Annotated in this window: 54 protein-coding genes (2 of these 54 only partly in view); 31 read left to right on the top strand and 23 right to left on the bottom strand. The window is 59.4% G+C overall.

Translation table 11 applies throughout. From position 1 onward, the window contains the following. The 3 genes from glpK to G5182_RS02995 all read left to right on the top strand — a co-directional run. Positions 1-1,029: the 3' portion of a glycerol kinase GlpK gene (glpK, locus tag G5182_RS03005; RefSeq protein WP_227342412.1), read on the top strand. Its footprint begins 474 nt before the window's first position; only the last 1,029 of its 1,503 coding nucleotides appear in the window; its start codon lies beyond the left edge, outside the window; the stop codon is at positions 1,027-1,029. Between the two features lie 217 nt (positions 1,030-1,246). Beyond that, positions 1,247-3,223, top strand: a complete 1,977-nt coding sequence (locus G5182_RS03000) for a methyl-accepting chemotaxis protein (protein ID WP_421254178.1) — start codon at positions 1,247-1,249, stop codon at positions 3,221-3,223. A gap of 193 nt (positions 3,224-3,416) precedes the next feature. After that, positions 3,417-3,650 (top strand): hypothetical protein, encoded by a 234-nt coding sequence (locus G5182_RS02995; RefSeq protein WP_019446771.1) that lies wholly within the window; start codon positions 3,417-3,419, stop codon positions 3,648-3,650. Positions 3,651-3,821: 171 nt separating this feature from the next. On the opposite strand, the gene G5182_RS02990 is transcribed toward G5182_RS02995, so the two are convergent. Then, positions 3,822-4,724, bottom strand: a complete 903-nt coding sequence (locus G5182_RS02990) for a LysR substrate-binding domain-containing protein (RefSeq protein WP_227342409.1) — start codon at positions 4,722-4,724, stop codon at positions 3,822-3,824. 194 nt (positions 4,725-4,918) lie between these two features. Here G5182_RS02990 and G5182_RS02985 point away from each other — a divergent pair, with 194 nt between their 5' ends. The 7 genes from G5182_RS02985 to G5182_RS02955 all read left to right on the top strand — a co-directional run bounded on the left by G5182_RS02985 (position 4,919) and on the right by G5182_RS02955 (position 10,466). After that, entirely contained in the window at positions 4,919-5,317 is a 399-nt protein-coding gene (locus tag G5182_RS02985; RefSeq protein ID WP_227342407.1) for a DUF6404 family protein, read from the top strand. Continuing rightward, on the top strand, positions 5,304-5,666 hold the full coding sequence (locus tag G5182_RS02980; protein ID WP_227342406.1) for a VOC family protein: 363 nt from the start codon (positions 5,304-5,306) through the stop codon (positions 5,664-5,666). The genes G5182_RS02985 and G5182_RS02980 overlap by 14 nt, the downstream gene beginning before the upstream one ends. 265 nt (positions 5,667-5,931) lie before the next feature. Beyond that, positions 5,932-6,522 carry a HEPN domain-containing protein gene (locus G5182_RS02975; RefSeq protein ID WP_421254177.1) on the top strand — a complete coding sequence of 197 codons (591 nt, stop codon included), beginning with the start codon at positions 5,932-5,934 and terminating at the stop codon, positions 6,520-6,522. A 210-nt stretch (positions 6,523-6,732) separates the two neighbouring features. After that, a complete protein-coding gene (locus G5182_RS02970) occupies positions 6,733-7,029 on the top strand; it encodes a putative quinol monooxygenase (protein ID WP_421231232.1) in 297 nt (98 codons plus the stop codon). A 65-nt stretch (positions 7,030-7,094) separates the two neighbouring features. After that, entirely contained in the window at positions 7,095-7,898 is an 804-nt protein-coding gene (gene dkgB, locus G5182_RS02965; protein WP_227342403.1) for a 2,5-didehydrogluconate reductase DkgB, read from the top strand. A 550-nt stretch (positions 7,899-8,448) separates the two neighbouring features. Further along, positions 8,449-9,627 (top strand): MFS transporter, encoded by a 1,179-nt coding sequence (locus G5182_RS02960; RefSeq protein WP_201995468.1) that lies wholly within the window; start codon positions 8,449-8,451, stop codon positions 9,625-9,627. A 167-nt stretch (positions 9,628-9,794) separates the two neighbouring features. Beyond that, complete coding sequence (locus G5182_RS02955) at positions 9,795-10,466, top strand: NAD(P)H-dependent oxidoreductase (protein WP_216953293.1); 672 nt, start codon at positions 9,795-9,797, stop codon at positions 10,464-10,466. A 114-nt stretch (positions 10,467-10,580) separates the two neighbouring features. On the opposite strand, the gene G5182_RS02950 is transcribed toward G5182_RS02955, so the two are convergent. The 8 genes from G5182_RS02950 to G5182_RS02915 all read right to left on the bottom strand — a co-directional run bounded on the left by G5182_RS02950 (position 10,581) and on the right by G5182_RS02915 (position 17,066). Further along, a complete protein-coding gene (locus G5182_RS02950) occupies positions 10,581-11,189 on the bottom strand; it encodes a DoxX family protein (RefSeq protein WP_064338242.1) in 609 nt (202 codons plus the stop codon). Next, a complete protein-coding gene (locus G5182_RS02945; protein ID WP_227342401.1) occupies positions 11,186-11,980 on the bottom strand; it encodes a putative DNA-binding domain-containing protein in 795 nt (264 codons plus the stop codon). Before G5182_RS02945 ends, G5182_RS02950 begins: the two co-directional genes overlap by 4 nt. Beyond that, positions 11,973-12,830 (bottom strand): DUF692 domain-containing protein, encoded by an 858-nt coding sequence (locus tag G5182_RS02940; RefSeq protein WP_421254176.1) that lies wholly within the window; start codon positions 12,828-12,830, stop codon positions 11,973-11,975. Before G5182_RS02940 ends, G5182_RS02945 begins: the two co-directional genes overlap by 8 nt. Next, positions 12,818-13,147, bottom strand: a complete 330-nt coding sequence (locus G5182_RS02935) for a hypothetical protein (protein WP_103251008.1) — start codon at positions 13,145-13,147, stop codon at positions 12,818-12,820. The genes G5182_RS02940 and G5182_RS02935 overlap by 13 nt, the downstream gene beginning before the upstream one ends. Beyond that, positions 13,140-14,099, bottom strand: coding sequence for an MBL fold metallo-hydrolase (locus G5182_RS02930; protein ID WP_227342400.1), 960 nt, complete (start codon positions 14,097-14,099; stop codon positions 13,140-13,142). The genes G5182_RS02935 and G5182_RS02930 overlap by 8 nt, the downstream gene beginning before the upstream one ends. 129 nt (positions 14,100-14,228) lie before the next feature. Next, positions 14,229-14,339 (bottom strand): cytochrome bd-I oxidase subunit CydX, encoded by a 111-nt coding sequence (cydX, locus tag G5182_RS02925; RefSeq protein ID WP_005337572.1) that lies wholly within the window; start codon positions 14,337-14,339, stop codon positions 14,229-14,231. A 16-nt stretch (positions 14,340-14,355) separates the two neighbouring features. Next, complete coding sequence (gene cydB, locus G5182_RS02920; protein WP_139462118.1) at positions 14,356-15,495, bottom strand: cytochrome d ubiquinol oxidase subunit II; 1,140 nt, start codon at positions 15,493-15,495, stop codon at positions 14,356-14,358. Further along, entirely contained in the window at positions 15,495-17,066 is a 1,572-nt protein-coding gene (locus tag G5182_RS02915; protein WP_227342398.1) for a cytochrome ubiquinol oxidase subunit I, read from the bottom strand. The genes cydB and G5182_RS02915 overlap by 1 nt, the downstream gene beginning before the upstream one ends. Positions 17,067-17,188: 122 nt before the next feature. Between G5182_RS02915 and G5182_RS02910 the strand changes: the two genes are divergently transcribed. Further along, positions 17,189-18,604: a PLP-dependent aminotransferase family protein gene (locus G5182_RS02910; protein ID WP_421254175.1), complete on the top strand. Its 1,416-nt coding sequence runs from the start codon at positions 17,189-17,191 to the stop codon at positions 18,602-18,604. A 91-nt stretch (positions 18,605-18,695) separates the two neighbouring features. Here the strand turns inward: G5182_RS02910 and G5182_RS02905 are convergent, their stop codons facing one another. Both G5182_RS02905 and G5182_RS02900 read right to left on the bottom strand, forming a co-directional pair. After that, positions 18,696-19,154: a GNAT family N-acetyltransferase gene (locus G5182_RS02905; RefSeq protein WP_421254174.1), complete on the bottom strand. Its 459-nt coding sequence runs from the start codon at positions 19,152-19,154 to the stop codon at positions 18,696-18,698. Positions 19,155-19,308: 154 nt separating this feature from the next. After that, on the bottom strand, positions 19,309-19,947 hold the full coding sequence (locus G5182_RS02900) for a tellurite resistance TerB family protein (RefSeq protein WP_042656069.1): 639 nt from the start codon (positions 19,945-19,947) through the stop codon (positions 19,309-19,311). Positions 19,948-20,088: 141 nt separating this feature from the next. Between G5182_RS02900 and G5182_RS02895 the strand changes: the two genes are divergently transcribed. The 3 genes from G5182_RS02895 to rsmS all read left to right on the top strand — a co-directional run bounded on the left by G5182_RS02895 (position 20,089) and on the right by rsmS (position 21,133). Further along, entirely contained in the window at positions 20,089-20,391 is a 303-nt protein-coding gene (locus G5182_RS02895; protein ID WP_088869296.1) for a hypothetical protein, read from the top strand. Positions 20,392-20,411: 20 nt separating this feature from the next. Next, positions 20,412-20,882, top strand: a complete 471-nt coding sequence (locus tag G5182_RS02890; RefSeq protein ID WP_421254173.1) for an acyl-CoA thioesterase — start codon at positions 20,412-20,414, stop codon at positions 20,880-20,882. A gap of 95 nt (positions 20,883-20,977) precedes the next feature. Then, positions 20,978-21,133, top strand: a complete 156-nt coding sequence (gene rsmS / locus G5182_RS02885) for a pleiotropic regulatory protein RsmS (RefSeq protein ID WP_021230652.1) — start codon at positions 20,978-20,980, stop codon at positions 21,131-21,133. 47 nt (positions 21,134-21,180) lie between these two features. Here rsmS and G5182_RS02880 read toward each other — a convergent pair whose 3' ends face one another. After that, entirely contained in the window at positions 21,181-22,023 is an 843-nt protein-coding gene (locus tag G5182_RS02880) for a LysR family transcriptional regulator (protein ID WP_421254172.1), read from the bottom strand. A 176-nt stretch (positions 22,024-22,199) separates the two neighbouring features. On the opposite strand from G5182_RS02880, the gene G5182_RS02875 reads away from it, so the two are divergent. Then, complete coding sequence (locus G5182_RS02875) at positions 22,200-23,462, top strand: cyanate transporter (protein WP_227342390.1); 1,263 nt, start codon at positions 22,200-22,202, stop codon at positions 23,460-23,462. Positions 23,463-23,530: 68 nt separating this feature from the next. Here G5182_RS02875 and rluF read toward each other — a convergent pair whose 3' ends face one another. Further along, positions 23,531-24,547, bottom strand: a complete 1,017-nt coding sequence (rluF, locus tag G5182_RS02870) for a 23S rRNA pseudouridine(2604) synthase RluF (protein ID WP_115544538.1) — start codon at positions 24,545-24,547, stop codon at positions 23,531-23,533. Positions 24,548-24,995: 448 nt separating this feature from the next. Here rluF and G5182_RS02865 point away from each other — a divergent pair, with 448 nt between their 5' ends. Next, complete coding sequence (locus G5182_RS02865; protein ID WP_421254171.1) at positions 24,996-26,576, top strand: alpha/beta hydrolase; 1,581 nt, start codon at positions 24,996-24,998, stop codon at positions 26,574-26,576. Positions 26,577-26,791: 215 nt separating this feature from the next. Here the strand turns inward: G5182_RS02865 and G5182_RS02860 are convergent, their stop codons facing one another. The 3 genes from G5182_RS02860 to G5182_RS02850 form a co-directional block, all read right to left on the bottom strand. Then, positions 26,792-27,160 (bottom strand): VOC family protein, encoded by a 369-nt coding sequence (locus G5182_RS02860; RefSeq protein ID WP_337072764.1) that lies wholly within the window; start codon positions 27,158-27,160, stop codon positions 26,792-26,794. A gap of 170 nt (positions 27,161-27,330) precedes the next feature. Then, positions 27,331-27,798 (bottom strand): hypothetical protein, encoded by a 468-nt coding sequence (locus tag G5182_RS02855; protein ID WP_421254170.1) that lies wholly within the window; start codon positions 27,796-27,798, stop codon positions 27,331-27,333. A 153-nt stretch (positions 27,799-27,951) separates the two neighbouring features. Further along, positions 27,952-28,446 carry a very short patch repair endonuclease gene (locus G5182_RS02850; protein WP_421254169.1) on the bottom strand — a complete coding sequence of 165 codons (495 nt, stop codon included), beginning with the start codon at positions 28,444-28,446 and terminating at the stop codon, positions 27,952-27,954. A gap of 111 nt (positions 28,447-28,557) precedes the next feature. Here G5182_RS02850 and dcm point away from each other — a divergent pair, with 111 nt between their 5' ends. The 11 genes from dcm to gloA all read left to right on the top strand — a co-directional run bounded on the left by dcm (position 28,558) and on the right by gloA (position 42,117). Next, positions 28,558-29,781, top strand: a complete 1,224-nt coding sequence (gene dcm, locus G5182_RS02845) for a DNA (cytosine-5-)-methyltransferase (RefSeq protein ID WP_236351463.1) — start codon at positions 28,558-28,560, stop codon at positions 29,779-29,781. Further along, the gene (locus G5182_RS02840) at positions 29,778-31,823 is read left to right on the top strand and encodes an McrB family protein (RefSeq protein WP_421254168.1); all 2,046 of its coding nucleotides are present in this window, start codon (positions 29,778-29,780) and stop codon (positions 31,821-31,823) included. The genes dcm and G5182_RS02840 overlap by 4 nt, the downstream gene beginning before the upstream one ends. A 10-nt stretch (positions 31,824-31,833) precedes the next feature. Then, complete coding sequence (locus G5182_RS02835; RefSeq protein ID WP_421254167.1) at positions 31,834-34,248, top strand: DUF2357 domain-containing protein; 2,415 nt, start codon at positions 31,834-31,836, stop codon at positions 34,246-34,248. A 202-nt stretch (positions 34,249-34,450) separates the two neighbouring features. Then, positions 34,451-35,032 (top strand): electron transport complex subunit RsxA, encoded by a 582-nt coding sequence (gene rsxA, locus G5182_RS02830; RefSeq protein WP_005337600.1) that lies wholly within the window; start codon positions 34,451-34,453, stop codon positions 35,030-35,032. Positions 35,033-35,034: 2 nt separating this feature from the next. Beyond that, a complete protein-coding gene (rsxB, locus tag G5182_RS02825) occupies positions 35,035-35,613 on the top strand; it encodes an electron transport complex subunit RsxB (protein WP_005350799.1) in 579 nt (192 codons plus the stop codon). Between the two features lie 14 nt (positions 35,614-35,627). Further along, positions 35,628-38,360 carry an electron transport complex subunit RsxC gene (gene rsxC / locus G5182_RS02820; RefSeq protein ID WP_421254166.1) on the top strand — a complete coding sequence of 911 codons (2,733 nt, stop codon included), beginning with the start codon at positions 35,628-35,630 and terminating at the stop codon, positions 38,358-38,360. Positions 38,361-38,371: 11 nt separating this feature from the next. After that, the gene (gene rsxD / locus G5182_RS02815; protein WP_005337606.1) at positions 38,372-39,424 is read left to right on the top strand and encodes an electron transport complex subunit RsxD; all 1,053 of its coding nucleotides are present in this window, start codon (positions 38,372-38,374) and stop codon (positions 39,422-39,424) included. A 43-nt stretch (positions 39,425-39,467) separates the two neighbouring features. Next, the gene (gene rsxG / locus G5182_RS02810; RefSeq protein ID WP_005359614.1) at positions 39,468-40,100 is read left to right on the top strand and encodes an electron transport complex subunit RsxG; all 633 of its coding nucleotides are present in this window, start codon (positions 39,468-39,470) and stop codon (positions 40,098-40,100) included. Between the two features lie 15 nt (positions 40,101-40,115). Further along, positions 40,116-40,877, top strand: a complete 762-nt coding sequence (locus tag G5182_RS02805) for an electron transport complex subunit E (RefSeq protein ID WP_019445996.1) — start codon at positions 40,116-40,118, stop codon at positions 40,875-40,877. A gap of 13 nt (positions 40,878-40,890) precedes the next feature. Next, entirely contained in the window at positions 40,891-41,532 is a 642-nt protein-coding gene (gene nth / locus G5182_RS02800; RefSeq protein ID WP_042080150.1) for an endonuclease III, read from the top strand. Between the two features lie 171 nt (positions 41,533-41,703). Then, on the top strand, positions 41,704-42,117 hold the full coding sequence (gloA, locus tag G5182_RS02795) for a lactoylglutathione lyase (RefSeq protein ID WP_005337610.1): 414 nt from the start codon (positions 41,704-41,706) through the stop codon (positions 42,115-42,117). A gap of 84 nt (positions 42,118-42,201) precedes the next feature. Here gloA and G5182_RS02790 read toward each other — a convergent pair whose 3' ends face one another. Together G5182_RS02790 and G5182_RS02785 are read right to left on the bottom strand one after the other, a co-directional pair. Then, a complete protein-coding gene (locus G5182_RS02790) occupies positions 42,202-43,077 on the bottom strand; it encodes a flagellar protein MotY (RefSeq protein WP_005337611.1) in 876 nt (291 codons plus the stop codon). Between the two features lie 68 nt (positions 43,078-43,145). Continuing rightward, positions 43,146-45,119 carry a methyl-accepting chemotaxis protein gene (locus G5182_RS02785; RefSeq protein WP_421254165.1) on the bottom strand — a complete coding sequence of 658 codons (1,974 nt, stop codon included), beginning with the start codon at positions 45,117-45,119 and terminating at the stop codon, positions 43,146-43,148. 292 nt (positions 45,120-45,411) lie between these two features. On the opposite strand from G5182_RS02785, the gene G5182_RS02780 reads away from it, so the two are divergent. Beyond that, entirely contained in the window at positions 45,412-46,329 is a 918-nt protein-coding gene (locus tag G5182_RS02780; protein ID WP_227343024.1) for an autotransporter domain-containing protein, read from the top strand. A 106-nt stretch (positions 46,330-46,435) separates the two neighbouring features. Here G5182_RS02780 and katG read toward each other — a convergent pair whose 3' ends face one another. Further along, a complete protein-coding gene (gene katG, locus G5182_RS02775; RefSeq protein WP_421254164.1) occupies positions 46,436-48,622 on the bottom strand; it encodes a catalase/peroxidase HPI in 2,187 nt (728 codons plus the stop codon). Positions 48,623-48,879: 257 nt separating this feature from the next. On the opposite strand from katG, the gene G5182_RS02770 reads away from it, so the two are divergent. Then, positions 48,880-49,752 (top strand): NERD domain-containing protein, encoded by an 873-nt coding sequence (locus G5182_RS02770; protein WP_421223671.1) that lies wholly within the window; start codon positions 48,880-48,882, stop codon positions 49,750-49,752. Between the two features lie 63 nt (positions 49,753-49,815). Here the strand turns inward: G5182_RS02770 and G5182_RS02765 are convergent, their stop codons facing one another. The 3 genes from G5182_RS02765 to carA all read right to left on the bottom strand — a co-directional run bounded on the left by G5182_RS02765 (position 49,816) and on the right by carA (position 55,650). After that, the gene (locus G5182_RS02765; RefSeq protein ID WP_421223669.1) at positions 49,816-50,967 is read right to left on the bottom strand and encodes a DUF1615 domain-containing protein; all 1,152 of its coding nucleotides are present in this window, start codon (positions 50,965-50,967) and stop codon (positions 49,816-49,818) included. A gap of 301 nt (positions 50,968-51,268) precedes the next feature. Further along, positions 51,269-54,493, bottom strand: coding sequence for a carbamoyl-phosphate synthase large subunit (gene carB, locus G5182_RS02760; protein WP_421254163.1), 3,225 nt, complete (start codon positions 54,491-54,493; stop codon positions 51,269-51,271). A gap of 20 nt (positions 54,494-54,513) precedes the next feature. Beyond that, positions 54,514-55,650: a glutamine-hydrolyzing carbamoyl-phosphate synthase small subunit gene (gene carA, locus G5182_RS02755; RefSeq protein ID WP_421254162.1), complete on the bottom strand. Its 1,137-nt coding sequence runs from the start codon at positions 55,648-55,650 to the stop codon at positions 54,514-54,516. Between the two features lie 103 nt (positions 55,651-55,753). Between carA and G5182_RS02750 the strand changes: the two genes are divergently transcribed. Continuing rightward, on the top strand, positions 55,754-56,059 hold the full coding sequence (locus G5182_RS02750) for a hypothetical protein (protein ID WP_421254161.1): 306 nt from the start codon (positions 55,754-55,756) through the stop codon (positions 56,057-56,059). A 261-nt stretch (positions 56,060-56,320) separates the two neighbouring features. Here G5182_RS02750 and dapB read toward each other — a convergent pair whose 3' ends face one another. Then, entirely contained in the window at positions 56,321-57,133 is an 813-nt protein-coding gene (gene dapB / locus G5182_RS02745; protein WP_216948885.1) for a 4-hydroxy-tetrahydrodipicolinate reductase, read from the bottom strand. A 333-nt stretch (positions 57,134-57,466) separates the two neighbouring features. On the opposite strand from dapB, the gene G5182_RS02740 reads away from it, so the two are divergent. Next, positions 57,467-57,671: the beginning of a Na+/H+ antiporter NhaC family protein gene (locus G5182_RS02740; RefSeq protein ID WP_106844006.1), read on the top strand. Its footprint extends 1,130 nt past the window's final position; the window shows 205 of its 1,335 coding nt (coding positions 1-205); the start codon lies at positions 57,467-57,469; the stop codon falls past the right edge of the window.

Here is a 57,671-nt window from a genome sequence, read left to right as displayed (position 1 = left end):
AACGGCGAGCTGCTGTTCGGCACCATCGATACCTGGCTGGTCTGGAAAATGACCAATGGCGAAGTGCACGTCACTGACCCGACCAACGCCTCCCGTACCATGCTCTACAACATCCGCGAGCTGAAGTGGGACGAGAAGATGCTGGACGAGCTGGGCATCCCCATGTCCATGCTGCCGGAAGTGAAACCCTCTTCCGAAGTGTACGGCTACACCACCCGGGGCGGCGGTTCTCGCATCCCCATCGCCGGTATCGCCGGTGACCAGCAGTCTGCCCTGTTCGGCCAGCTCTGCTTTGAAAAAGGGATGGCCAAGAACACCTACGGCACCGGCTGCTTCATGCTGATGAACACCGGCACCGAGCCGGTTCGCTCCAGCAACGGCCTGCTGACTACCGTCGCCATCGGCGCGAAAGGGGAAGTGAACTACGCGCTGGAAGGTGCGGTATTCATGGGCGGCGCCACCATCCAGTGGCTGCGTGACGAGCTGAAGATCATCCACGATGCCCGCGATACCGACTACTTCGCCTCCAAGGTGGGTGACACCAACGGCGTCTATCTGGTACCGGCCTTCGTCGGCCTAGGCGCGCCCTACTGGGATCCCTATGCTCGCGGCACCATGGTCGGCCTGACCCGTGGCGCCAACCGCAACCACATCATCCGTGCCGCGCTGGAATCCATCGCCTATCAGAGCCGCGATGTGCTGGATGCCATGCAGCAAGACTCCGGCATCAAGCTGGCTGCGCTGAAAGTAGACGGCGGCGCCGTGGCCAACGACTTCCTGATGCAGTTCCAGGCTGACATGATGCACACCCCTGTGGTGCGTCCGACCCGCATCGAGACCACCGCCATGGGCGCCGCCTTCCTAGCGGGTCTGGCAGTCGGCTTCTGGAAGAGCTCCGACGAGCTGGAAGACAAGTTCAGCGTGGACCGCGAGTTCATCCCGCAGATGGACAGAGACGATCGCGCCAAGCGCTACAACGGCTGGAAAAAAGCGGTTGAGCGTTCACGCCGTTGGGCTGAAGAGGATTGATCGGGCTCCCGACATTCCGTTGAGATAAACACCAAGGAGGCCGACCATCACGTCGGCCTCTTTTTGTCTACCCCTTGCCGGCCCTCCCCTCCCGTTGCTCCCCCTGTTTTTATCTGGTGAATCTTGTTCTCACCAACCGTCACAACACAATTGAGTTCTCTATCTATAATTATCATCTGGGTCGCATATGCGGCCTTTCTTTATGGAGGAGAGAAATATGGAGAGGGCGATACACCGTTTTACACTGCACTCACTCTGGTCAGGGCTCGGGATCCGCACCCGGATCCTCTCCGGCGTAGCGATACTGATGGTTATCGCCATCAGTTGCATCACCCTGATCCTCGAGCAGATATCCCACACGCAGGCACAGCAGCGGGTCGAACGCTATGAGCTGCCAAGCAGTGTGGACCGCATTGCCAACCAGCTGACCGCCCAGCTGACCCTGCACCTGACCGAGGCGCAAGCGCTCGCCAGCAACAGCTTCGTCATCGACTGGCTGACCGCTGGCATGCCAGAAGCTGAGTGGCCCGAGATGGAGCGCTACTTTCAGGCTCTGCAACGACGTCTCGGCGGTAACGTCTTTATTGCCCCTCGCCAGACCAACACCTTGCTCAACTTCAGTGACGGCCCCACCGCCCAGAAAGCGCTGAGCGAGTCAGACCCGAAAGATGAGTGGTTTTACGGTTTTCTCCAGCGCAATCAACCTTACGAACTGAACCTCGACATCTCCGATTTCAACCAGCGAGCCTCCCTCTATATCAACACCGCCGTCACCCACGAGGGCAATACCCTGGCGGTGGCCGGTACCTCCATCGACATGAGCACCCTGAGCAAGCTCATCAGCAGCTATCGGATCGGCAAGAGCGGTCAGGTCTATCTGGCGGACATGGAAGGCAATATCGAGATCCACCCCGCACTGGAGCAAAAAGATGCCGCTCACCATCAACAATCCTTTCTCGATACCGTCAAACGGCTTATCCCCAAGGCTGGGGAACAGGTGGCAGTTGAGGCACTGACGCTGGAGGGAGAAACCTACCTTCTTGCTGTACGCTACATCCCCACCCTCAACCGGCTGCTGATTGGCGAGATCAACAGCGCCGAGTTGGAAGAGGGATTACATGAGTCACGCCAGCTCATCATCATGGTGTCGCTCGCCATCGGCACTCTGGCGATGCTGGCCTCCGCCTGGTTGGCTCACTCCATCAGTCGCCCGATTCGTCAGGCTGCCGATGGCATGCACCACATCACCGCCGATCGGGATCTGGCGACCCGCCTCGACTTCTCCGACGAGTCGGAGCTGGGCCAGATGGCCCAGAGCTTCAACCGGCTGATCCAGAGTCTTAACCAGAGCTTCTCCCGCTTCCAACAATCGGGGAGTGCCCTCTCCGCCCAATCCTCGCAAACCCTTCATCAGGCGCAGGCACTGGCGGGAGAAGCGTGCCAGCAGGCAAGGAGCATCCAAGAACTGACCAATGTAGTCGCTGCTATCGGCAGCAATGCCGAGCAGATCGCCAGCCGTTCCGAGGGGGTCAGCGACGTGACCCGGCGCATCGCTGACCACATGCTCAGTGTCGAACAGGATGTGATCCAGAGTGCCGATCGTCTCGATACTTTGCGCAGCAGCATCGGCACCTCGTCCGCGCTGCTTGAAGAGGTGGTCAAGGACAGCAACAACATCACCCAGATCATGAACCTCATCCGCGATGTCTCGAACCAGACCAACCTGCTGGCCCTCAATGCCGCTATCGAGGCTGCCCGGGCAGGGGATATGGGGCGGGGCTTTGCGGTGGTGGCCGACGAGGTGCGCCAACTGGCGGTGCGCACCCAGACCGCCACCAAGGATGTGCAGGATCTTATCTTGCGTCTGCAGGAGGGTACCCGGCAGGCCAGCAGCTCGATGGCAGGCTCCCACACCCTGAGCGAAGAGGGCTATAGCCGGATGCATCAAGCCAGAGAGGTGCTGGTCGATGCCACCAGCCAAATTAACCAGACAGCAAGGGAACTCAACGAAATCAGCGCGCTGGCACAAGCTCAGGATCAACAGATGGGGCAAGCCAGAGCTGCGCTTGACGAGCTCGCCATGGTGGCCGAGCATCAGCGTGAACACGCAGAGGAGAGCAATGCCGCCAGCCGCGAACTGTTCGAACTGGCCAAAGCCATCGACGAGCAGATCCGCCAATACCGGATTGGCTAGACCCGGCGCTTCCCCCTCTCCCTCTCAATAACCAAGACGCCACCGCAGGGTGGCGTTTTCATTTTGCAAATCATTTTGCCTGCGCTCTCGAAACGGGAATGACGACAAGACTTACAAGTCATTGATAATTAACATGAAAAAGTGTGGAATGGCCATTGCTTAGTGATATCAGACTCAACAGAGGGATATCGCCATGAAACCGACCACCAATCAAGCGCCCGTAGCCCACGTCGCCACTCAAAAAGAGACCCTGACCCCCCGCGAAGGCACCTTCCTGATGATGGTGGCCCAACTGGTGGTGCTCACCTGCATCGTACTGGCCGCCACCGTCGGCGGCCTCTCCTGGCAGTGGACCCTACTGCTGGCCATTCCACCGGTGATCGGCGGCGCCCTGCTCAGCCGGGTATGGGGCAAATTGCCCCGCTAACTGCGCTTCAGCTCACACACCTTCCCGAACCGGCGGCCGACCCTCAAGTCGGCCGTCTGTTTATCTGCCGCCTGGCTCATGCTGATTGGCCGCAACGAAGGCGTGGCTTGTTTTTCGTTAAGCAAACCGCAACGACGAACCGTTCAAACAAACCGCACAAACCAACCTGAACTACAGGGTATGGCTGCCCAGCTGCTCTTTGAGAAAATCGAGCCAGACCCGCAGCCGGATATCCCGCTGGGCATCGGAGTAGAAGACCGCATTGATGGGGCGCGAGGCGCCACTGTTGCTGCGGGCCAGCACCTCCACCAGCGCGCCGCTCTCCCGATCCGGCCCGGTCATGAAATCTGACAGACAGACGATCCCCTGCCCCGTCAACGCCAGCTGACGCAAGGTTTCGCCGCTGCTGGCTCGCAGGCTGGGGGTAATGGCAAAGCGATCCCCCTGCTCGGCACTGAGCAGCGGCCAGTGGTTGAGGTGATCGGGATGCAAAAAGCCGAGCAGCTCGTGACCGCTCAGCAGATCCGCCGGTTGGCGCGGGGTGCCGCGCTCGCTCAAATAGCCAGGGGAAGCCAGCAGCCGCAACCGCGAACGGCCCAGTGGCAGTGCGCGCAGTGAGGAGTCGGTCAGCTCGCCGATGCGGATGGCCATGTCCACCCGCCGCTCCATCAGATTGATAAAGCCCTCCGAACTGTGCAGCTGCAACTCGATGGCAGGGTAGCGGCGGCGAAACTCGCCGATGATCGGCACCAGCCGGTGCAGAATAAAGGGGGTAGCGGCATCTACCCGCAAGATCCCCTCTGGTTGCTCCCGGCGCATCAGCAGATGCCCCTCCGCCTCGCTCATCTCGGTCAGGATCTTCACCGCCCGCTGATAGAACCAACTCCCCTCCTCGGTCAGACTGACCCGGCGGGTGGTGCGATTGAGCAAAACGGTTGAGAGCTTCTCCTCCAGCCGCTTGATGCCACGGCTCACCACCGAGTTGTCCATGCCGAGGTTCTCCGCCGCCTGGCGAAAACTGCCCGCCTCCACCACCGCCACAAACAGGGTCAGTTCATCAGAATGGGTCTTCATTGCTGTTATCCGGACAAGAGTAATGGGCCTTTATAGGCGCAGCCGCTGTGGATTGGCAAGCGTGCGGTGAGGCCAGTTCTTTTTTCTACAGAAAAAGAACGTGACCGCGAGCCCACATCATGCCCGCGATTTGTCAGTACAATGCAGCCTGAAAAGCACCGTATGGCACCACTTATTTCACAAGGATGAATACCATGACATTTGAAGAGCGGCTGACCGCCGCCCATCAGGAACTGGCTAACAAAGGGGTATGGCAGTCCAACTACAATCCCCCCTTGTTCTGGTTGTTGCGCCGACTGGGTTGGTCTGTCAAACCGCCACATTACGAGGGCTGGCTTACCAACTTTCTGGTATTTGGCATCGGCCTTGGCCTGATCTGGAGCATACTGTTGTGGTTTTTCAGCTGGCAACCCATGGGGATGGATCTGCTATTTGCTCTACGTCAAACCGCCATTTTTGCGGGATTAATCGGCCTCATTATGGCGAGTATCCTCTGGCTACGGCACAAGCAGCTTACACTGACCCCGTGGGAACAACTTGCTGAGCCCAGCGATGCTGATGATGAGGGAGACGAACTGAATGAAAGCCCATGAAAAACTGAACTATGTGGAGTTTGCTGCGCGAGATCTTGCCGCTACCAAGGCATTCTTTCAGGCCGTATTTGGCTGGCAATTTGTCGATTACGGCCCCGACTACTGCGCCTTTGCCGATGAGGGGCTGGATGGCGGCTTCTATCGGGCGGATCAGTGCAACCTGACAGATCAGGGCGGCGCCCTGCTGGTCTTCTACAGCGCAGATATTGAAGCGACCCAAGCCAAGGTGAGCCAACACGGAGGCATCATCAACCGCCCTCTTTTCGATTTTCCCGGTGGCCGTCGTTTCCACTTCGTTGAGCCCAGCGGCAATGAGTTTGCCGTCTGGGCTGAACCGGCTTGTGCGTGATGGGTTAGTGGGAGAAGCATCCACACGATGCGCCCCAACAATATCCATAATCAGCCGTGATCTCTTACAAATATCTAAAAATACTAATTAATAACTTGTTTTGTGATCTTGCCGATGCAATTCTTTGGAAAAAATGAAGTATCATCGACATTCAATGCTAATGTTTGTTATTAGCATGATGCTGCTCTTGTATATATGTTTTTCATATCCATACATTGAATACCAACCATACAATATTTAAATACCGTTTTATCTGGAAGGGATTATGTCAAAAGCAATTCAAGGATTTGAATACGCAATAAAGGATGCTGAAGAGTTATTAGCCCATTTTGATAGTGTAAATGCAAACCCACCTCCACCAAACAGCGAAGTACTAAAACGAGCAGGACTTGTAATGGCACTCACTGCATGGGAAACCTATGCAGAAGATCGTGTTGTCGAAGAAATGCATAAAAAGCTTGCGATTGTTCAAGGTAGCTATCTTGGTGATTTTATATTAAAAAAACTTCATACAGATTTGAAAACATTCCACAACCCTAGCTCCGATAAAACAAAACGAATTTTTCAAGACTATTTAGGGTTTGATGTCACTGAAGGGTGGCGGTGGTCAAATTACGAGCCAGATAAAGCCAGATCAACATTGAATCAATGGATTAAGAAGCGTGGGGATGCAGCCCATCGATCAAAACCTATAAACTCAGGAATTCCATCAGCTCATTTGATTAAACGTGACGAACTTGAAAAAGTAATCAGATTTATAAAAGACTTGGTGAAGGCCACCGACAACTATGTCAATGAAAAGATAGATCAGCACCATGCTTCTGTTTTTGAGAGACAGCATCAGATATCAAGCTAAACAACTGAAAAAAAAGTGCTGTATCTTGGCTATTCCATAATAACTACGCAAGTCTATACAGCTCTAACTATCACTTGACACCGACTTTGTCGGTGTCATTTATCGGATCCCATTGCTGCTCTCCCCTCAATACTGTTTTGCAACCAGCGCCCTGTTTCCAGCAAGTCACGGCAGGCATACTGACCCTTCGTTTTTGCCAAGGAGGTTCAGATGTCATCACCCGTGATTGTGATTGCCCAGCTTGAAGCCAAACCCGAATTCGCCGCCCAGTTTCGCGCCGCCCTTGAGCCGCTGATTGCGGCCACCTTGCAAGAGGCGGGCTGCCAGCGCTATCAGCTGCATCAGGATCTGGACAATCCAAACAGCTGGATGCTCTACGAGGTGTGGGAGAGCGAAGCGGCCCTCACCACCCATCAGGGCCAACCCCACTTTACCGAATTTGTCGCCAAGGCCGAGCCCTGGTTTGCCAGCAGCACCATTCGCCGCTATCAGCCACTGGGCGCCTGATTGGCCCTAGAGCCTGTTTCTGTTCAGCCCATCAAGGGCCAACCACCACCCCATTGAGGAACGAGATGATCAATATGCCACCCATGGGTCTGGGCACTTTCCGCCTGAAGGGCGAGCCGCTGCTTGCCACCCTGACCAACGGTCTGGAGCTGGGCTATCGCCATATTGATACCGCCCAGATCTATGACAATGAAGCCGAGGTCGGCGCCGTGCTGACCCGCAGTACTGTTGCCCGTCACGAGATCTACCTGACCACCAAGGTGTGGACCAGCGAGTTTGGCCCGGGCAAGGTGCTCCCGAGCCTGGAGGTAAGCCTGGAAAAACTGGGCACTGACTATCTGGATCTGGCGCTGATCCACTGGCCCTCCCCCAAGGATGAGGTGCCGATGGCAGTCTATCTGGAGCAGTTGACCGAGGCCAAGGCCCGGGGCCTGACCCGGGAGATCGGGGTCTCCAACTTCACCGTGGCCCAGCTCAAACAGGCTATCGAGATTTTGGGGCCTGGGGCCATCGCCCACCAGCAGATCGAGGTTCATCCCCTGCTGCAAAACCGCAAGGTGGTCGAGTTCTGCAAAGCTAACGGTATCGCCGTCACCGCCTATATGCCGCTCGCCTATGGCAAGGTGCTGAGCGAGCCGCTGCTGATGGAGATTGGCCAGCGCCACTGCGTCTCGGCGGCCCAAGTGTCGCTGGCCTGGCTGCTGGCGCAGGAGATGACAGTGATCCCGAGCTCCACCAAGCGGGAGAATCAGGCAGCCAATCTGGCCGCTCTCGATATCGCCTTGAGCAGCGAGGAGATGGCCGCCATCGCCACGCTGGATCGGGGTGAGCGCTGCGCCAACCCGGACTTTGCACCAGATTGGGATTAAACGGGAAGGGAGACATGGGCTCTCTTGCTTCGACGGCGGATACCGGCAACTCTCACGAGCCTATTGCAACTGCGAACTATCCCCTCTCCCGACGGGAGAAGGTCAGAGTGAGGGGGCAAGCGACCTCCCCCTCATCCCTAACCCTTCTCCCACAAGGGGAGAAGGGTGCAAATAACGCTCAACGACATTTTTCAGCAAAATCGGGAGGTATCATGCCTCCCGCTTTTTTTGCCCTTTCATCTCACTCGTTGCTCATTCCCCCACGCACAGCAGGTTCAGCCAACCCTGTCTCCTTCCATTACCCCCGCCCCCGTTTCCTCTTTATACCCTACTCGCTCAACACGCTTTGTCTCTGCTTTCCAGTCACTTCGATCTCATCTCTCTTCCCCCCTCTTTGCGGCCACTCTTGTCTCTCCCATTCCCCTCCTACTCATCGCCATTGCTGCTGATTTGGCAAAAGTAATTTGATGTCACCGTCATTTTTGCCAACAAAACCCATCGGCATACTGGCGCCATTCTCCCGTCGGGAGTCCCTAACCAAGGAGTTGTTATGCCACTGGCGTTATTTGCCCTTACCCTGAGTGCCTTTGCGATAGGCACCACCGAATTTGTGATCGTGGGGCTTATCCCCACCATTGCCGAGCAGCTCAATGTCTCGCTTCCCTCGGCGGGCCTTCTGGTCAGCCTCTATGCCCTTGGCGTAGCCATCGGCGCCCCCGTGCTCACAGCGCTGACCGGCAAGGTGCCGCGCAAGTGGCTGCTGGTAGGGCTGATGGCGCTCTTTACCGCCGGCAACCTGCTGGCCTGGCAGGCCCCCGGTTACGAGAGCCTGATTGTGGCCCGCATCCTGACCGGATTGGCGCACGGGGTCTTCTTTTCGGTAGGCAGCACCATCGCCACGGGTCTTGTGGCCAAAGAGAAGGCAGCGAGCGCCATCGCCATCATGTTCAGCGGCCTTACCGTGGCGCTGGTGACAGGCGTACCGCTCGGCACCTGGATTGGTCAGGTCTTTGGCTGGCGTGAAACCTTTCTGGTGGTAAGCCTGCTGGGCCTCATCGCCATGGTGGGTAGCCTGCTGCTGATCCCGGGCAACCTGCCCAAGGGAGCAGCCTCGACCATCCGCGAGCAACTCTCGGTACTGACCAAGAAGCCGCTGCTGCTGGTCTACGCCAAGACCGCCCTCGGTTATGGCGGCGCCTTCACCGCTTTCACCTTCCTCGCCCCCATCCTGCAGCAGGTGAGCGGCTTTAGCGCCGGTGCGGTGAGCCTGATCCTGCTGGTGTACGGGGTATCGGTCGCCATCGGCAATATCTGGGGTGGCAAGCTGGCCGACAAGATGGGTCCCCTGCCGGCGCTCAAGCTGCTGTTTGCCGGTCTGGCGCTGGTGCTGCTGGCCCTCACCTTCACCGCCCCCCATCCGGTGCTGGCCGTGCTGACCGTGCTGGTGTGGGGCGCCTTTGCCTTCGGCAACGTGCCGGGTCTGCAGGTGCTGGTGGTCAAACAGGCCGAGCTGCACACCCCCAAGGCGGTGGATGTGGCCTCCGGCCTCAATATCGCCGCCTTCAACGTTGGCATCGCGCTGGGCTCCGTCGTCGGTGGCCTGGTGGTGGAGCACCTCGGCCTGATGCACACCCCCTGGATCGGCGCCCTTATCGTACTGCTGGCCTACGGACTGACCCATGTCAGCGAGCGCCGCGAAGCCGTCCGGCTCGCCGCCTGTCAGGCATAAGCTGCGCCAGCAGGCGTCACGCAAGGGCGTGGCGCCTGCTGCAATCGGTGCGGCAGGCTTCTATGCTGTGACACAGCGTCAACCCGGCAACTATTTCAGCAACTGTTTCAGTCACTTTTTCAGTAACCAAGCCTGTCACCCTCGCATCATTTGCCACGGAGTCTGTTATGAAGGTGCTTATCGTCTATGCCCATCCCGAACCCAAAAGTTTCAACGGTGCCCTCTTCTGCCACGCCATCAGGGTGCTGGAGCAGGCGGGCCACACAGTGATGACCAGCGATCTCTATGCCATGGGCTTTGATCCCGTCTCGGATCGGCGCAACTTCACTGCCGCCAGCGATCCCGATTTTCTCAAGCTGCAGCTTGAAGAGCTGGCTGCCACCGAGCAGGGCAGCTTTGCCCCGCAGCTGGAGCAGGAAATGCAAAAGCTGGAGGCGGCCGATCTGCTGATCTTCCAGTTCCCGCTCTGGTGGTTTGGCCTGCCCGCCATTCTCAAGGGGTGGGTGGATCGGGTCTTTGCCATGGGGCGAGTCTATGGTCAGGGTCATATCTACGAGAGCGGCAAGTTTCGCGGCAAGCGGGCGCTGCTGAGCCTCACCACCGGCGGCCCCGCCGAGACCTATCTGCCCGACGGCTTCAACGGCGATATCGACGGGGTGCTGCGCCCCATCCAGCGCGGGATCCTGCAATTTGTCGGCTTCGACGTGCTGCGCCCCCATATCTGTTATGCCCCGGTGCGGGTCTCGCAAGAAGAGCGGGAAACCTGGCTCGCCCAGTGGGCCGAGCGCCTTGGCCAGATTGAGCAGGAGTCCCCCATCGCGGTCGGCCGCTACCTGTAACGGCTGACGCAGCTGACACTCTCCCCCCAAAAGCACAAAAACAGCGAGCAGCACCCGGCCGCTCGCTGTTTTTCACGCTCTGTCGTTATGGTTTTTGTTATCCGTTAGCGGGTCTTATGCCGCCTGTTGCACGCCTGCTTTGCCGGTCACGGCACGTTTGAGCCAGTAGTCGAGGCTGACGTAGCGGCCACCGCCGTAAACCAGCAGCACCAGCAGCATCACGAAGTAGGTGGCGGCAAACTCCATCCCGTTGTTGAGCATCACGGGATCCCCGAGCTCCGTGATGTAGTTGTAGCGACCGGGGAAATTCGCCGCCAGCCACTCGATAAAGCCGTTGAGGCGCAAGGTGGCCTCCATGCTGCCGGTGGCGATGGCATCCCAGCCGTGCTTCCAGTGCACCATGGCGCTCGCCACGCTCATCAGGAAGATGGTGGGAATGGCCATGATGCGGGTAAAGAGGCCAAGGGCGATGCAGATGCAGCCCAGCACCTCGGTGCCCGCAGCCAGAAAGGCGAGCAGGGTCGGGAACGGCAGGTTGAGCCCCCCTTCCGAGACTGGCGCACCAAACCAGGCGACCGTGCCGGCAAAGCCCATCACCTTGGAGTGGGCCCCCACATAGATGACCGGAATGAGATAGAGACGAATGGCCAGCAGGGCCAGAAAATCGAGCCGCTTGCACTGGGCCACCGCCCGCTCGTACCACTGGATCAGGGTATTGTTCATGGGAATTCTCCTTGGTGTTTGCTAAATGGGTGCAAGGGGGCGCCGGGCTGGCGCTCACCGACGGGCAGGATCAACAGACCCAGCCGGTGAAAATGGCGTGCCCACCCTGTCAGATCAAAATCACGGCGAACCTGTTGCACCTGTTGCTTGAACGCGGCTTGAGTGATCCCCGGCTGCTGTTGCAGCAACTGGATCAGCGCCACATCCCATTCGCGCAACCGCTGGGTCACCACCTGATGCTCCGGGCTGCGAAACAGGCCATAGAAGTGGTTGCCCTGCCGGGTCGGCACCACGCCGCTGCGACGAATGGCGAAGGGGATCTCCAGCAGTTGCAGGGTGGGATTGAGCACAAGCGGACTCTCCGCCGTCACCTCAACCCCCGATATAACTTGCGGCACTACCCCTTCATCAATCTCGACACAGAGGCAGGCCCACTCGTACTCCAGCAGCGCCAGCCGCTGCTTGGGCCAGTTGAGAGAGCCCTCGCCGTGGCGATGCTGCACATAGCGGACAAACTCGGTGGCGATATGGTGAAACTCGGGGGCCTCGGCGCCGTGCGCGATGACAAAGCCCTCCACCAGCTGCCACCTATCCACCGGTGCCCAGTGAGCGTGGGTGAGCGGAAAAGCGCTCTTCAGCACCGACTCCACATTGGCGCGCACGCTGCGGGCATAGTGGCTGGCGATGCCATCCTGCGGCAGCCGCACCCGGCTCGCCAGCCAGGCGGTCTGCTGCTGCATTCGCTGCGGCGCCGTTTTAGGCGCAGTGATCAGGGATAACCGTCTATCCATAACGCACCTCCCGCACCTGACGGTCTATCGCCTCGCAACAGGCGCCGTGCACCCGCGCCAGCTCGGCCTCCAGCTCTGCCAGCGGTGGCAGATGGTGATCCCGCTCCAGCAGCAGGGGGCGCAGGCCGTGGGTCTGCACCGTATAACGGGCCAGCGCTACCACCGCCTCACAGACCGGACGACCATGGGTATCCAGCAAGGTGCCATCCGCCTCTTCCAGATGACCGGCGATATGGAAATAGCGGATCGCATTGCTCGGCAGCCCGGCAATCATCCGCTTGGGGCAGTAACCGTGGTTGCGGCTGTTCACAAAGACGTTGTTGATATCGAGCAACAGCTCGCAGCCGCTGCGCGCCACCAGCTCGGCGAGAAAATCCTCCTCCGGCATCTCGTGGTCATAGCCGTGGTAGTAGGAGATATTTTCCAGCACCAGCGGGCGGGCCAGCGCCTCCTGCACCTGCGCGATCCGCTCTGCCAGATAGGGGATGTTCTCCCACTGGCGCGGCACCGGTAGCTGTTCGTAAAGATACCCCTGCTGGTCGCGGGAAAAGCTCAGGTGCTCGCTGTAGATCCCGATGCCGAACTCGTCCAGAAAGGTGCGGATCTGGCTGAGCAGGGTGCGATTGAGGGGCTGGCAATCGCCGAGGGAGAGGCTGAGGCCGTGGGCCACCAGCGGGTAACGCTCGGCCAGCTGGTGCAGTTGCGCCCGCTTGGCGCCGCCGATGGCCATCCAGTTCTCCGGCGCCAGTTCGAGAAAGTCGATGCCGGGGCGGACGGGACCGGAGCAGAGCGCATCCAGATGCTCCTGACGCAGCCCGATCCCCCGACTGCGGGAGCTTATTGGCCGCATACCCCCTCCGTCATCTTGCTGCCCTTGCTGGATCTGTCGCCATCAATCCCCTCGCCCGCCACGCCACACTTGCCATCGCGGGCGCGCACCAGCCGCCCCTGCGGATCACTGTCGAGGGCTTGCTTCTCGAAGCGCTTCTCGGTGCCGCACTTGCCCGCCGCACACTTGCCGCCGTGCTGTTCGCTGGGGGCGGCCTTGACCGGCGCATCGCTCGGGGTGGCCGCCAGCGCCAGCCCCGGTGTCAGGGCAATCAGGCTGGTCATGGCGATGGAGAGGGTCAGTTTGCCGGTGGTTTTGTTGCTGCTTGAGTTACTCATGAGCGGACTCCTTGACTGCTGAAACGGGGTAACTGGAGAGATCGCGGGCGGCCACGATCTGACCGTGGAACTGCTGCTTGACGATGGCCATCGCCTCTTTCTTGTGATTGAGGCCAACCCCCATCCAGTGGTTGAGCACCAGCAGCTTGGGGTTCACCTCGGCCGCAATCTTGGCCACCACCGACGGCTTGGCGTGAAGCGAGGCGGAGACCGGGTCGGCCCCTTCGTGGATGGCGAGCGGCATCACCAGAATGTCGGCCCCCTTGGCAAACGGCACAAAGGCCGGGTTGCTGCCGTTCTGATCCGCAGAGATAACGATGGTCCCCTCGGCGCTCTGGATCCGGTAGGCCAGACAGGGCACGTCACCGTGGGGGATGCCGAGCGCGGTGATGGTCAGCCCATCCTGCTGATAGACGGTGTGAGGCTGCGGGCTCTGGTAGGGCACATCGTGCAAGGTGATGGGGAAGAGGCCATCGGTGCCATCCTTGAAACCGCTCAGGTAGGCATAGGCGCCCTTGTCTTTGTTGAAGAGGGCATCAAAGTAGCCGCTCATGCTGGGGAAGGCCGAACCTGCCTCGGGCCCCGCCAGATCCAGCGGATCGCTGCGCTCGAAGAAGTAGGCCCCCTTGAGCAGGGCGGGCAGGTCGGTCACATGGTCGGTGTGAAAGTGGGTAATGCCGATAAAATCGACCTCTTCGAGCTTGGCCCCCGCCTGACCGAAGCGCAGGTAGACGCCGCCACCGGCATCGATCAGGATGCGGGATTTCCCCTTCCACCAGATCACCTCGCTGGAGGAGGCGCGCTGATCGTCGGAGATGGGGCCGCCGCTACCGAGCACCTGCAGGGTGAAGGTTTTATCCAGTGGCGTCAGTTGTACCGGTTCGGCACAGGCCGGGGCGACGGTGAGCGCGCACCCGATGGCCAGCGCCACCGCTTTCAATCTCTGTTTCATCACAATTACCTGTCGGTTGGTTGTCGGTTGAAAGTGTGTCGTTTGTGTCGTTTAAAGAGGGGGAGAGAGGGGCCGATGGCGACGAGTGAACGCCCACCACCGGCCGTGGCGGGGCGCGAGCCCCCGCCGTCAGTTACCGTCCCGTTCGTCCGCCTGCCAGCGCGCTTCCAGCCAGAGCAGGTTGCACAGGCCCAACAGCAGGGCGAATCCGAGGCCCAAAATCCAGGTGAAGTACCACATAGCAGATCCCTTGAGGTCAGTAGAGTTGATGGCTGTCGCGCTTGATGCGGGCACGGTCGAGCTTGCCGCGCACCACCCGATAGACCCAGCCGGTGTAGCCGAGGTTGACCGGCATCAGCACCAGCACGAGGCCGAACATGATGGCCAGGGTCTTGTAGCTGGAGGTGCTGTCCCACAGGGTCAGGCTGCTGACCGCATCGAGGGATGAGGGCAGCACGAAGGGGAACAGGGCGATGGCCACCGAGCAGAGCATGGCGGCGCAGGCGATGGCGCTGGCCAGTAGCGCAATCCGGCCCCGCTCCAGCCAGGAGGCAATCCCGCTCACCAGCGGCGCCAGCGCCCCGATGATCGGCACCAGCCACAGCAGCGGATAGTCAAAGTAGTTGCGCAGCCAGCCTCCGGCGTGGGGGATCACCCCCTTCATCAGCGGGCTGATGGCAGCATTCGGGTCAAAAGGTTGTGTACCGACACCGGTCAGCTGAAACCCTTGCAGATCCACCAGATGCCAGCCGGCCAGCAGGTAGCAGAGGCTCACTAGCGGGGCCAGCAGGATGGCGATCCCCCGAGCCCGCAGCGCAGGGGTGCCGGTGACCTTGGCTTGCAGAAAACCGGCGCCGTGCAGCAGCAGCAGACTGATGGCAGTGGCCAGCACCGAGAGCAACCAGCCCCAGTGGAAGTCGAAGGCGCCATAGTGCAGACGCAGCGCCGTGTCGAAGCGAAACGGCAGCCCTTCCATCACCAGACCGATAGCCGCACCGAGGATGAGCGCCGGTATCAGGCCACCGGCCACCAGTGCCCGATCCCACCAGCGGCGCCACACCGGATCGGCCAGCTTGCTGCGATAGTCAAAGCCGACCGGACGCAAAAATAGCCCGAGCAGCAGCACCACCATGGGGATGTAAAGCCCCGAGAAGGCGGCGGCATAAACCAGCGGCCAGGCGGCGAACAGGGCTCCGGCACCGGCAATCAGCCACACCTGATTGCCCTCCCACACCGGTCCCACGCTGTTGATCACCAGACGGCGGTCGTCGTCATCTTTCGACACCACCGGCAGCAGCATGGCGATGCCGAGATCGAAGCCATCCATCACGATAAAACCGACCATCATGAAGAGCACCAGCGCCCACCAGATGAGTTTCAGGGTTGCGTAATCCATCAGGCGATCCTCGCAAGTTCGGGTTGTTCACCGCTGTAGCGGCCGGTATGGAGAATGGCGGGCCCCTTGCGGATCACATGGCGCAACAGGAACAACTCCACCACCAGCAACAGGGTGTAGATGGAACAGATGGCGATCAGGCTGAACCAGAGTTGGCCCGGCTGGAGCAAAGAGACCGAGGCCGAGACCGGCAGCACATCGCTGATGGTCCAGGGTTGACGGCCGAGTTCGGCCACCAGCCAGCCCGCCTCGATGGCAATCCAGGGCAGCGGAATGCTCCAGAGCAGGGTCTTGAGCAGCCGTGGCGAGTCTTGCAGCCGGTTGCGGCAGAGCTGGACAAAGCTCACCACCATCAGCCCCAGCATGGTGATACCAAGCCCCACCATCACCCGAAAGCCCCAGAACAGCGGCGCCACTGGCGGGATGGAGTCATCGACCGCTTTGGCAATCTCCGCCTCACCGGCCTTGGCGATATTGCTGGCATAGGGGGTGAGCAGCATGCCGTAGCCGAGATCCTTGCCGTGCTGCTCGAAGCGGGCGCGGTTGGCAGGTGTATTAGCGCCCTGCCGGATCTGGTCGAGAGCCTCGACTGCCACCATGCCGCTGCGGATGCGCGCCTCGTTCTGCACCTTGATATCCTTGAGGCCGGTCACCGCCTCGTCGATGGAGCGGGTAGCGATGATCCCCATCAGATACGGGATCTTGATGGCTGCGTGGGTGGTCTCGGCAGTCTGATCCGGGAAGCCGAACAGGGTAAAGGAAGCTGGCGCTGGCTCGGTCTCCCACTCCGCCTCGATGGCGGCGAGCTTCACCTTCTGCACCTCGCCGGTGCGATAGCCCGACTCATCCCCGAGCACAATGACCGAGAGGATGGCCGCCAGCCCGAAGCCGGAGGCAATGGCGAAGGAGCGCAGGGCAAACTGCACCTCGGTTTTGCGCAGCAGATACCAGCTGCTCACCCCCATCACGAACATGGAGGCCGCCACATAGCCCGCCGCGACGGTGTGAACGAACTTCACCTGCGCCACCGGGTTGAACAGCACGGCGGCGATATCTACCAGCTCCATGCGCTGGGTCAGCAGGTTGAACTCGGCCCCCACCGGGTTTTGCATCCAGCCGTTGCCGATCAGGATCCAGAGCGCCGAGAGATTGGAGCCGAGCGCCACCAGCATGGTCACCAGCAGGTGCTTGCCGCGGGAGAGCTTGTCCCAACCGAAGAAGAAGAGCCCCACCAGGGTCGATTCGAGGAAGAAGGCCATCAGCCCCTCGATGGCCAGCGGAGTACCGAAGATGTCCCCCACATAGTGGGAGTAGTAAGCCCAGTTGGTGCCGAACTGAAACTCCATGGTGATCCCCGTGGTGACCCCCATGACGAAGTTGATGCCAAACAGTTTGCCCCAGAAGCGGGTGATGTCCTGATAGATCACCTTGCCGGTCATCACATAAGCCGACTCGGCGATCACCAGGATCCAGGACAGCCCCAGCGTGAGGGGCACAAACAGGAAGTGGAACAGGGCCGTGGCGCCAAATTGCAGGCGAGACAGGCTGACCACGTCATCCGGATTGATCATGCGTCACTCTCTTTTGTTGTATTTGCCTTGCACGTTTCGTGCGTGACAAGTACATCACGGAGCATGACACCTATAACAGATGCAGTTATATTGAATTACACCTATAACAGTTGATCCAGATCATGTCTCTTTACCAGCAGTTGGCCGACCGCCTGCAAAGCCAGATCGACGATGGTATCTGGCAACCGGGGGAGCGCATCCCCTCCATTCGCCAGAGCTGCAAGACCCACGGGCTCAGCCCCATGACGGTGCTGCAGGCCTATCAACTGCTGGAGAGTCAGGGGCGGATCCTCGCCCGCCCCCAGTCCGGTTACTACGTCAAAGCCGCCTCACCACAGGTCGTGCAGCACACGCCGAGCCAGACCCACTACAGCGGCTCGGTGGATATCAACGATCTGGTGTTCGAGGTGTTGCAGGCGAGCAAATCGCGGGATCTGGTGCCCCTTGGCATGTCGGTAGCAGACCCGACCCTATTCCCCCATCCCCAGCTCGGGCGGGCGCTGGCCAGTTGCATGCGCAAGCTCGACCCCTTCAGCACGGTGGCCGACCTGCCCCCCGGCAACGAAGCGCTGCGCCGCGCCATCGCCCAGCGCTACGCCAGCGACGGAGTGGCGGTCAATCCGCAGGAGATCATCATCACCACCGGCGCCATGGAGGCGCTCTCCCTCAGCCTGCAGGTGCTGACCGAGCCCGGTGACTGGGTGGTGGTGGAGTCCCCCACCTTCTATGGCGCCCTGCAGGCCATCGAGCGGCTGAAACTCAAGGCGGTGGAGATCCCGGTTATTCCGGGAGTGGGTATCGATCTGGCGCTATTGGAAGATGCCCTCAGCCAAATGCCGGTCAAGGCGTGCTGGCTGATGGGCAATGTGCAGCACCCGCTCGGCCACACCATGCCCGATGCACACAAACAGGGGCTGATGGCACTGCTCAACAGCCATGGGGTGCCGTTGGTGGAGGATGACGTCTATGCCGAGGTCTACTTCGGCCGCGAGCGCCCCAAGCCGATCCGCCACTGGGATCAGCGTGGCGACAGCCTGCTCTGCAGCTCCTTTTCCAAGTGTCTGGCACCGGGCTTTCGGGTCGGCTGGGTAGTGGCGGGGCTCCATGCCGAGCGGGTGCAGCGGCTGCAACTGATGTCCACCCTCTCCACCAATGTACCGAGCCAGCTGGCGCTGGCCGAGATGCTGCGCCAGGGCGGAGTCGATGCCCACTTTCGCCGCCTGCGCCACACTCTGGCCCAGCGCCAGCAGCAGATGCGGGCGGCCCTGCAACGGCTGTTGCCGGACGAGGTGCGGATCTCCTCCCCCGATGGCGGCTACTTCCTCTGGCTGGCGCTGCCTGCCCATTTCGACAGCCGCGCCCTGCACGCCAAGGCTCTAGGCAGCGGTTTTTCAGTGGCCCCCGGCGCGCTCTTCTCCAGTCAGGGGCAACACAACCACTGCCTGCGCCTCAACAGCTCCCATCCCTGGAGCGAACAGCTGGAGCAGGCCCTCACCCGGCTGGCGGCACTGATTGCCGCACAGCTCGGTGAAAAGTAACGAGGCAAGGAGCCGCTGGCGAAACGAACAAAGGCCCGCAACGGGCCTGTGTGATTGGGGGGACGCGCCTTGTCTCGCCATCAAAAACTGATCATCTGGCCATGATCTGCGACTGCACCTTGAAGCCCAGCGCCTCGTAGAGGGCTTTGGCGCGCTCGTTGAAGGCCATCACCTCCAGCCGGATTTGCTGAGCATCACGGGCCTTGGCCCACTCATCGCAATGGGCGATCAGCGCCTTGCCAATCCCGCGAGAGCGGTGCTGCTCATCCACCACCACGGAGCCGATCCGGCAGAGAGGCAGCTTGCTGAGAAAAGGCACGCTCTCATTGATGTCGATCCGCGCCGTCAAAAAGCCCACCACCCTGCCGTCCTGCTCGGCAACGCAGAACAGACGCCCTTCTGCGGCAATGGCATCGAGCAGAAATGCCCGCTCCTCTGGCGAAGGGGGGCTGAACACTTCGGGATAGTGCTGATGGTGGATCTCTCCTATCTGCCGGTTCAGCTCGACAATCGCGTCGATATCCAGTTCGCTTGCCTTGCGTATCTCCAACGGTTGCTCCTTGCAAAAAGGGTGATGGTCCTGCGCCATCTTAGGGGCTGTGCCCCACAATCCAAATAGGCTCATCCGTATCTTTTGGCGGGCAGCAGAAACAACAACGCCCCTTGAGCGGGGCGTTATCGGCAATCCATGGCGATGAGGGATATCAGGCGGGGGCGTTAAGTTGGGCCACCTGCCGCTCGATGCTCCCTTTGAGGTTGTCATCGAGCTTGAGGGCCCGTGCCAGTTCGTCGAGATAGCCTCGCTCCATAAAGTGATCCACCTCGATGGCAAGCAGGGAGGCGAGATAGACCTCGGTGGCCAGCTCCATGTCGGTCACTTCCCGCGCCAATGCGTGAGGATCGAGAGGGCGGGCCAGCTCGGCGTCAATCCAACGAGCGACATCGCTCTGACCCTGTTCGGTCAGGTACTCCTGAATTTTCTGGCGCTCGGCGCCGTCGATATGGCCATCGGCCCGGGCCGCTGCCACCATGGCGCGCACCAAAAGCGCCGCGCGGGCATCCAGCGCATTGCCTTCCAGCCCACTGATGGGATGGGTGGGCTGGGCGGGCGCCGCCTGCTGGGCCTGCCAATCCTGATAGAGCTTGTAGGCCAGCCCGCCAAGGGCCGCCGCGCCGCCCACGGCAGCGGCCTTGCCGCCATATTTGCGCACTTTTTTATTGCCCAGCAGCAGACCGAGCGCGCCACCGGCCAGCGCTCCCTGCATCTGCCCCTTGCGCTTGTCGCCGCCTTCGTTGAGCCAGCCTTTGCCAGCCCCCAGCAACTGTTCCAGCATCTGTTTCATCGTGACACCTCGCTATTGTTCGCCCCATGCTGGCGCTGGCGTCATGAACCAAGAGTGAATGGGCCCCATTATTGCGCCGTCCCCTGTGCATCCTGCCGCCATTCGCGGTATACCTGAAACAGGTCAACAAGGAGCATCAGGATGCGCATCATAACCCCTTTCGTGGTTCTGCTGTTGTGCGGCACTGCCAGTGCCGCCAGCGAGCTGGATCGCTCAGCCCAGCAGGCCAAGCTGGATGCCGCCTGCCAGCAAGCTCAGCAGCAACTGGTCGAGCAGGGCAAGCAACAGCGGATCGACGCCTGCATCAAGGAGGGCGGCAAGGCCGACAAGTGCCAGCAGGAGTTCGCCAGCTTCGGCCAGCGCGAGGGCAACAAGCGGCCCGACCTCAACAACCTGCCCCCCTGCCAACAGGCTGACGCCTACCGCAAGAGCTACCGTCAATGACCCCGAACCAAGGAGAGAGCATGACCCCCCCCCGCGAACTGACCCTGCAATTTCTGGCCGAACCCTCCGACGTCAATTTCGGCGGCAAGGTGCATGGCGGCATGGTGATGAAGTGGATCGATCAGGCGGGCTATGCCTGCGCCGCTGGCTGGTGTGGCGGCTATGCGGTGACCGTCTATGTAGGGGGGATCCGCTTTTTGCGCCCCATCCAGATTGGCCAGCTGGTGGAGGTGCAAGCTCAGGTGATCCACACCGGCACCACCAGCATGCATCTGGCGGTGGATGTCTACAGCCGCCACCCCACCGAGACCGAGCGCCACAAAACCACCCACTGCATCATCATCTTCGTGGCGATGGATGAGCACGGCAAGCCGACCCCGGTGCCCCAGTGGCAGCCGGTGAGCGAGAGCGATCTGCAGTTGCAGCAGTACGCCAAAAAGCTAATCGCCCTGCGCGAGGAGATCGACAAGGAGATGCGCCAGCACCTCTGACCTTGGTGATTCCCCTGCCCGATAGAGGGGGCGCTTTCGGCCAACGGCGGCGACCCTGTATAATCCCCCTTCTTTCCGCAACCGGAACCCTGCCCATGTCACTGGAAACTGCCCCGCCCGAGGTGAAACTCGCGGTAGATCTGATTGAACTGCTGGAAACCAACCAGCTGGCCCCCGAACTGGTACTGGCGGCACTGGCCATCGTGAAACAGGATTACGAGCGCAAGCTGGCGGAGGGGAAGGATCTCTGATCCCCCCGTTTTATCTTTCCGACTTCAGTTTTTCCCCGCATAACCACTCACTGCTGCCCCATCACCTCGTCACAAAGGGCGATCAGGGCCGAACTCAAGCGGCTAAGCGGCCCGCTCCCGCTTCCCCCGGCATGGAGCGCCAGCTCCACCGGCGCCACCTTGGGCCACTGGGTCAGGGCCAGCTGATCGGCGGGCATCAGCCGTTTGGGTAGCAAACTCACCCCGATCCCCGCGCTCACCGCCCCCTGCAAACTGGCGAGGCTGGCGCTGACATAGGCGATACGCCAACGCCGACCCAGACCATCAAGCGCCTCGGTCATCTGCCGCCGATAGAGCCCTTCGCTCGGGAATACCACCAGCGGCAGCGGATCCCGTTCCCGTGCGGGCCAGTCGCGACTGTCGACCCACACCAGCGGCTCGCGCCAGCTGGCAAGGGGCGAACCCTGCCCCCGCGTCTGTTTGACCAACGCCAGATCCAGCTCCCCCGCCGCAAAACGCTGCCAGATCTCGTGGCTCAGGCCACTTTGCACCTCCAACCGTACCTCGGGGTAGTCGCGGGCAAAGGCGGCCAGCACCGGGGTAATGGCCCCTGCAGCAAAATCCTCCGGCACCCCGAGGCTGAGCGATATGCTCCCCTCGCTCACCTGCTCCTCGGCCTGTGCCAGCAGCGCCAGAATGCGGCGGGCCAGCCCCAGCAATTTTTCTCCCTCCGCCGTTGCCACCACCTGCCGACCGGAGCGGTCCAGCAGCGGGCAGCCGAGCTGCTGCTCAAGGCGGCGGATCTGCTGGCTGATGGTGGATTGGGTCAGATGGACCCGTTCACCGGCGCGGGTAAAGCTGCCGGTGTCGATAATGGCGACAAAACTGCGCAGTAACAGGGGATCCAGCATGGGGCACTCCATTTACAAAACCACTTAAACCCATTCTATCATTTAATTTCCAAATGACTTTCGAGCCCGTTAGGCTGGCGCTTTTGCCTCCTTTGACGGTGATCTGCCATGTTCAGCCCCGATGACTCCGTGTCCCGAGTGCCCCCTGTCTCTCCCAGAACCGGAAACAGCACCCGATGAATCAACGAAATACGGATCAACCCGCAGGCCAGACCGCACTGCTGGTGCTGGTGATCCTGATTGGCCTTAACCTGCGCCCCTTTCTTACCGCCATCGGCCCGTTGAGCGGCGAGATTGGCCGCGCCCTGTCGCTGGGGATGGACACCGTCGCCTGGCTCACCCTGCTGCCGCTGTGGCTCATCGGGGTCGGCGTGCTGCTCACCCCCAGCCTGCGTAGACGCGCCAGTGCGTGCCAACTGCTGGGGGCGGCCCTGCTGCTGCTCGGCATTGGCAGCGCCATGCGCTTCGATGCCCAAAGCGGCAGCTTGCTGATCGCCAGTGCTGCGCTGTGTGGATTGGGCTCGGCACTGGTACAGGGGGTGCTGCCCGCACTGATCAAGCAGGCCTTCGCCCACAAGGTACCGCTGGTGATGGGGATCTTCTCCGCCTGCATGATGGGGGGCGGGGCATTGGGGGCCAGCCTTACCCCAAGGCTGGCAGCGAGCCTCGACTGGTCGCAGGCACTGGCGCTCTGGAGCCTGCCGCTGCTGCTGGCCCTCGTCTGGCTGGGGTGGAAAGTGCGTCTGCCAAGCACCGCGGCGGTCGCTATTCCCGACGGCGAGCAGCGATTGATCACCCTGCCCCGCAGCTGGTTGCTGATCGCCTGCTTTGGCATCATCAACAGCGGTTACGGCATCGTAGTGGCCTGGCTGGCCCCCGCCTATATGGCGCAAGGGTGGAGCGCCGCGCAAGCGGGCGAGCTGGTCGCCTGGCTGGCGCTGGCGCAGACCGCCAGCGGCCTCGGTCTGCCGCTGCTGGCGGCGCGCAAGATGGATCGGCGGCCGTGGATGGCGCTGGCAATTGCCATGCAGCTGGCGGGATTCGGCGGTCTCTGGCTGGCGCCAGCCAGTGCCCCCATTCTCTGGTGCATGCTGTGCGGCGCCGGTCTTGGCGGCAGTTTTTCGCTCATCATGGTGATTGCGCTCGATCACCTGCCCGACCCGCGCCGCGCCGGCACCCTGAGCGCCCTGATGCAGGGCTTCGGCTTTATGCTGGCAGCCACCGGCCCCTGGGTGGCGGCGCGGCTCTATCACTATGTGGGCGACTTCGCTGCCGCCTGGCAGTGGCAACTGGGGGGCTTGCTGCTGATGAGCCTGCTGGTGCTGCGCCTCGACCCGCGCCACTACCCCCGCGTTATGCGGTTACCGACCGCCAGCGAGCCAACTCTTTCGGCGCCCCGCCCAACCGACTCTGCGACCCAAAGCAACACACCGGCCTGAGGCCGGTGTGTTGGGGATAGCAGTGTTGAGGATCACAAGACGAGGCTGACGCCACTCAGGGGGGCAACTCAGCGCCCCTTCTTCTGCCGTCCGGTGTTAGCGGTGCGCGGCTTGCCAGCGGCCGGTTTGCCACCCTTGGGAGCCCCTTTGCCAGCGCCGCCCTTGTTGGCAGCACCTTTACCCGCGCCCCCCTTGCCCACCGGCAGCTTCTTCTCGAAGGCTTCCGGGCCCGGCACATTGGGACGCCCGCCAATCTCGTGATCATCATCGCGGCGCGGCTTCTTGCCCTGCCCCGGTTTGGCGGTTTGCGCCGCAGGGGCCTTGGCCGCCTTGGGCTTGTCGCCTTTGGCCGGTTTCACCTCGGAGGAGGAGTCCTCAATCAGCTTGAACAGATCGATCAGCTCGTCGTCGGTGAGATCGCGCCACTCGCCCACCGGCAGCCCCTTGAGGCTGACGTTCATGATGCGAATGCGCTCCAGCTTGGTCACTTCAAAACCGAAGTGCTCGCACATCCGGCGGATCTGGCGATTCAGCCCCTGCACTAGCGTGATACGAAAAACGAACGGCGCCTCTTTCTTCACCTTGCACTTCTTGGTCACAGTACCGAGGATCGGCACCCCGGCCGCCATGCCGCGCACAAACTCGTCGGTCACCGGCTTGTCGACGGTCACCAGATACTCTTTCTCGTGATCGTTACCCGCCCGCAGGATCTTGTTGACCAGATCGCCGTGGTTGGTGAGAAAAATCAGCCCCTGCGAATCCTTGTCGAGCCGCCCGATGGGGAAGACCCGGGTGCTGTGGTTGACGAAATCGACGATGTTGTCCTTCTCGCCCGCCTCTGTGGTACTGACAATGCCCACCGGCTTGTTGAGGGCGATCAGCACCAGACTGTCCGCCTCGCGCGGCTCGATCACCTGACCGTTCACCTTGACCAGATCGCCAACCTGCACCTGATCGCCGATCCCGGCCCGCTTGCCGTTGATAAAGACGTGGCCCTGCTCGATAAAGCGGTCGGCCTCGCGGCGCGAGCAGATACCGCTCTCGCTGATGTATTTGTTCAGGCGCATGGATTCGTTAGCCAGCATGGGTCACCTGCCACAGGGTCTGGGCCACGCCCGGTTGTGCCATCGGCTGTGCCGGGGAGGCTGTCTGCTGCATCAGCCAATTCACTACGTCAAAGTTCTGCATACCATTCCATCTTCAAAAAAGGCCAATGCCAGCTTATCCATCAAAAAACGCCGCTACAGTAGCATAATTGCCCCCTTTCAGGGGCAGATAGTTGCAAGTTCGCAGCACCCAAGCGGGCATCTGCGGACAAGTTCACGCCGCCAGATGGCCCGCGATGCAGCCTTCGAACGGCCAGCCTGATGCCAACGGCAGGGTCAGGCGCCCACAGCCAGCGCGGACGAACGCCATCAACTATACATATCACCTTGTTTCCATTAGGCTTTAAGCCGGTTGGCAGCGCCTTGGATGCTGCGCCAAACTCGCCCGCCCAGAGGCGGCTCCACCTCTATCGCCAAGGATTGCACCATGCTGGCTCACACTCGCCGCCTTGTTCGCCGTGCTCTGCTGACCCTGTTGCTGCTGTTGCTGACCGCGTGGGCGGTGATCGCCTACTTCGCCTGGCAGGCAGCGCCGCTGCAGCTGTGGCACACAGTAGTGCCCCCCGAACTCAGTGCCGATGAGCTCGACAGCAGCGACTGGCAAGCCTATCTGGCCCGCGAAGCAGAGCTGTTCGAACTGGTGGCCACCGAGGTAGTCGCCAAGACACCGCCCGAGCAGCAACTGGCCAGCAATCGCTACTATCAGGACGCCCCCATCAATCCCGCCCGCTTTCAGCAGAACTGGAACCGCTCCTACCTGCTGCGCCCCGAGGGGGAAGTCAAAGGGGTGGCGGTGCTGCTGCACGGCCTGACCGACTCCCCCTACAGCCTGCGCCATCTGGCCAGACGCTATCAGCAGCAGGGCTTTATCGCGCTGGGGCTGCGGATCCCCGGCCACGGCACAGTGCCCGCTGGCCTAGTGGATGTGGATTGGGAGACCTGGCTGGCCGCCACCCGACTGGCGGTGCGGGAGGCCAGATTGCTGGCACCGGGCAAGCGGCCGCTGCATCTGGTGGGCTTTTCCAACGGCGGGGCTCTGGCGGTGAAATATGCGCTCGATGCGCTGGCCGACCCGAGCGGCACGCTGGCAAAACCGGATCGGCTGGTGCTGATCTCCCCAATGATCGGGGTGACCCGCTTTGCCCGCTTCGCCGGGCTCAAGGCCGTGCCTGCCCTGCTGCCCGCCTTTGCCAACGCCGCCTGGCTCGACACCATGCCGGAGTTCAACCCGTTCAAGTACAACTCGTTCCCGGTCAACGGCGCGCGCCAGTCCTATCGCCTGACCCACGCCATCCAGCAGCAGGTACGCCAACTGGCCGCCAGTGGCGAGCTGGCGGCGTTTCCCCCCGCCCTCACCTTCCAGTCGGTGATGGACTACACCGTCAGCACCCGCTCCATCATTGCCGATCTCTACCACTACCTGCCGGCCAACGGCAGCGAACTGGTGCTGTTTGATATCAACCGCAGCACCCTGTTTGGCCCGCTGATGAGCTCGGCCTCCGAGCTGGCGCTGCACCGCTTGCTGCCAAACGCCCCTCAGCACTATCGCCTCACCGTGGTGGGCAATGTCGAGCCAACCTCCCCCGCAACGCAGGCCAGAACGCTGGCCAGCGCCGACCAACCTGAGCAGGTTCGCCTGCTGGGTATCGATTATCCCAAAGAGATCTACTCCCTCTCCCACGTGGCGCTCCCCTTCCCGATGGACGACCCCCTCTATGGCATGGCGGCGCGCCCGGAGCAGCGGGAGCAATACGGCATCAATCTCGGCGGTCTGGCCCTGCGTGGCGAGCGCGGCGTGCTGATCGTCAACCCCGGCGCCCTCACCCGCACCTCCTCCAACCCCTTCTACCCCTATCTGCAGCAGCGGGTAATGGAGACCCTCACGGCCCCTCCCGTGGCCCCGTCTGCTGCCGTCCCCCCTGCCAGCAGCGGTCAACCTGATGCGGCCTATCAGGCAGAAGTGGAGCAGTTTTTACAGGAGAGCGACGAGAGCAGCGCGCCTTTCTAGGGCGTTTCTGGAGTATCGGCAAAGAGCCACTGGCGCTGGGTCGATGGCGATACGAGAAAGGGGCCGTCAATTGACGGCCCCTTTCTGTTGATGATGGCGATGGGAGTGATGGCTTGGTGGGATCAGGGATAGATGCTCACTTCTATCAGGTTCTGATCCTGCTCGAGGAAATAAGGTGATTCTGACAGGTGTTGCACCATCAGGCGCCAGCCCTGTCAGGGATAACGGCTGACCTCAATCAGGTTCTGATCCGGGTCGAGGAAGTAGATGGATTCTATCGGCCCGCAAGCCCCGCTTTTGGTCACCGGTCCCTCGACAATCTCCACCCCGTGGCAGGCAAGCTGGGCCATCACCTGCTCCAGCGGCCAGCGGGTGATAAGGCAGACATCCCCCGACCCCACCTGCGCCCGATTGCGCGGCTCCTGCCCCGGCAGTTGCAGATTGATCTTCTGGTTGCCAAACCCTACCGCCCGGCGCCCCGCACCGAAGGTAATGGCCTCCATATTGAGCACCGAACTGTAAAACGCCACGGCCCGTTCAATATCACTGACCGTCAATACCAGATGGTCGATATGGCTGATCATGGTTACCTCCTGGTGGTGATCTGGCTGATGTGACCGACATATGCCCGCAAACATCCGACTGTTGCCTATTGCCGCCACGGCGGGCAACCCCATCATACCCGGCAAGGGGAAGCCCATGTGTGCCGTGACGCGCAAAGCGAGCGCAAATGATCTGGTCAGATAAATTCGCGTTACTGCACCGCAGCGCACGCTTTGTCACGCTGGGCCAGCAGGGCTTCATCGTCACTGTCCATCGCCGCCAGAATCGCATGATTGCAAGCCCGCTCTGCCAGCTTGGCCGGACTCTGTTTGGCATCCCCTATTTCGGCGATAAGGGGCCGATAACTGATGGCAGCCGAGCAGTACATGGCGCGAAATTTGGGCAGTTGCCAGCTGCTGTCATCCTGTCGGGTCAAGTCATCACACAGCTTGTGAAACAGGGCGGACGCCTTGACCGTGCACTGGCTAAAACGCCGCACATCCTGCTCGTAGGGACGACAAACGCTCGGCTGCTGGATCTGCCACAGCTGAAAAGAGAACGGAACCGACTCCCCTTCATACTGCACAACCAGCGTCTTGGCATCGGTGCCATAGATATCCGCAACCTGCTGCTGTACCAGATTGAGATAAGCCGAAAAAAGATAGGAAACCGGATCCATCACCACCTCCCTGTGGTTGTCACTGCCGGGCTTTATTACCGAAAACCGGGGCGATGTTCAAACGAGTAACAGGCGACAACAGCTTACTGATTTGGCAACAAAAAATAATTACTTTTCACACGCGGTGGAAGCTGGGCCGAGAGTGCTATCCGGTCAGTTATATGGACGGGAATGATCCATGGCGATCTGCAATTCACGGCCACCGGCAATCTCGCCATGACTGATGCCGCTGGTCAGCCACCAGCTGATAACCAGAAGCAGTCGTTCCGGATCATGGCGCAGACGCCCTTTCAGGGCACACTCCCAGATGATCAGACGGCGGATACCCAGTTGGTCCAGCTCGGCCAGATGACGGGCATCTCGCGCACGATTGCTGGCGATCTTGGCTTGCCAGAAGTCGGTTCTGCTCGATGGCAGCTTGAAGAGATAACAATCATGACCATGCCAGAAACAACCATTCACCTCGATCACCGCACGGTAGCGAGCCAGCCAGAGATCCGGCGTGCCCGGCAAGGCGGTATTGTGCAAGCGATAGCGAAACCCGGCATGATGCAACATGGCGCGCACCCGCTTCTCGGGACGGGTATCCCGGTTACGAATACCGGCCATCATCTCGCTACGCTTTTGGGGCTTCACGATATCTGTCACAATGTCGCCTCGCTTGTGATGTCGCATTAAATACTGTATAAAAAACCAGTTCAATCACTGACTATTGATGATTATGCCTACAAATGGCTAAAAAATAAGTGAGTTATCTCTGTGAAAACCTTCTTGAAAAAATATGAAGATGCATTAAGCGCCCTGGCACATGAACATACCCCCACAGGAAGTGACCCACGAGCATTAATTCATCAATGGCTGCACGCCATTGCATCTGACACTGAACTGGCATGCCAATCAGCAAAAATCAACAAAGAAATCATCATCTCGGAACTCACCAAGCATGATTTGATTGCGAGCCCGTCCGAGCTGAAAAAAACTCTGCATTCTCTTGTGGTAAGTCCACCATCAGATAAAAATGTTTTTACTTTTATAGATTTGTTTGCTGGCATTGGTGGTTTTAGAACTGCCCTGCAAAGCCTGGGGGGAGTTTGTACATTTAGCAGTGAATGGGATAAATCTGCACAGCAGACATATCTAAATAATTATGGCGAACTACCATTTGGTGATATCACAGCTTTCACAAATGATAATATTAGTGACAAGCAGTTGAATACACTGGTTCCTTCACATGATATTCTTGCTGCAGGTTTCCCCTGCCAACCGTTCAGTGGTGCAGGTGTATCAGCTAGAAATGCTGTCGGCAAAGAACATGGTTTCAAATGTGAAACTCAAGGTACTCTTTTCTTTGATGTGATGCGTATTGCATCAGTAAAAAAACCTAAAGTTCTCTTTCTGGAGAATGTTAGAAATATTACCAGACATGATAAAGGTCGAACCTTTGATGTAATCAAAAGGTCCGTAGAGGAAATCGGTTATACCTTCAAATATGAACTAATCGATTCATCATCGCTCGTACCACAACGCAGAGTACGTTGCTACATGGTATGCACTCGCAATGATCTGAATATCGACTTCAAATTCCCTGAATTTGACGGTCAACCTCTACCGCTTAGGTCTATTCTGGAGCCGACTCCAGACGCAAGATTCACTATTTCTGATACTCTCTGGCAAGGACATATAAAAAGAACCGAGAGAAACCTTGATAGAGGAACAGGCTTTACAGCCTTTACAGCAAATCTGGATAAGCCATCAAACACACTGGTTGCAAGATATGGTAAAGATGGTAAAGAATGCCTAATACCTCAGGAAGGTAAAAATCCGAGACTATTGACACCAAGAGAATGTGCAAGATTACAAGGATATCCTGAAAATTTTGTTATTCCTACAGCAAAAACTCCAGCCTACAAGCAATTTGGTAATTCAGTCGCGGTACCCGTTATCAGGAAGATTGCTGAAAATATAGTAGAGGCCATCATATGAGCTTTGAGGATTTCTGCAAAAAATCAATAAGTTATGATAAACAAAGGATTCAATGTCAAGAATCCTTTGTCATCAGCTTCAATAATGAAAAAGATGAATGCTTTACCATAAAACCGGAGACGCTGATTGCATTTCTTCAATTCATGCTGGAAAACTACAATCAGATTGAAAATGCTTGGGGCTCTGTCCCAAGCAAAAAAAACAGCTTAAATATATACGAAGAAAAATCATATCGCGCAATTTATGGAAAAGCTTCAGACATCGATGAGTTGAAAAGCATCAGTTCTATAGGTCGCAGCCAAACGAAAGCAATAACAAGAGTAATATCTAAATTTATAGCCTATCTATTAGATGAAGAGTATGTTGGCGTTGAATCAAACACTTTTTTTGTTGACTCATATTTAAAGTCGGCATTAGAAAAGGTCGCGTCAGGATTCAAAGCACATGAAAATAAAAAAGCGCTATCTTCTTCTACTCCTCAACTAAAAGTGCTTTTCGAAAACTGGCTTGCGAAACAAAATCTTAGCACTAACACTATAAAAAAATACTCGGAGCAGAGTATTGCCAAAGCTGATGAAGTAGTGTCATCTATTGACGAATCACTCCCCAAACTTTATTCAGTGTCAGATGTTGGCGAGTGTGAAAAAATAATAAACACCTTACTTAAAAGCGATATCTGGAAAGATTTAAACACTGCGGGAAATGGGATGTACTCCTCGGGAGTGAAAAAATACGAATTATTTCTCAATCAGTATTTCATAAATAAATCCATCCCCTGTCATAAACCATTTTTACTTTTTGCCGGTATTTCCGGCACAGGAAAAACCCGTTTTATTCGTGAGCAGGTCAAGGACTATCCAGGCCAGAAAAATTACTGCCTGGTACCTGTACGACCAGACTGGCACGAACCCTCCGATCTGCTGGGCTATATCTCCAGGATCAGTGGTAAAAAGGAGTATGTATCAACGCCGGTGCTGCATTTTATTACCCAAGCCTGGATCCATATTTTCGAGCATATTGGCGAAGTCAGAACCGATGGCAAGATTGGTCTAAGCCAAAAACAACTGGACCATATTCCCCCCTTCTGGCTCTGCCTCGACGAGATGAACCTGGCTCCGGTTGAACAATATTTCGCCGACTATCTCTCGGTACTGGAGACCCGCCACTGGTATACCTCACCCGAACTGACTGCATTTAACGACAAAGAAGGGGTGGACTACGACTATGTCTACCAGTGCGATCCCCTGCTCAAAGCAGATACGCTTAGTCAGCAATTGGATGACTCAGCACGTATCGAACTGGCGGAAAAACTGGGACTGGACCTCGATGTTTCACTGCATCAGCAGATCTGGGCCAGCTTCTGCCAGCATGGTATCGCTATCCCCTTCAATCTGATGGTGGCCGGTACCGTCAATATGGACGAGACCACCCACGGCTTTTCCCGCAAGGTGATCGACAGGGCCCTCACCTTCGACTTTAACGAGTTCTTCCCCAACGATTTCGATGCCTACTTTTCACCGGCATTGCAGCCAAAACGGCTGGGTTATCCGACCTGGTCAGACGGACGCGCCATTACTGAAGTCTCCGCACTGGAGCAATACAGTAAAGAGAGCGTCACCTTCCTGAAGGCAGTCAACGGGGTGCTGCAACAGAGCCCGTTCGAACTGGCATATCGCGCCCTGAACGAGCTGATGCTGGCCCTGCTGGCCCATCACCCCGCCAATACCGCAGAACTGGTCGCCATCTGGGATGACTTTATGATGTGCAAGGTCTTGCCGCGCATTGAGGGAGATAGCGACAAGTTGCGCAGCCATCTGACGGCTGATGGCGACCTGCTGACTGACCTGGAAAAGGTGTTGGCAGAACAATTTACCGAGCACTGGGAGGGGACACGCCCTGACCTGTTTAACTGCAAGGTGGCTGCCGCCGGTGAAGATTCCGCCCCCGCAGAACCGCCGCACGTCCCCTGCCGCAGCAAGAAGAAACTGGCCTGGATGAAAGAGCGGCTGGCACGGCAGTGCTTTACCAGCTTCTGGCCGTAAGGGGGTTGTGATGGAGTGCCTGTTTACCCTGCAGAGCCGTGACTGGATTTTGCGGATCTATGCCAATGAGAAGACGGTCGGGGATCGTTATCGGCAGTTACAAGCTACCCGCGTCCATCATCAACAGGTGATCGGCAACGCGGGCCTGCCAGCGAGCCCGGGCAGATACGAACCGCCAGTTGTGCGCTTCTCGCAGCCCCTTTCCATCACTCTGGCTGAAGCTGATGGTTGCCCGCTGGAGCTGCCTGATGCTCAGGCGCTCTCCGCTCTGGTACTGCCAACCCCCCTGTTGTTTGAGAACTGCTTTTACGAATTCGAATGGGAGTTTCTTCACGGCGTTAGCGAGGGAAGTGATGCGCCGCGGCTGGAGCATCATCTGCAGCGGATCTGCGAGTCGTTTCGCTTCAAAAGCAGGCATGGATCGCAGGAGCTGCTGGGGGGATTCAATACCGGCAACGATGTAGGCACACTTGCACTCCCCTTCTCTTATCAACCGAAATCGGCTGCAGGAAAAGCTGCTCGCATTCAGCTGACGCTCTGGTTCGAGGTCTATCCGGTCAAGCTGGATATCCGTCGGGATGTGCCGCTGATCCATCGGGTGCTGGATGAGCAGTACCCCTACTGGCGTTTTACCCTGAACAGCGCAACCAGTCAGCAAGGGGGGCGCAGCCAGCGCAAAGCCGAACCGTTCCCCCTGCTCTGGCTTGCCCATTTCGAAGCCCTGCACAAGGACCTTGAGCGGGGGATCCGCCAGATCATCAATGCGCCCCACAGCAGGCTGCAAAGCAAGACCGAATATCTGCTGGCCGCCAGAATGAAGCGCCCGCCACGCCCGAAGCAGGCCGAACAGATCCGCCAGGATCTGGATAACGGTATCGAGCGCAGATACCGGGTGGAACGTAAACAACTGACCACGGATACCCCGGAAAACCGCTTTATCAAGTTTGTGCTGGAGCGCACCGGAAGGATGCTGCAACAGCTGACACAACAGGGCGATCGCACACTGCTGTCCAGGGCCTTTTTTGACCGTCTGAAGGCGTGGAGCAAACCGCTGGATCAGGCGCTGGCTCACCCCCTGATGCAGGAGATAGGTCCGGCGGCAGTGTTACAACGCGAGTCTCTGGTACTACAGCAAAAGAGCGGCTATAGCGCGGTTTACCGGGTCTGGCAGAAACTGCGCCTCTATCTAGATGCGTTGGGAAATGATGCCGTGGCCGGCGTGCGCAGCATGGATCAGCTCTACGAGCTCTGGTGCGTGCTCGAGGTGCGCCGGATTATCCTGACGCTGGGATTTACCGAAGTGAAAACACCTGCCTTTAACTTCACCCGCGATGGCTGGGATACCCGGCTGGCCGAGGGGATGAAGTACTGCTGGGAGTACCTTCGTACAGCAGACGGTGTAAGGCTCAAGCTGGCCCATGAACCGAGATTTCACAAGACCAACAAGCCGGTTCACTCCCTGCTGGTTCCCCAGAAGCCGGACATTCTGATCGAAGCCACCACTGGCAGTGGCGACACTTTTATCTGGCTGTTTGATGCCAAGTACCGGGTCGATAACGGCACTCAAGATGACCCGAGAGACAGGGTGCCCGATGATGCCATCAACCAGATGCACCGTTATCGGGATGCCCTGCTCTATCAGCAACAGGATGACCCGATACCAAGCCGCCCCACATTTGGCGCTTTTGCGCTCTATCCGGGCTTTATGAACCAGCAACCCGGAACGAAAAATCCCTATCAGGAGGAGATCGACCGGATTGGTATCGGTGCCTTTGCCCTGTTGCCAGCAGAGGATCACAGCGGCTCTTGCTGGCTGCAAACCTTCCTTGAGCAAAAGCTGGGTAAATCGGGGGAAGAGTTCCGCTATCCAGCCATCCGCTCGGGCCACTTCTATCTGGAAGAGCCCAGCCGGATTGCCACCCTGGGGATGCAGCAGGTCCGCCACCATGATCTCACCCTGATCATTCCGACCGCACCGGAAAACAGCCGCCCGGCGAGCTACTTCGATGCATTTCGTGATGGTTCTGCCCGCTGGTATCACACCCCTGCCGAAACCATTGCCACTCGTTACGATGATCAGCTGATGAACGAGATCAGCTATCTGGCCGTAGCGACCCTTGCGGCCGATGGCAAGACACGGGAGGTAACCCGTGTCTGGCCTGTGCTGACATGCCGGAAGCTGCGAAGGGAACAATTGACCGAAGAGCAGACAGGTACACCGCTGGCTGGGGGGAATGTGAATCCTTACTGGTTGCTGGAGCTGGGGCCCTCTATTTCATTGCTCCACCCTCTGACACAGCTGGATGCGGCAAGTTTCAGAGCGGCAATGAGACTGACCAGACTGGCAGAATTGCAAGGTGAATTGACCGGATTTTCGGCACTGCCGGATTATTACGGGGAGTTATTGCGCACACATCCAGCCTGAACACCTGACTGCTATCCCGGCTTTGCCAGCCAAGTGCTGGCAAAGCCGCCAAACAACCGTCCGCAATCTTGCCCAAAACCCCGGCTAAATTATCCAGTTGCATAATAACCATGCGGCCTTGCGGTTGTTTAACTGGCCCTAACGTCAGATAATACCGCCCGCCTTCAAACCCCGATAACCCGACTTTCAGTGACGGTAATTGATGACTGAGTACCTGCTTTTATTGATCGGCACCGTGCTGGTTAACAACTTCGTGCTGGTGAAATTCCTCGGCCTCTGCCCCTTTATGGGAGTCTCCGGCAAGCTGGAAACCGCCATCGGCATGGGGCTGGCGACCACCTTCGTGATGACCCTCGCCAGTGCCAGCTCCTATCTGGTGGAGCACTATATCCTGCTGCCGCTGGATATCGCCTATCTGCGCACCCTCGCCTTTATTCTGGTGATCGCCGTGGTGGTGCAGTTTACCGAGATGGTGGTGCGCAAGAGCAGCCCGACCCTCTATCGCCTGCTGGGGATCTTCCTGCCGCTCATCACCACCAACTGCGCGGTGCTCGGGGTGGCGCTGCTCAGCATCAATGAGCGACACGACTTTATCCAGAGCGTGATCTACGGCTTTGGCGCCGCGACCGGCTTCTCGCTGGTGTTGATCCTGTTTGCCGCCATGCGTGAGCGTCTGGTCGCCGCCGATGTACCCGCGCCGTTTCGCGGGGTGTCGATTGCCATGATCACCGCCGGTCTGATGTCGCTGGCCTTTATGGGCTTTACCGGCCTTATCAAGATATAACCATGATCCATATTCTCTTTGCCATTCTGGTGCTCACCCTGCTGGCGCTGGCGTTCGGGATTATCCTGGGCTTTGCCGCCGTCAAGTTTCATGTGGAAGCAGACCCCATCGTCGACCAGCTCGATGCCCTGCTGCCGCAAACCCAGTGTGGCCAGTGCGGCTATCCCGGCTGCAAACCCTACGCCGAGGCGCTCGCCAACGGCGATCAGATCAACAAGTGCGTACCCGGTGGCGAGGCCACCATGCGCAAGATTGCCGATCTGATGGGGGTCGAGCCCCAGCCGCTGGGGGGCAGTGACGAGGCCGCCGTGCCGGTCAAGAAGGTCGCCTTTATCCACGAAGATCAGTGCATCGGCTGCACCAAGTGCATTCAGGCCTGCCCGGTGGATGCCATCGTCGGCGCCACCAAGGCGATGCATACCGTGATTGCCAACGAGTGCACCGGTTGCGATCTCTGTGTCGATCCCTGTCCGACCGACTGCATCGAGATGATCCCGGTGCCCACCACGGTCGATAACTGGAAGTGGGATCTCAATAACGTGCATGTTCCGGGCAAGATTCCGGTCAAGATAGTGGAATAAACAGCGGAGCAACCATGCATTCCTTACTCGAACGTATCAAAGCCGGCACGCTCTGGGACTTTCACGGTGGCATTCACCCCGCCGACAACAAGCTGCAATCAAGCCAGAGCCCGGTGGTAGACGCCGGTCTGCCGCCACGCCTCATCATTCCGCTGCGCCAGCACGCAGGCCACGCCGGCGATCTGCTGGTGCAGGTGGGCGACAAGGTCAAAAAAGGGCAGCCGCTGACCCGTTATGCCAAGGGGCGGGTCGTCCCTGTCCATGCCTCCACCTCGGGCACCATCACCGAGATTGGCAACCACACGGTTGCCCACCCCTCCGGACTCGGCGATCTCTGCGTCATCCTCACCCCGGATGGGGAAGATGAATGGGGCGAGCGCAATGGCAAAGCCGATTACTGGAATCTGGAGCGGGGCGAGCTGCTCGAGCGCATTCAGCAGGCGGGGGTAGCGGGCCTTGGCGGCGCCGTCTTCCCCACTCACAGCAAGCTCGATGGCCGCGGCCAGCTCACCGAGATCCTGATCGTCAACGGGCTGGAGTGCGAACCCTATATCACCACCGACGATCGGCTGATGCAGCAGTACGCCGACGAGATCATGGATGGCATCCGGGTGCTCAAGCACCTGCTCAAACCGAAACTCACCCTGATCGGGGTGGAAGACAACAAACCCGAGGCGATCACCGAGCTGACCCGTCACGCCACCGACGAGGATGTGCTGGTCAAGACGGTGCCGACCAAGTACCCCTCGGGCGGTGCCAAGCAAACCATCGAGCTGCTCACCGGCCGTCAGGTGCCCAAAGGCGGGCGCGCGGTCGATATCGGCATCATGGTGCTCAACGTCGCCACCGTGTTTGCCATCAAGCGCGCCATTATCGACGGCGAGCCGCTGATCGAGCGGATCGTCACCCTCACTGGCGACAGCTTCAAGAAGCCCGGCAACGCCTGGGTGCGCCTCGGTACGCCGGTGCGCTGGCTACTGCAGCGCTTCGAGCTGCAACCGGAGGCGGATCAGCGGGTGATCATGGGGGGCCCCATGATGGGCTTTACCCTGCCCCACGCCATGGTGCCTGTGGTCAAGGCGACCAACTGCCTGCTGGCGCCGACGCAAGCCGAACTGCCCGCCCCCGGCCCGGAGCAGCCCTGCATCCGTTGCAGCGCCTGTGCCGATGCCTGCCCGGCCAGCCTGCTGCCGCAAGAGCTCTACTGGTACAGCAAGGCCAAGGAGTACGACAAAGCCGAGAAGCTCAACCTGATGGACTGCATCGAGTGCGGTGCCTGCGCCTGGGTCTGCCCGAGCGAGATCCCGCTGGTGCAGTACTACAAGATCGCCAAGGATGACATTCGCGAAGCCCGCGCCGAGGCCGAGAAAGCCGAACGCGCCAAGCAGCGTTTCGAGGCCAAGCAGGCCCGTTTCGAGCGGGAGAAAGCAGCCCGCGAAGCGCGCCACGCCGAAGCCGCCGCCCAGCGCCGTCAGACCATGACGGCCGCAGGCGGGGAAGATCCGGTGGCAGCGGCACTGGCCCGCATCAAGGCCAAGCAGGATGCGCCCATCACAGCCATTGCCACCACCGCCGAGGGCTTGCCTGACAACAGCGCGGTGATTGCCGCCCGCGAAGCCCGCAAACGGGAAGCGGAGGCGCGCCGCGCCGCCAAGCTGGCAGAGAACGCAAACAGCGACACTGCCGCTGCGGCGCAACCCGCCGAGGCGGTTGACCTCGCCAGCGATCCCAAGAAAGCGGCCATCGCCGCCGCACTGGCCCGCGCCAAGGCCAAGAAAGCCGCTCAGGCTGGCGAGAGCGCCGAGCCTGTGACTGCCGAAGCCGTTGCTGCCCCAGCGGTAGATGCTGATCAGCAAAAAGCAGAGGTTGATCCGAAAAAGGCGGCGATTGCTGCCGCCATTGCCCGCGCCAAGGCCAAAAAGGCCGAGGCGAATGGTGGACCGGTAAGCGCTGCCAAGGGCACGGCAGCCGAGGTCAACACGCAAAATGATGCCCCTGTCGATCCCAAAAAAGCGGCAATTGCTGCCGCCATCGCCCGGGCCAAGGCCAAGAAGGCCGCCCAGCAGGGTGACAGCGCTGAGGGCGATCTGACTGCAAATGCTGGCGCCAGCGAATCCGCTGCAACCCAAAGTGATGCGCCATCTGCGGCCAGCGAAGCGGTTGATCCCAAGAAAGCTGCTATCGCTGCTGCCATTGCCCGCGCCAAGGCCAAAAAGCTGGCCCAGCAGGGCGAGAGTGCCGGTGCTGAAGGTGCGCAGAGTGAGCCAGCTGCCAGCGCACAGACCCGCGACGTGGCGGTAGCCAAGAGCGAAGTAACCACCAGCCAAAGCGATACGGCTGCAAGTGCAGCGGTCGATCCCAAGAAGGCCGCTATCGCCGCTGCCATCGCCCGGGCCAAGGCCAAAAAGCTGGCCCAGCAGGGCGAAAGTGCCGGTGCTGAAGTAGCAAGTACCAGTGCAGAGGTAGAAAGTGCCGCTACTCAGGTAGATAGAGCCGAAACTGAGGGTGAGCGCGCACCGGCCGAGCCGATGCAAAGCGATGCAGCCAGCAGTGAGCAACCACTTGCCGTCACTGCCGCGCCGGAAGCGAACGCCCCTGCGGCTGACGCCCTGGTTGATCCGAAAAAAGCGGCCATTGCAGCCGCGGTGGCCCGCGCCAAGGCGAAGAAGCTGGCGGCAGAGGCGGCCAGAGCTGCCGAAACCGCCGCTGAAGATGCCCCGTCAGCCGACCGAACAACCACAAGGTAATCGACAGACTCATGTTCAATATTGCGACTGCGCCGTTTGCCCATAACCGCAAACAGACCCGAACCCTGATGCTGCTGGTGATCCTGGCCTGCGTGCCGGGCTTGCTGGCCCAGACCTGGTTCTTCGGCTGGGGCTCCTTTATCCAGATCCTGCTGGCGCTGGTGACCGCGTTGCTGTGCGAGGCGCTGGTGCTCAAGCTCCGTGGCCGCGCCATCAAGCCTGCCCTGATGGATGGCAGTGCGGCGCTCACCGCCGTGCTGATCGGTCTCTCCCTGCCGCCGCTGCTGCCATGGTGGATGCTGGTGGTGGGCACGGCCTTTGCCATCATTGTCGCCAAACACCTTTACGGCGGACTGGGTCAGAACCTGTTCAACCCGGCCATGGTCGCCTATGTGCTGCTGCTGGTCTCCTTCCCGGTGCAGATGACCAGCTGGCTGCCGCCGGAGAGCGTGCGCGCCTACAGCCTCGGTTTTGGTGATGCGGCGTCGGTGATCTTCACCGGCTTTAGCCTCGACGGCTACAGCATGGCCCAGCTCAAGCAGGGGGTGGATGGTCTCACCATGGCGACCCCCCTCGATACCCTGAAAACCGGCCTGACTCAGGGGCTCACCACCGGCGAGATCCTGAGCGGCCCGCTGTTCGAGGGTTGGGGCGGCATCGGCTGGAGCTGGGTCAACCTCGGCTATCTGCTGGGCGGCCTCTTCCTGCTGCAACAGAAGGTGATCAACTGGCGCATTCCGACCGCCATTCTCGGTGCCCTGCTGGCGGCCTCCACCATCGGCTATCTGGTGAGCCCGGATGCGACTGCCACGCCCATGTTCCATCTCTTTAGCGGCGCCACTATGCTGGGGGCCTTCTTTATCGCCACCGATCCGGTCAGCGCCTGCACCACACCGCGCGGCCGACTGGTCTATGGCGTGCTGATCGGGGTGCTGGTCTACATCATTCGCCGCTTTGGCGGCTATCCGGATGCGTTCGCCTTCGCCGTGCTGCTGGCCAACCTTTGCGTACCCTTTATTGACAGTCTGACTCGCCCGAAAGTGTATGGAGCTCGTCGCCAATGATGTTTCTGCCCTTTTCCCCCATCACAGCTGACGGAGCCCGGACATGTTAAAGAGCATGCGCAAGAACGGCCTTATTCTGGCGATGTTCGCGCTCGGCTGTACCGCGCTGGTGGTACTGACCAACGAGCTGACCAAGGATAAAATCGCCCACCAGCAACAGCTGGAGAAACAGCAGACCCTCTCGGTATTGCTGCCAGAGGGGAGCTATGACAACGATCTGGTGGCCAGCTGCAAGCAGGTGACCAGCAGGAAGTATCTCGGCAGCGATCAGCCGCAAGCCCTCTATACCGCCAGCAAAAATGGCGTGGTGACCGGCTATGCATTGGAGGCGATCGCGCCGGATGGTTACAGCGGGGCGATCCGCATCGTGGCGGGCTTTGATGCCAAGGGCACCATCACAGCCGTGCGCGTGCTCGCTCACAACGAGACCCCGGGCCTTGGTGACAAGATCGAGCTGAAGAAATCGGACTGGATCAACAGCTTTGCCGGAAAATTCCTGACCCATGACAACGAGCCCCAGTGGGCGGTGAAGAAGGATGGCGGCGAGTTCGATGCCTTTACCGGCGCCACCATCACCCCGCGAGCCGTGGTCAAGGCGGTGAAGAACCTGCTTAAACTGCAGCAGGAGCAACCCGAACTGCTCAGCAACGCCCCGGCTTGTCCGGCGGCGAACTAACGGAGTCGAGCCATCATGAACCAGATGGAACAGATTGAAACGGGCGCAACCCCGCTTGCCGAGCTGGAAAGCCGCAAGGGCGAGCTCAAGGAGCTGATGAGTCAGGGGCTGTGGAAGAACAACCCCTCGCTGGTGCAGGTGCTGGGGCTCTGCCCGACCCTCGCCGTCTCCTCCACCTTTACCAATGCGCTGGGGCTGGGCCTTGCCACCATGGCAGTGCTGGTCTGCTCAAACCTCGCCGTCTCGCTGGTGCGCAACTGGGTGCCGAAGGATATTCGCATCCCGGTCTATGTGATGATCATCGCCTCGCTGGTGACCAGCGTACAGCTGCTGATGAACGCCTACACCTATGGCCTCTATCAGGCACTCGGCATCTTTATCGCCCTGATCGTCACCAACTGCGTCATCATCGGCCGTGCCGAGGCCTATGCCTCCAAGAACCCGCCGCTGCTGGCAGCCCTCGACGGCCTGATGATGGGCCTTGGCTTTACTCTGGTGCTGCTGGTACTGGGCGGCATGCGCGAGATCATCGGCATGGGCACCCTGTTTGATGGTGCCGAGCTGCTGCTGGGCGAGTGGGCCAAATCCCTGCGCATCGAGCTGTTCCACGCCGATGCCAGCCTGCTGCTGGCGATTTTGCCGCCGGGCGGCTTCATCGGGCTGGGGCTGCTGATCGCCGCCAAGAACGCCATCAACGACTGGCGGGACCGCAAACAGGCAGCTACCGTAGCCCACTGCAACGTTGCCCCGGCCCGCGTCCGGGCGACCGAGCTATGATTGGACGCAAGGCATGAACAACCAGAAACGCAGAGAGATCCTCGAGCGGCTGCGGGAAAACAACCCGCACCCCACCACAGAGCTCAATTTCAACTCGCCATTCGAGCTGTTGATCGCCGTGCTGCTCTCGGCGCAGGCGACCGATGTCAGCGTCAACAAGGCGACCGATAAGCTCTATCCGGTGGCCAACACCCCGCAAGCGATGCTGGAGCTCGGGGTGGACGGGCTCAAGGAGTACATCAAGACCATTGGCCTCTTCAACACCAAGGCCGAGAACGTCATCAAGACCTGCGCCATCTTGCTGGAGCGCCACGGCGGCGAGGTGCCGGAGAACCGCGAAGCGCTGGAAGCCCTGCCGGGCGTCGGTCGCAAGACCGCCAACGTGGTGCTCAACACCGCCTTTGGCTGGCCCACCATCGCCGTCGATACCCATATCTTCCGGGTCTCGAACCGTACCGGTTTTGCGGTGGGCAAGAACGTGGATCAGGTGGAGGAGAAGCTGCTCAAAGTGGTACCCGCCGAGTTCAAGCTGGATGTCCACCACTGGCTGATCCTGCACGGGCGTTACACCTGTCTGGCTCGCAAGCCCCGTTGTGGTTCTTGTATCATCGAGGACTTGTGCGAATACAAAGAGAAGGTCTATCCAGAGAGCTGAATGACTGGGCGCCACAACCGTCCTACCTGTCTCGCTCGCAAACATCCGCTGCAGTGGTTCCTGTATCATCGAGGACCTCTGCGAATACAAAGAGAAGGTCTATCCAGAAAGCTGATAGCCTCGCAACCGAGATTGAAAGCAGTACACATCACCAACCCGGAGAACTGAGCAATGAGAATTCTGCATACCATGCTGCGTGTCGGCGATCTGCAACGCTCCATCGACTTCTACACCCGCGTCCTCGGCATGAAGCTGCTGCGCAAGAGCGAGAACAGCGAGTACAAGTACACCCTGGCCTTCGTCGGCTACGGTGACGAGAAGGATGAAGCGGTGATCGAGCTGACCTACAACTGGGGGGTGAGCGAGTACGAACTGGGCTCCGCCTACGGCCACATCGCGCTGGAAGCGGACGACATCTATGCCACCTGCGAAGCACTGCGCGCCGCCGGTGCCAAGATCACTCGTGAGCCGGGCCCGGTCAAGGGCGGCACCACCGTCATCGCCTTCGTCGAAGATCCGGACGGTTACAAGATTGAACTGATTGCCAAGAAAGATGCCGGTACTGGCCTCGGTGACAGCTTCTAAGCTGCCCTAATCCCGCTGCCGAATGGCAGGATCAAAAAAGAGCGCATCTGCGCTCTTTTTTATGCCTCTTTGCCGGGGACAGCACTAGATCTCGCCATTGCGCCCCATGCTGATCACCACCCGCCGGTTCTTGGCACGCCCCTGTTCGGTTTCGTTGGAGGCGACGTGCTGCTTCTCGCCATGCCCCTCCACCGAGATCTTGCCGGGATCGATCCCCAGATCGACAAACACCTTCTTGATGGCATCGGCCCGCTTCTCGGAGAGTTTCAGGTTCGGCCAACGGCCGCCATAGCTGTCGCTGTAGGCGTCAATTACCACCACATCGATGCTCTTGTCCGCCTTGATAAACTCGCTGATCATCGCCAGCCGCCGCTTGGAGGGGATGGAGAGCTGATCGCTGTTTTTGTCGTAGGTGAGCACGCTAAAGGCGATATCGTTAAAGCTGTAGGGCAAGAGTCCGCTCAGACAGTCGATAAAAGCTTGATATTTGACCCGAAAGTTGACAGACGACAGCGACACTCGCACCGCGCGGTTCTGGCGATACCAGTCCCGATACTGGAAGGTCGGCATCCGCCCCCCCTCCAGCTCGTCGAGCATGGTCCAGGCGGTTTGCCCCTCCACCAGCCCATCGAACTGCTGATAGAAGCGCAGTTGACTCACTTCTCGCCCGGCTATCCCTGGGCGCCATACCGGCGGCATGATGCCAAGGCTCACCGTCTGGGTCTGGGCCTGTGGCCGCTTGCCCTTGAGCTCGAAGTCGAGGTTGATCTTGCGACCGGCGCGGCTGACAAAGGCCCCCGTTCCCCAGTTGGGAATAGGATGCTCGAGGCGACACTCAATCTGGGTATCGGAGGTCAAACGCCAGACGGATTGATCCAGACCGGCACCAAATTCGGTGACCCCAGCCTGTAACTGCATACTCACGGATATGCTGACCAACCCCAACACCCAAGCGTTCAATTGCTTGTCCTCCACACGATCTCACAAGGGGTATCGGCCAGGGAGGGACAAGCTTTAGCGCAAATGGATCAGTGGGGAGAGGCTCTCTCTATCAACTTGAAGCTGGCAATTCGTCCAGCCAGCTCCCGTGCCAACTGATCCAGTTCGACACTATTCTGCTGCAGGGTGACCGAGTGCTGGCGATGGGCCTCGTACACTTCGCGGATGGTCATTACGTTGTGCTGGATATCGTCCGTTACGTAGCGCTGCTGCTCGGTTGCGGTAGCCACCTGCGCCGTCATGTCACTCACCTTGCGCACCTCATTGACGATGTCGGTCAGCTCGTGACCCGCCCGCTGCGCTTCACTGACACTGAGGCCCGCCTGCTCGCTGCCCGACTGCATGGCCACCACCGCCTGAAGGGCTCCAGCCCGCAAACGGGAGAGCATCTGTTCGATATCATCTGCCGCCTGCTGGGTACGGGCAGCCAGTGAACGAACCTCATCGGCGACCACGGCAAAGCCGCGCCCCGACTCACCGGCACGGGCTGCCTCAATGGCGGCATTGAGGGCCAACAGATTGGTGCGATCGGAGATCTGCTTGATGAGGTTGAGTGCCTCGACGGCGGACTCGGTATCCTGATGCAGGTTGTTGACCAACAGCCGGGTCTCGTCGAGGGTGCCGGCCACCTGCTCGATGGCGGCGATAGTCTGATCCACCTCCTTGTCCCCCTGCCGGGCACGGCCAATGGCCTGCTGGGTCGCCAGTGAGGTCTGGGTCGCATTGCGAGCAATTTCGGCCACCGTCGAAGCCATTTCCGTTGCGGCGGTGGCAACCAGTTCAACCTGACCGACGCCACGCACCACACCTTCATTCACTTCGGCAATCACCTCGCTGGAGTTGCTGGCACTACGGGTCAATATCTCACAGGAGCGGCGCACCTCCAGCAACAAGCCTTCCAGATGCTGCAGAAAGTGGTTGAGATCCCGCGCCAATGCCCCAAGCTCGTCACCCGATTGCCAGTTGACCCTCACCGTCAGATCATTGTCATTGACGAGCCGTGAAAAGGTGCGATGCAGAGCGACGAAGCCCAGATGCACATCCCGCAGCACCTTCCAACTGATGAGGGTAGTCAACAGCAGGCAGCACAGAACCGCCATAGCCCCCCACCAGAAGTTGCGCTGACTCTCTCCCTGCATCTGCTCAACCCGTTCGAACAACTGCTGGAAGAGCTGATCTTCGCCCTGTTTGAGCTGGTCGATCTTCTCGGTGCTCACGGCAAACCAGCGCTCCGGATCGACGCCAAAGCTCCCCTCGGTCATCTTGCCCAGGGCGAGCTGCTCATATTTCGCGACCTCTGCCATCACCGGACTCTTCTCAATTTGCTCAAGCAGGCGTCGCTGCGGCTCGCTTGCCACGGCGCGAAAACGCTCCAGATAGCTCTGCTGGGCAGCGAGCAGGGACATAAATTGCTGCAAGGTAGCCGGGGTGAAACTCCCTTTGGCAAAGACATTGCTGAGGGTCGCCCGCTCCATCCCCATACGCTCCTTGTTTTGCAAAAATGCGGCGTAGGCATTGGTCTGCAAGGCAATAGCGGCATCCTGGCTACGCAGACTAATCTCATCCACGACCTTGAGCAGAGAAGCAATCAACTGGCTATAAAAGGCGACCTGACGCGGGGCCTCTATGGCCAGTTTGTCCACCTGATTGCGGATCCCCATCAACTCGCGCAAAGCCAGATCCACCTGCTCGTGGGCAACCCCCCTCTCCAACCCCTGAAAGCGATGAATGGCTTCATCAACCTGTTGCCGCTGACGTGGCAGGGCATCTGCAAATTTGCGCCCTTCAGAGCCGATAAACCCCGCCGACATGCCACGCTCCTTTTGCAGCTCGTGCACCAACTGGGCGCTGCGTTCGACCACAGTCAGCTGCTGCAGGGCTTGCGTCATCTCATGGGTCACCCGATATCTGTCGTATGCGTAGTGGCTGGCGAAAAACAGCAGCGCCAATAACGGCAGGCAAATTGCCAGCAACATCTTGCCGGCCAATCCGAGTCTGTTCATCCCGCACTCCTGTCATTTTTATCAACGCGTTGATTATATCCGGCCTGCTCGCTTATGCCGCTGACGACATCTGCCATTGGCCAGAACCATGAGCTGCATCAACCATTTTCTGTAGATGGCCACGCAGCCCCCCCATAGCCCAGCCCAATGGTCAGGTCGAGACAGCCAGAGAGAAACTCGCTACAGTAGATCAGGGCGACAGGAGGTCGCTTGTTTGGGGAATCCAGCCATGAAACACCCGCTCTGCCCGCTTTACCGTCTGGGTTGCGCCCTCTTCGCGGCGACCCTGCCCATGGCGTCACTCGCGGCCAGTAACAACCTTGACGATCAGGAGGAGGACTGGGCGCAAAAACGGGCCAATGCGGTGATCTCGCTGATGACTTTCAGCGTGGTGCCGGACATCACCGCCAGCAACCTGGACATCGGCAGCAGCACTGGCCAATCTTCTGCGCTCAACATGGGGCAACTGGGAGGCGGCGCAACCCTGAGCGAAGCCGTGCCCATCTATCTGGAGGGGGCGCTGGGCTACAGCCGCTACGACCCCCAGTTTGTGATAAGCAATGGTACCGAAAGTCGCACCATACCGACCAAGTGGAATAGCCTGACCGCCTCGGGCGGGATCGGCTGGGATGTCACCCTTCACAAAGATCCGCGTGGCGGCCACTGGGTGCTGCGCCCCATAGCCAACGTCTCGCTCGGTACCATGGCCAGTGACCTGCGGATCGGCAACTGGCTGCTGGATCGTACCAAGGGCTACTCGCTGGACTTTCTCGATGGGGGTCAGCTCAATATGTACGGGCTGGGTGGCTCGCTGATGCTCGATTACGAACTCTTTTCACCGGCCCAGGACATAGATGCCGAACTGCGCTACTCCTATCAGCACCTGCAGAGCTTTGGCGGCACCTCGACCAGCGTCCGTGGTCACGCCGAGGCGGAGAACCTCGGCCTCTATCTGCGCCGCCGCGCCCCGCTGTTCCACTGGACCCTGCTCGACAGACCGGTGCGCTATGTACTGGAGGGGGCTCATACCGCATATCTGGGGGAGCAACGGGGGTTGCTTGGCTTTGACTCCCTCAACTCCATCGGCGCCGGTCTGGAGCTGGACAGCAGCAAGTACGACATCATTGTCACCCGTACCCGGCTGGTTGCCCGCTACATGTTCAGCCACAACACCAGCGGTTATTCCATCGGGCTGGCCATGAGCTTCTAACCCGGGCTGCCAGAGGGGCATCCTCCGAGTCGCATCATGCAGCTATCACCGCCACCATAAAAAACGCCAGCCTTGCGGCTGGCGTTCTCATTGGGGTTGAAGTGACTTATTTCAGATCGAAACGGTCATTGTTCATCACCTTGACCCAGGCCTTGACGAAGTCTCGGACGAACTTCTCCTTGCCATCTTGCTGGGCATAGACCTCGGCGTAGGCACGCAGCACCGAGTTGGAGCCAAACACCAGATCAACCCGGGTAGCAGTCCACTTCACCGCACCACTCTGGCGATCCACGATCTGGTAACTGTTGCGGCCAGTCGGCTGCCAGCTATAGGCCATGTCGGTCAGGTTGACGAAGAAGTCGTTGCTGAGCACACCGACCCGGTCGGTAAAGACGCCGTGGGCCGACCCGCCATGGTTGGTGCCAAGCACCCGCATACCGCCGACCAGCACAGTCATCTCGCGGGCGGTAAGCCCCAGCAACTGGGCACGGTCGAGCAGCATCTCCTCCGGCTGCACCTTGTAGTGCCCCTTCTGCCAGTTGCGGAAACCATCGTGAACCGGCTCGAGGAAGGCGAACGACTCGGCATCGGTCTGTTCGGCGCTGGCATCGCCGCGGCCCGGCGCAAAGGGAACGACGATATCGACGCCAGCCAGTTTGGCCGCCTGCTCCACCGCTGCGCTGCCACCCAGCACAATCAGGTCGGCGATGCTGACCGGCTTGCTCAGGGAGGCCTGCAGGGCGATCAGGGCGTTGAGCACCTTCTCGAGGCGAGCGGGCTCGTTGCCTTCCCACTCTTTCATCGGCGCGAGACGGATGCGAGCACCGTTGGCACCACCGCGATAATCGGAGCCGCGGAAGGTGCGGGCACTGTCCCATGCGGTGGCGATCAAATCGGTTGGCGCCACGCCGCAGGCCAGCAGTTTGGCCTTGATCTCACTAACCTCTTTGTCAGAGAGCTGGTAATCCACCGCCGGAACCGGATCCTGCCACACCATGACTTCGCTCGGCACTTCTGGCCCCAGATAGCGGCTGCGCGGCCCCATGTCGCGGTGGGTAAGCTTGAACCAGGCGCGGGCAAAGGCGTCGGAGAAGAGCGCTTGATCCGCGGCAAAGCGCTCGGAGATCTCCCGATAGACGGGGTCAAAACGCAGCGCCATGTCCGCATCGGTCATGATGGGGTTGCAGCGGATAGAGGGGTCTTCCACGTCCACCGGACGATCTTCCTCCTTGATGGCGACGGGCTCCCACTGCCAAGCACCGGCCGGGCTCTTCTTGAGCCACCAGTCGTGGCCCAGCAGCATCTTGAAGTAGCCGTTGTCCCAGCGGGTCGGGTTGCTGGTCCAGGCACCTTCGATCCCGCTGGTCACCGTATCACGGCCGATACCGCGGCTCTCGTGGTTGATCCAGCCAAGCCCCTGTTCGTGCACATCCGCCCCTTCGGGGGCTGGTCCCAGTTTGGCTGCGCTGCCGTTGCCGTGGGCCTTGCCGACGGTGTGGCCACCGGCGGTGAGGGCGACGGTCTCTTCGTCATTCATTCCCATACGGGCAAAGGTGACGCGCATGTCGTGGGCGGTTTTCAGGGGATCGGGATTGCCATCCACCCCTTCCGGGTTGACGTAAATCAGCCCCATCATCACCGCGGCCAGCGGGTTCTCCAGATCCCGTTCGCCGCTGTAACGGCTCCCTTCGCTACCGCTCGGTGCCAGCCACTCCTTCTCGGAACCCCAGTAGACATCTTTTTCCGGATGCCAGATATCCTCGCGGCCACCGGCAAAGCCGAAGGTCTTGAGCCCCATGGACTCATAGGCGACGTTGCCCGCCAGGATCATCAGGTCAGCCCAGGAAATCTTGTTGCCGTACTTCTGTTTGATCGGCCACAGCAGACGGCGTGCCTTGTCGAGGTTGCCGTTGTCAGGCCAACTGTTGAGGGGGGCGAAGCGCTGGTTGCCGGTGTTGGCACCGCCGCGCCCGTCGGTAGCGCGATAGCTGCCGGCGGAGTGCCAGGCCATGCGGATCATCAGGCCGCCATAGTGACCCCAGTCTGCCGGCCACCAAGGCTGGCTGTCGGTCATCAGGGCATGCAGATCTGCCTTGAGGGCATCGTAATCGAGGCTGTTGAAGGCATCGGGATAATCGAAAGTCTCATCCATCGGATTGGTCTTGCTGTCATGCTGGTGCAGGATGTCGAGGTTGAGGGCATTGGGCCACCAGACTTGATGCTCCTGGCTGGCAGAGGTATTGGCACCGTGGGCAAAGGGGCACTGACCGGCCCCGCTAGCGTGTTTGTCCATCTATCAGATCCTCATTGTGGTCATAATGACGGCGAAACCCTTCGCTTCGCAGTAGAGACTAGCCTACCCCCCACTAGTCACTTAAAAAACCGAATAAAAAAGTTCAATTCAATCTGGTTTTGCGATTGAACTATCTCGTCACCGGGTAACAAACAGAACAATGCAGGCGCTTGCAGAGTAGTAGTGGCATAGATCACACACGCTTGTTGAACCCACTGTTAACATGTTGCCATTGCACATCAGACGACAGCGTTGAAATGGACTTCACACCCGTTATTGCGGTTCTGCTGGGCCAGCTCTGGTATCTGCTGCCCCTGCTGTTGCTGGCCACCCTGATCAAAACGCCCAGGTTCAAGGGGATGGTTGGGGAGGCATTTATCAACTTGGGCATCCGGCTCTTTCTCGACAAGCGGGAGTACCACCTGCTCAAGAACGTGACCCTGCCGACCCCGCAGGGCACTACCCAGATCGATCATGTGATCGTCTCGCGCTTCGGGCTGTTTGTGATCGAGACCAAGAACATCAAGGGGTGGATATTTGGCAATCCAGCCCACAAGAGCTGGACCCAGCAGCTCTATCGCCGCAGACATACCTTTCAAAATCCCCTGCGCCAAAACTATCTGCACCTGATGACGCTCAAATCCTTGCTGGGTCTTGCTGATCATCAGCTCCATTCAATTATCTACTTTATTGGCGACTGCACCTTTAAAACCCCCATGCCGGATAACGTGATGAACCGTGGGCTTATTCGCTATATCAAGAGTAAAACCACGCAGGTGTTGACCTCTGCCGACGTCACCAAAGTGATCGACAGCATCCAGCGGGGACGACTGGCCGCCAATTGGCAGACCCATAACCAGCATGTGGCGCAGTTGAAAGCACGTCACAGCGAGGTTCCCCACCCACCTTTATCCGTAGCTGCAATGCCTGTCGTCAATCAGGTGGTGAACGCCGCGCCCACCATCACCGAATCGAGCCCTCAAGCAAATCCACTATGCCCCAGATGCGGCAACCCGATGGTATTGCGTACCGCCAAACGGGGGGATAACCGAGGCAATCGGTTTTGGGGATGCAGTGGATACCCCAAATGCAGATCCATTGTAAATCTCACGGGGAACAGCAAGGCATGAACAGCCACACAAGGGAAACTCACCTGACATCAAGGGCGGCCAATTGGCCGCCCTTGATACTTCTTAGCGAATCGTCGCCATCTGCCGCACGCATCGCTGTTCTCTGTCATCCACCCGCTTGGCAAACCAGGCGGTGGTGAGGTTGCGGGTAATTTTCGGGCTCTTTAGCTGAATGCCGGGCAGGATGGCGCGGGGCAGTCGCTTGCCCGCTTGCTTGTCGGCCAGGCTAAAGATGCGATGGTAGAGGTCGGTCTCGGCAAATTCGGCGGTATCCCCTTTGCGCAGGCTCTGGTGGATCGCCTGTTTGCTCATATTGACCCGGTTGGCGAGGGTGTAGACGGCAAGCTCGGTATTGCCCGGCAGATCCGAGTCATAGCGGATCAGATCCCCGTCCAGCGCCAGAGTTTTGCCACTCAAGCGGCTGACGGCGGCCTGAAAAGCGGCATTGCGGCTGGCGTACCAGCCGGCGTTGAAATCGGCAAAGCGGTAGAGGGTATCCGGGTAGTCGGCGGGATAACCGAAGATATGTTTGGTGCCAAACCAGATGCCGCCGCGACGGGTAAAGACTTCGTGGCGGATGGAATCCTTGATTGGATAGGGGTAGCCACGGGCGTTGGCCTCGGCAAAGGCGATGCTCACCTGCATCGGACCGCCGGTATGCACCGGGTTGAGGTTGCCAAACAGCGTCTTGCCCATCGGCAGCATGCTGATCATGTCTTCGAAAATTTCGCTCATCTCCCGCTCGGTACGCAACTTGTCGATCCGCTCGGCGTAGCTCTTGCCGGTGGGCGAGTTGATGGAGAGCGCGGCCCGCACCATAAATTCGGGGATCAGCAGCTTGGCTGCCCGTGAGTTGATCTCTTTCCAGGCGATCTTGCCAAGGCCCGGCACCACGGGGTCGGCCTGATAAGTAGCTTCCTGCTCCGCCACCGCCAGCACGCTACAGACATTGTGATCATTGACCGTCACCCCCTGGGTGGTGAGCGCCGTCACCACGTCGTTGGCCCACCCCTGTTTGTCAGGCACCTGACGGGGCAAGAAGCGCACGATGCGGCTCTTCATATCCGCCGGTTTGCGCGGCTGCATGGCAGGCGGCGTTTTGGGGTTGCTCACGCTCGCCTCTTTGGTGGGCGCGGAGGCGGGATCACTGGCACAACCAGCCAGCAACAAGGCAGAGCAGAAGGCAAGAAGACGACAGGAAGGCAAAGCGGTCATAAGCATGTCCATTTTTTGTAGGCCCTACAGGCAGCGCCGCTGGCACTGCACTGACAAGCAAAGTGGGGCCATTGTAGAGGATTGCCTGCTGCAGTTGAAACCCGCGCTCGCAGCATCCCCTCCCCTTGCCAGCTTTTACCACCCCACGCGCCATCCGTTGTCTGCGATACGGAACTCATGACCTTCCTAAATGGCTCACCCGCTCCGAACCGAACGCTTAGCGACAGATAAAAAGAAACCCCCACCATCGCTGGCGGGGGTTGGTCGTCTGGCAAATCGGGCTGATGCCCGCTGCAAACGCTTAGCGGTTTTTCACCTTCTGGTGCAGCTCCTGCACCGAGTTGACGTTAGCGGTGGCATCCACGCTGATGGCCATGCAGGTGGCAAACGCCTCATTCATGGTGGTGGTATACGCCACCTTGTTCTGCAAGGCGGCGCGACGCAACTGCTTGGAGTCCTGGATCGCCACCCGCCCTTCGGCGGTGTTGACGATGTAGGTGTACTCGCCATTCTTGATGCGATCCAGAATGTGCGGGCGACCTTCATGCACCTTGTTGACCAGACGCGGGTTGATGCTCGCTTCACCCAGCGCGACCGCGGTGCCGTGAGTGGCATCCAGCTCGTAACCCAGCTCCAGCAGCTTGGCAGCCAAGTCGACAACCTGCGCCTTGTCGCTGTGACGCACTGACAAGAGGGCACGACCCTCTTTCGGTACGGCGTGGTTGGCACCCAGCTGCGCCTTGGCATAGGCCTCGGCAAAGCTGCTGCCCACACCCATTACCTCACCGGTAGAGCGCATCTCTGGCCCCAGCAGCGGGTCAACTCCCGGGAACTTGGCGAACGGCAGCACCACCTCTTTCACCGAGTAGTAGGGCGGGATGATCTCTTTGGTAAAGCCCTGTTCTTTCAGGCTCTGACCGGCCATCACGCGGGCGGCAATCTTGGCCAGCGGGGCACCGGTCGCCTTGGAGACGAACGGCACGGTACGGGCGGCGCGCGGGTTCACCTCGATGAGGTAGATGTCATCGCCCTTGACCGCGAACTGCACGTTCATCAGGCCGATAACGCCGAGCTCCAGCGCCAGCTTGCGCACCTGCTCGCGGATCTCGTCCTGAATCTTCTTGGACAAGGTATAGGGAGGCAGGGAGCAACCGGAGTCACCGGAGTGGATACCGGCCTGCTCGATGTGCTCCATGATGCCGCCGATGACTACATCGGTGCCGTCGCAGATGGCATCCACGTCCAGCTCGGTCGCATCGTCCAGGAAGCGGTCCAGCAGCACCGGCGATTCGTTAGAGACGCTCACCGCCTCGGCGAAGTAGCGACGCAGATCCTGCTCGTCATAGACGATTTCCATGGCGCGGCCACCCAGCACGTAGGAGGGGCGAACCACCAGCGGGTAGGTGATACGCTCGGCCAGCAGCACGGCCTGCTCCAGCGCGGTGACGGTGCCGTTTTCCGGCTGCTTGAGGCCGAGGCGCTCGACGGCAGACTGGAAGCGCTCGCGGTCTTCGGCGCGGTCGATGGCATCCGGGCTGGTACCGATGATCGGCACGCCGTTGGCTTCCAGTGCACGGGCCAGTTTCAGCGGGGTCTGGCCACCGTACTGAACGATGACGCCCTTGGGTTTTTCGATGCGCACGATTTCCAGCACATCTTCCAGGGTCACCGGCTCGAAGTAGAGACGATCGGAGGTGTCGTAATCGGTAGAGACGGTCTCCGGGTTGCAGTTGACCATGATGGTCTCGTAACCGTCTTCGCGCAGGGCCAGCGCTGCGTGCACGCAGCAGTAGTCGAACTCGATACCCTGACCGATACGGTTCGGGCCGCCACCGATGATCATGATCTTGTCACGGCTGCTCGGGGCCGCTTCGCACTCCTCGTCATAGCTGGAGTACATGTAGGCGGTGTTGGTGGCGAACTCGGCGGCGCAGGTATCGACCCGCTTGTAGACCGGGAAGATGTTGTGGCGGGCACGCAGCTTGCGCACTTCCCCTTCGGCCACACCGAGGATCTTGGCCAGACGGGCATCGGCAAAGCCTTTGCGCTTGAGGGCACGCAGGAAGTCGGCATCGAGACCGGCCATGCCGCGCTCTTTCACCTCTTCTTCCAGCTTCACCAGGTCTTCAATCTGCACCAGGAACCAGGGGTCAATCTTGGTCAGCTTGAAGATACCGTCCATGGAGAGACCGGCGCGGAACGCATCGGCGATATAGAAGATACGGTCGCTACCGGCGTCCTGCAGCTCGTGACGGATGCGGGTCAGGGAGTCCGGGGCATTGAGGTCAACCATGGGATCGAAGCCGGTTTTGCCGGTTTCGAGGCTGCGCAGCGCCTTGTGCAGGGACTCCTGGAAGTTGCGGCCGATGGCCATCACTTCGCCGACCGACTTCATCTGGGTCGTCAGACGATCGTTGGCACCGGCGAATTTTTCGAAGTTGAAGCGCGGCACCTTGGTGACCACGTAGTCGATGGCCGGCTCGAAGGAGGCCGGAGTGCGACCGCCGGTGATATCGTTCATCAGCTCGTCGAGGGTGTAACCGATGGCGAGCTTGGCAGCGATCTTGGCGATGGGGAAACCGGTCGCCTTGGAGGCCAGCGCGGAGGAGCGCGACACCCGCGGGTTCATCTCGATGATGACCATGCGGCCATCTTTCGGGTTGATACCGAACTGGACGTTGGAGCCGCCGGTCTCGACACCGATTTCGCGCAGCACCGCCATGGAGGCGTTGCGCATCAGCTGGTACTCCTTGTCGGTCAGCGTCTGGGCTGGCGCGACCGTGATGGAGTCACCGGTGTGGATACCCATGGGGTCGAAGTTCTCGATGGCGCAGACGATGATGCAGTTGTCGTTGCGATCCCGCACCACTTCCATCTCGTACTCTTTCCAGCCGATCAGCGACTCGTCGATGAGCAGCTCTTTGGTCGGCGACAAGTCCAGACCGCGCTCGCAGATCTCGACGAACTCTTCGGTGTTGTAGGCGATGCCGCCACCCGAGCCGCCCATGGTAAAGGAGGGACGGATGATGCAGGGGAAGCCGACCATCTGCTGCACGCCCCACGCCTCTTCCATGTTGTGGGCGATGCCGGCACGCGGGCACTCGAGGCCAATGCTGCGCATCGCCTTGTCAAAACGGGAGCGATCTTCGGCCTTGTCGATGGCGTCGGCGGTGGCACCGATCATCTCGACACCGAACTCGGCCAGCACGCCATGCTTCTCCAGTGCCAGTGCGCAGTTGAGCGCAGTCTGGCCGCCCATGGTGGGCAGGATGGCGTCCGGGCGCTCTTTCTTGATGATTTCGCGCACCACTTCCCAGGTGATGGGCTCGATGTAGGTGGCGTCTGCCATCTCCGGGTCGGTCATGATGGTGGCCGGATTGGAGTTGACCAGAATGACGCGGTAGCCCTCCTCGCGCAGGGCTTTGCACGCCTGGGCGCCGGAGTAGTCAAATTCGCAGGCTTGGCCGATGACGATGGGGCCGGCGCCGAGGATCAGGATGCTCTGAAGGTCATTACGTTTTGGCATGAAACTCTTTCCTCTATTTCTTAGGCGCGATACTGCTTAATCAATTCAATAAAGTGGTCAAAGAGACCGGCACAGTCGTGCGGGCCCGGACTCGCTTCGGGGTGCCCCTGGAAGCTGAAGGCCGGACGGTCGGTGCGATGGATACCTTGCAGGGAACCATCGAACAGGGAGACGTGGGTGGCGCGCAGGCAATCCGGCAGGCTGTTCTCGTCTACCGCAAAGCCGTGGTTCTGAGCGGTGATCATGACGGTGTTGTCATCGAGGCTCTTCACCGGATGGTTGGCACCGTGGTGGCCAAACTTCATCTTGACGGTCTTGGCACCGGAGGCCAGACCCAGCAACTGGTGACCCAGACAGATGCCGAATACCGGCGTGTTGGTATTAAGGAAAGCCTTGATGGCCTCGATGGCGTAGTCGCACGGCTCGGGGTCGCCGGGGCCGTTGGAGAGGAAGATGCCATCCGGGTTCATCGCCAGTACCTCGGCGGCCGGGGTCTTGGCCGGTACAACTGTCAGGCGGCAGCCACGGTCAACCAGCATCCGCAGAATGTTGCGCTTGACGCCAAAGTCATAGGCCACCACGTGGTATTTCAGCTCGTCGGCATCCGGGGTGACATGCCCCTTGCCAAGCTGCCAGCTCCCTTCGGTCCAGTTGTACGCTTCACCAACCGTCACCTCTTTGGCCAAGTCCATCCCCTTCAGACCGGGGAAGGCGCGGGCCTGTTCGAGAGCATAGGCTTCATCGACCTGTTTCCCGGCCAGAATGCAGCCAGCCTGAGCGCCTTTCTCGCGCAGGATGCGGGTCAGTTTACGGGTGTCGATGTCGGCGATGCCAACGATGTTGTGAGACTTGAGGTATTCGGAGAGGGATTGCTGATTGCGGAAATTGGAGGCAAGTATCGGAAGGTCCCGGATGATCAATCCCTGAGCATGGATCTGACTGGACTCTTCATCTTCGCTGTTGGTGCCGGTGTTGCCTATATGGGGGTAAGTGAGGGTGACTATCTGACGGGAATAAGAGGGATCGGTGAGGATTTCCTGATAGCCCGTCATCGACGTATTGAAAACCACTTCACCAACGGAACATCCCTCGGCGCCTATCGACACGCCTTTGAATACAGTTCCATCTTCCAGCACTAGCAATGCAGTGTGATTCAAGACAACCTCCAGTTATTTAGCTTTAAATTCAGCAATTTACCTGGGTGTTGCGGGCTCGGTTCCGGTCTTGGGCAGGACTCGAACCCGGCAGATTTCTGGCAAATTGGGCGCATTCTACTTAAAAAAAGTGGCATTTCAACGTCTTTTCTCAGATGAAATGCATCTAAATTCAATAAAAAAGCAACATTACCCATTATCTATGCACTCAATCGCTTTGCAACCCCCTCCCATGAAAGAAAAGGAAAAACCACCACCAAAAGATGACACTAAGCCAGCGATAGCGACAAAAACCAATAAAAAAACCAATAAAAACAATAGCATTCACTTTTACACAAAAAACATTAATGACAAATCTAACGCTTTTGTGATGACAAAAGTGAATATTAAAAATGGAAAACGTTTTTCTTAGTTTGAATTTTTAGTCTTTTCCTGTTGGTGTAAAAAAATGGCTTAATCAGCCATAAAGATGCTCAAATCTGTTACCTGGTGATGACATTCAGGAAGGGAAAATCTGGCAGTTCACGCAATAGTGTGATTTATAAGGCATTCAGTTAAAAATTACAGGCAGCGTGTCTTTTTACACAAACTCTGGCTAACTGACAGCAAAAACCCCGGCAAGCCGGGGTTTTTCACTGGGGTAGCAGTAGTACGAAAGTGCCGCTCAGAGGCATCACTTGAGATTGAGCACATCCTGCATGTCATAAAGACCGGCACCCTGCTGACCAAGCCACTTGCCCGCACGCACAGCACCGTTGGCAAAGGTCAGGCGGCTGGAGGCCTTGTGGCTGATCTCCACCCGCTCGCCGATATCGGCAAACATGACGGTATGCTCCCCCACCAGATCGCCGGCGCGAATGGTGGCAAAGCCGATAGTGTTGCGATCCCGCTCGCCAGTGATCCCCTCGCGACCATAGACGGCGCACTCCTTGAGATCGCGACCCAGGGTTTTGGCGACCACTTCACCCATGGAGAGCGCAGTACCGGATGGCGCATCCACCTTGTGGCGATGGTGGCCTTCGATGATCTCGATGTCGGTGTAATCCCCCATCACCTTGGCGGCCTGCTCCAGCAGCTTGAACACCAGGTTGACCCCGACCGAGTAGTTGGAGGCGAACACGATACCGATCTGCTTGCCAGCCTCTTTCAGAGCAGCCTTGCCTGCATCGTCAAAACCGGTGGTGCCAATCACCATCTGCTTGTGGTGGGCCAGCGCAAACGCCAGATTGGCAAGGGTCACCTCGGGGCGGGTAAAGTCGATGATAAGATCAAACTCGTCACGCACCTTGTCAAGACTGTCACTGATGGCCACACCCAGATGGCCCAGCCCGCCCAGCTCACCGGCATCGAGGCCGATCACCGCCGAGCCCGGCCGCTCCAGCGCAGCCCCGACCACCACGCCATCGGTGTTGGTGATGGCCTCCAGCAGCACCTTGCCCATACGACCATTACAGCCCATCACGGCCACACGGATCGGATTGTCCATCTCCACCCTCTCATCTCTTTTAATTATGGAAGGAGACCGTTTTACCAGCCCGCGCCGGGTTTGAAAAGCCCACAGTGAGCCAGCAGAGACAACCGACAAATAAACGAAATATTTAATTTAATCCGAACATTTAACGGATTTAGTCAGAGTGACAAAATCGAAAGATAAAAACACCTATCCATCTGGACGTCTATCTTGACCTTGTGGGGTTGACTCACTACTGTGGGCACCCCAATGCGGCAGGATGCCCGCCCTGTTTTCCCCCTATCCCTATCCGATACAGGTACAAAGCAGTTTATGACAGGAGGTCATTGTTCAATTTCAGAGGAACACATGATCCAGACTCAACCCAGTGCCAGGGCCTTGCTGCCACTTCTGGTTTTTCTCGCACTCTTTATCGGTACCGGTACCTGGCTGACCCTGCAGGGGGTCGAGTTCGCCTTCTATCAGCTGCCCGCTCCGGTTGCTGCCCTGCCTGCGGTGATGCTCGCCCTGCTGCTTGGCAAAGAGAGCTTCAACAGCAATCTGGAGACCTTCT

The organism is Aeromonas sp. 600948 (assembly GCF_049174875.1).
Classification (GTDB): Bacteria; Pseudomonadota; Gammaproteobacteria; order Enterobacterales; family Aeromonadaceae; genus Aeromonas; species Aeromonas veronii_A.
Note: the sequence above shows the minus strand (reverse complement) of the source record. Positions and strands in the feature narration are given on the sequence as shown.

Coding starts and splice junctions, on each gene's coding strand:
- rsxB (WP_005350799.1), top strand. CDS start 35,035: ATGATCCATATTCTCTTTGCCATTCTGGTGCTCACCCTGCTGGCGCTG.
- katG (WP_421254164.1), bottom strand. CDS start 48,622: ATGGACAAACACGCTAGCGGGGCCGGTCAGTGCCCCTTTGCCCACGGT.
- rsxC (WP_421254166.1), top strand. CDS start 35,628: ATGCATTCCTTACTCGAACGTATCAAAGCCGGCACGCTCTGGGACTTT.
- G5182_RS02770 (WP_421223671.1), top strand. CDS start 48,880: ATGGACTTCACACCCGTTATTGCGGTTCTGCTGGGCCAGCTCTGGTAT.
- G5182_RS02995 (WP_019446771.1), top strand. CDS start 3,417: ATGAAACCGACCACCAATCAAGCGCCCGTAGCCCACGTCGCCACTCAA.
- G5182_RS02990 (WP_227342409.1), bottom strand. CDS start 4,724: ATGAAGACCCATTCTGATGAACTGACCCTGTTTGTGGCGGTGGTGGAG.
- G5182_RS02860 (WP_337072764.1), bottom strand. CDS start 27,160: ATGATCAGCCATATCGACCATCTGGTATTGACGGTCAGTGATATTGAA.
- G5182_RS02970 (WP_421231232.1), top strand. CDS start 6,733: ATGTCATCACCCGTGATTGTGATTGCCCAGCTTGAAGCCAAACCCGAA.
- G5182_RS02985 (WP_227342407.1), top strand. CDS start 4,919: ATGACATTTGAAGAGCGGCTGACCGCCGCCCATCAGGAACTGGCTAAC.
- G5182_RS02980 (WP_227342406.1), top strand. CDS start 5,304: ATGAAAGCCCATGAAAAACTGAACTATGTGGAGTTTGCTGCGCGAGAT.
- G5182_RS02865 (WP_421254171.1), top strand. CDS start 24,996: ATGCTGGCTCACACTCGCCGCCTTGTTCGCCGTGCTCTGCTGACCCTG.
- cydX (WP_005337572.1), bottom strand. CDS start 14,339: ATGTGGTACTTCACCTGGATTTTGGGCCTCGGATTCGCCCTGCTGTTG.
- dapB (WP_216948885.1), bottom strand. CDS start 57,133: ATGGACAATCCGATCCGTGTGGCCGTGATGGGCTGTAATGGTCGTATG.
- G5182_RS02890 (WP_421254173.1), top strand. CDS start 20,412: ATGACCCCCCCCCGCGAACTGACCCTGCAATTTCTGGCCGAACCCTCC.
- G5182_RS02785 (WP_421254165.1), bottom strand. CDS start 45,119: ATGAACAGACTCGGATTGGCCGGCAAGATGTTGCTGGCAATTTGCCTG.
- rsmS (WP_021230652.1), top strand. CDS start 20,978: ATGTCACTGGAAACTGCCCCGCCCGAGGTGAAACTCGCGGTAGATCTG.
- G5182_RS02955 (WP_216953293.1), top strand. CDS start 9,795: ATGAAGGTGCTTATCGTCTATGCCCATCCCGAACCCAAAAGTTTCAAC.
- G5182_RS02780 (WP_227343024.1), top strand. CDS start 45,412: ATGGCGTCACTCGCGGCCAGTAACAACCTTGACGATCAGGAGGAGGAC.
- G5182_RS02945 (WP_227342401.1), bottom strand. CDS start 11,980: ATGGATAGACGGTTATCCCTGATCACTGCGCCTAAAACGGCGCCGCAG.
- G5182_RS02805 (WP_019445996.1), top strand. CDS start 40,116: ATGAACCAGATGGAACAGATTGAAACGGGCGCAACCCCGCTTGCCGAG.
- rsxD (WP_005337606.1), top strand. CDS start 38,372: ATGTTCAATATTGCGACTGCGCCGTTTGCCCATAACCGCAAACAGACC.
- G5182_RS02930 (WP_227342400.1), bottom strand. CDS start 14,099: ATGAAACAGAGATTGAAAGCGGTGGCGCTGGCCATCGGGTGCGCGCTC.
- cydB (WP_139462118.1), bottom strand. CDS start 15,495: ATGGATTACGCAACCCTGAAACTCATCTGGTGGGCGCTGGTGCTCTTC.
- G5182_RS02835 (WP_421254167.1), top strand. CDS start 31,834: ATGGAGTGCCTGTTTACCCTGCAGAGCCGTGACTGGATTTTGCGGATC.
- G5182_RS02765 (WP_421223669.1), bottom strand. CDS start 50,967: ATGACCGCTTTGCCTTCCTGTCGTCTTCTTGCCTTCTGCTCTGCCTTG.
- nth (WP_042080150.1), top strand. CDS start 40,891: ATGAACAACCAGAAACGCAGAGAGATCCTCGAGCGGCTGCGGGAAAAC.
- dkgB (WP_227342403.1), top strand. CDS start 7,095: ATGATCAATATGCCACCCATGGGTCTGGGCACTTTCCGCCTGAAGGGC.
- G5182_RS02910 (WP_421254175.1), top strand. CDS start 17,189: ATGTCTCTTTACCAGCAGTTGGCCGACCGCCTGCAAAGCCAGATCGAC.
- gloA (WP_005337610.1), top strand. CDS start 41,704: ATGAGAATTCTGCATACCATGCTGCGTGTCGGCGATCTGCAACGCTCC.
- G5182_RS02915 (WP_227342398.1), bottom strand. CDS start 17,066: ATGATCAATCCGGATGACGTGGTCAGCCTGTCTCGCCTGCAATTTGGC.
- G5182_RS02975 (WP_421254177.1), top strand. CDS start 5,932: ATGTCAAAAGCAATTCAAGGATTTGAATACGCAATAAAGGATGCTGAA.
- rluF (WP_115544538.1), bottom strand. CDS start 24,547: ATGCTGGCTAACGAATCCATGCGCCTGAACAAATACATCAGCGAGAGC.
- G5182_RS02960 (WP_201995468.1), top strand. CDS start 8,449: ATGCCACTGGCGTTATTTGCCCTTACCCTGAGTGCCTTTGCGATAGGC.
- G5182_RS02855 (WP_421254170.1), bottom strand. CDS start 27,798: ATGGATCCGGTTTCCTATCTTTTTTCGGCTTATCTCAATCTGGTACAG.
- G5182_RS02875 (WP_227342390.1), top strand. CDS start 22,200: ATGAATCAACGAAATACGGATCAACCCGCAGGCCAGACCGCACTGCTG.
- G5182_RS03000 (WP_421254178.1), top strand. CDS start 1,247: ATGGAGAGGGCGATACACCGTTTTACACTGCACTCACTCTGGTCAGGG.
- carB (WP_421254163.1), bottom strand. CDS start 54,493: ATGCCAAAACGTAATGACCTTCAGAGCATCCTGATCCTCGGCGCCGGC.
- G5182_RS02895 (WP_088869296.1), top strand. CDS start 20,089: ATGCGCATCATAACCCCTTTCGTGGTTCTGCTGTTGTGCGGCACTGCC.
- rsxG (WP_005359614.1), top strand. CDS start 39,468: ATGTTAAAGAGCATGCGCAAGAACGGCCTTATTCTGGCGATGTTCGCG.
- rsxA (WP_005337600.1), top strand. CDS start 34,451: ATGACTGAGTACCTGCTTTTATTGATCGGCACCGTGCTGGTTAACAAC.
- G5182_RS02840 (WP_421254168.1), top strand. CDS start 29,778: ATGAGCTTTGAGGATTTCTGCAAAAAATCAATAAGTTATGATAAACAA.
- G5182_RS02900 (WP_042656069.1), bottom strand. CDS start 19,947: ATGAAACAGATGCTGGAACAGTTGCTGGGGGCTGGCAAAGGCTGGCTC.
- G5182_RS02880 (WP_421254172.1), bottom strand. CDS start 22,023: ATGCTGGATCCCCTGTTACTGCGCAGTTTTGTCGCCATTATCGACACC.
- G5182_RS02950 (WP_064338242.1), bottom strand. CDS start 11,189: ATGAACAATACCCTGATCCAGTGGTACGAGCGGGCGGTGGCCCAGTGC.
- G5182_RS02940 (WP_421254176.1), bottom strand. CDS start 12,830: ATGCGGCCAATAAGCTCCCGCAGTCGGGGGATCGGGCTGCGTCAGGAG.
- G5182_RS02935 (WP_103251008.1), bottom strand. CDS start 13,147: ATGAGTAACTCAAGCAGCAACAAAACCACCGGCAAACTGACCCTCTCC.